Below are 57,671 nucleotides of genomic sequence, written 5' to 3' on the forward strand. Positions count from 1 at the left end.
CGGACGTCCTCGACGAGGTCGTCCGCGCTGCCATCAAGCAGTTCGGCCTCGAGGACGACCTGGAGAAGGTCTCCGGCGACAACGAGCGCCTCATGGAGGTCGCCGGCAAGTACCGCGAAGCGGCCCGGGACCTGCGCGGCGTCGTGGAGGACCTGCAGTTCGAGCGGAAGCAGCTGAACGGCTCCTGGTCCGGGGCGGCGGCGGAGGCCTTCCACAAGGACATGTCCGCGTTCGAGGAGGCCCTCGAGGGCGAGGCCTCGGACATGGACCAGATCGCCGAGCTGCTGGAGACCGCTGCCCAGGCGTGTGCCGAGGCCGAGCAGCTGATGATCGACCTGATCGTGGAGATCGTCCAGGCACTCGTGGCGGCGGCCGCGACGACCGCGATCCTGTCCATCCTCACGGCAGGCGCGGCCGCCGCGATCGGACCCCTGATCGCCGCCGCGGGAGTCGCCTCACGGGCCATGAGGGCGGTACGCATCACGGCGAGACTGGCCGACACGCTGTCCGACCTGGCACGGCGGATGCAGGCCATGCGCAAGCTGGCGAAGCTGCGGAACACGCTGAGGAAGTTCACGGACAAGAAAGACCCGACGAGCCACATCAATGCGCTGAAACGGTACCGGGGCAAGTTCGAGCAGTCTCACGGCATCGAAGGTGGCTCGAGGGCGGATCTGTCGGCCTACGGCGAGTACCTGGCGGCCAAGCGCATGGTGAAGAAGGGCATCGTGCACCCGTTGCTCGGCGTCGAGACCGGCGCAGTGATCAAGGAGGGGTACGAGACCTACGGCCCCGAGGGCGCACCCGGCGTCGCGCCGAAGAGCCCCCTGCCGCAGGACGCCTCCCGTAGTTTCGACGACCGGATGAACGACGGGCTCTCGGCCAGGCAAAAGGTCGAGAAGGACTTCGGCTGAGAGGCTGGGGCGAGGAACGTGGTGGACGGTTCGGCAGAGCAGGCGGCACGGGAAGTACGTGGCCACATCGAGGCGGCACTGGCGGGCGTGGATGTGCCGGTGGTGTTCGGCATCTCCTGGGGAACGGAGGGCGCGAAAACACCACCGCGACGCAGGTGGCCGCATCCTGCTGTGCTTGTGCACGTGAAGCGAAAGAAACCCCTTTGGGCTCGGCTGTTCGATCTCATCGTCATTCCTGCCGTGTGGGTGACCGACCCCATCGGGGAAGTATACGAATGGCTGGCGGACCATTCGCCTTTCCGTCGCAGGAAGCGTGCTCTGCACGGTGGCTGGAAGAGCATCGCCGGCTCGATGCTCGCGGCTCACCACACACCCGTGAAGTGTTATCTGGTGTCCGGCCGTACCGGTCTCCACCTCGTATGGATCGGCGAGTTGGGCTCGGAGACCGGTTGGTCCCTTCCGACGGAGCAGGTCACCGGTGTCGAGCATCTCGAATGGGCCGGCGGCATGCCGCACAAGGCCCGCCTCCGCTTCCATTTCGCGGACGGATCCTGGGGCGACCGGGTGATCGTCGGTGAGGCATGGCAGCAGATGCTGTCCCAGTTCCCGCCGCCCCCGAAGAAGTGAACGGAGGAGGGCGGCGCTTCCGGTCCATCTCGGGTGCGAGTGATGCATGAGGTGTGCGAGGTCGGATCTGTCACCGGGAGCCGGGTATCACCGGGGCGACCGGCTCCGGGGCGTGCCGGGCGATCGCCTTGCGCAGTGCCTTCGGGTTCCGCTCGGGCATGGGGGTACGGCTGGCGTCAATTCGGCAACGTGAGCGGTCATGCCCGATGGGCTCCTGCGACGCGTCATGATGGCGGCCATAGTCGGCTCCCTGGGTCGCGGGCGCCCGTTCGAACCCGGGCCCGTCGCCGGCCGGTGGCTGACGTGTCCTCGCCTGACTGCTCAACTGGCGTCCGGGGCGCAGAGCGTGGTCGTTCAAGGAGACAGTGGCCGCGGAGGCTCAGTCCTTGAGTTCGCCGTAGATGTCGGCTCTTCGGCATCAAGGTGCAGCAAGGCCAATGGGGGCAGCAAGGCCAATGGCTACACCTCGGGGGATGGCGGTAAACGAGCCCTTGCCCCGCCATCAGGTGTCGATGAGCCCTTGCACCCCAGGCACCGGCTCGTACCCATCGAGGTTCAATGCCTCAACGGCGTCGCCCTTGCTCTTTGATGCTTTTGCTCCAGTAAGTCCCATAGTGGGCCGGTGCCTTGTAAAGGACTGAACCGTTCCGGGTCCGGTGGAGGGGGCGGCTGTACCGGGTTCACGGCCGACGTGACGTCTCGGGCGACGGCTTGGTACGCCTCGACACCGTCTGTCCGGAGCGGCCCTGCTGCTGGCCGAACTGACGTCTCGGGCCTCGCGGCGGAGCTGTCGACGTCTGCGGAGGAACCGGAGGCGAGGCCGAGAGCCGCCGGCCAATCGACGGCTGCTTGATCAGGCCATCGATGGCCTCGGCTGGCTGCGGTTCGAGCGTGCTCCCGCTACCGGCCGAACCGGCCCCGTACGTCACCGTCCCCCGGCGGCCGACGTACGGGGCCTCCTCCTGCATGCGGCACCTACTCGGCTGTCGAGCCTGCCGCTTCGGCCGGGACCGGCGCCCCAGCGCCGCAGCCCGGACGAAACGGCAGGCCAGCACGCTCGGTGAGAATCACCGCTTGCTTCCCTTTGGCGGCCCTCAGCTCGGGAAGCTGAGATCACGCGCGACTGGCTCGGGCACTGACCTGGGCGGACGGCTGGGATTCGGCTTCGTCGGGCTCGGTCGCTCTTACCTAGTTTCCCGCTGTTCCCCCGAAGGTAACGCCGCCTCAGATGGTCGGGGTGTCGTCAACAATCGGCCTGTGGATCTCAACGACCGGCTTCCACCCCGCGGAGAACTCGATGAAGTCCGCACGGGTGGGGTAGGTGTCGATCGCGCGACGGTCACGCTTGGGGCTGTCGCTCGCCTTGCGCCCCCGGGGAATCTGCTCCTCGAAGATGTCGACCTTCACGTCGGGGACCTCCTTGAGACCCTGGCGCCAGATCTGCACGACGTCGGCGCCGAACGCCTGCCGGGCCGCGGCGTACAGGGCCGTGAGGGCCCCCTTGTCCCCACCAGGGACGAAAAGCGCCAGGTCCAGTACGACACCGGCGGACTGGAGGACCTCGATGGTCGCCGAGCCGTTCTCGTCGGCCAGGTAGATTCCGGCATCACTCTCGTCGTCGGGAAGGCAGGAAACCTCTTCCTGGAATATGGTCCTCGCCGTGATTGAGCCTCCCTCGAAATCCTCACCGGACTTGGTCAGAAAAGCAGGGACATAGCAGTCGGGAAGCTTGAGTTCTGCCGTGTCGGCGGAAACGAAGAGCCTGTCCTTCACGCCGAGCTTCGTCACCTCTTCCATCGAGAGGCGGCGAGCGGTGATCTTCTCCGTGTTCACGATTTCCCTTTCAGTTTGCACTGCCCCTTCGAACAAGGACGCTACCACGAAACCCTTAGGTCAACTGCCTAGTAACCATCGGGTAAATGGCGTCGGTGACCTGCACGGGAGGATGTCGAAGCGGGTGCCACTGGGCCGGGAACACGCATCCGCCAGGTAGTGTCCCTCGTCATGGTGTCGGGGATCAACTGGGGGTTGCATTTCGGTGCGTTGGATAACACGGAGGGACTAAAAGAGAGTTCACGGTAGATATCGCCCATATCGCCTTCGGGGGGTGGTGGCGAGGTAAGGCGATCTGTTCGTCGTGCATCTCGAAGAGCGCAGCGGAAATACGCCGGATGGTCCGACAACGCAACAACGGAGACCCCCACCGGCAACATTCAAATGGAGTGCGAACCAGAAGCCGCTTACTACCGCGCCCTCTTCGGTCTGAACTTCGGCGTAGTCGGCTGACGCCCCGTTGCTGACGTCTCGTCGTGTTGGGCGGGTTCCGATACAGAATAGGCGCGGACGTCCGTGATCATGGAGTTCTCTACGCTCTGTGACCTTGGACTGCCCGTTCCTGCCGCTGGATCCGCTGAGACGCCTCGCGCAGGTCCCGGACCCGTGTGATCCGTGAGGAGTCCGGCATCCGCTCGTGACGCTCCTCGCGCTGACGGCCTGCGCGGTTCTCGCCGGAGCGGAATCCCTGCTCGCGGTGGGTGAATGGGTGACCGACGCACCGCCGGCCCTACTCCAACGGCTCGGCACGGTCATTGACCCGCTGTTGCCGGAACGGTCCTGGTCCGCGGAATCCACGATCCGTCGGCTGCCGGCCGAAATCGACGCGGACGCCCCGGACCGGCGTTGCAGGACTGTACTCAGCCGGTCCGACAGATGCCGCCGAGGGCACACGTTCCCGCTCGGCTGACATCGACCAATCTCGCTGGCAGCCGGTTCGGCATCTGGCCGGTGGGGGTCCTCGTGGCCGATGTCGTGCCGGCGTGGTGCGAACGGCAACCAAAAGTGCAACCACGAAACGATGAGGGTCCCGACCGCTGGGCGGTCGGGACCCTCATCTGCCCTAGTGGGCGAGGCGGAGGACACGAGATTCGAACTGGTGAGAGGTTGCCCCCGACACGCTTTCCAACTGTGCTGGAGGTGCGGTGGGCCTTGTGCGGGGGCGTTCACCTGCGTTCATGGGAAGTCCCTCGCTGAGGCGCTGCTGTCGCACGGTCCTGGCCGAACGCCTGTGAACGGGCCCGAAGGAGACGGGAACTGAGACGGTCCTCCGTCGGCGGTGTGGTGGGGCAGGGCCTGTCAGAACGGAGGATCGGCGTCGCGACCGCTCCACAGCGCGTCGGTCCGGGGCGAAGCCTCGTGCGCCGAGTCGCAGAACGCGTACCGCTCTCGTCGGACCTCCAGCCCAGTGGTGTCCTCACCCCAGGCCGTCAGGGCCTCGATGGACCGCTCGCGGTACTACCAGAGTGCACTTTCGGCCGAAACGTCCCGCAAGAGAGGGACCAAGGCGACTCGGTGGTGGAGGAGGCGAAGGTCGTCCAGCAGCGGGGATGCAGGCGGAGACGGCTGCCTCGCGCACGTGGATGTCGGGATCGTCCATGAACACGGACGTGGCCCGAAAGAGCTGCGGTCGAATGCGGCAGACCTCGACGAACGGCGGATAGTCCTCCGGCGGGAAGCCGAAACGTCGACTGGTCGTTGCGGCTTCGTCGTCTGCCTCATTCGCGACGGAGCCAAGCCATCCCAGCAACTCGGCACGCATCGGCCCGGGGAAGCTGTGCGGGTTCTTCTCAAGGGACCAGAGGGCGCGCGCCTCGCCGAGGATCCCCGCCACGTACAGGGCAGCCGGGGGCGTGGCGGTGTAGAGAGTGTTCTGGTGGTGCACCACGTGATGCAGGCCGCCCAGTGCCCGGGACCGCACGCCCTCATCCGCGTCGAGAAGCCCAGTCAGCATCTTCGGGACATCGTCCGCCGGTCCGTAGGCATGATCCAAGGCACCCCAACGCGTCCCGGTCAGTGAGCATTTTCAGGTTTCTGGCCGCGATTCCGTGAATGACCTTTGGCTCCCTGCCGTAACGGCGGCTACACCTACCGTTGGTCGAAAGGCAGCCAATGCAGACTTGGAGGCAGCGATGAGGGTCGTGTTCGTTCATGGGGCGTGTGTGCGGGACGGGTCGTGGTGGTGGCACCGCACCGCCGAGCTGCTGCAGGAACGAGGGATGCTGAGCGTGGCCCCCGCGCTGCCGAGCTGCGGCGAGGCGGGCCTGCCTGGAGGCGTCGGCGGCCCGGGGCTTTCCGAAGACGTCGCGGCGGTACGGCAGGCGCTGCTGGACAGCGACGAGCCCACCGTTGTGGTCGCCCACAGCTACGGCGGCATTGTCACCGCAGAAGCCGCCGCGGGCGTCGGGTCGGTACGCCACCTGGTGCTGGTCTCCAGCTACCTGCCCGAGGTCGGGCAGAGCCTGTCGGAGTTCGGGGACGGCAGCCCCGCCCCGTTCCTCGACATCGACTCCGACGCCGGCACCTTCTCGGTCCGCCCCGAGCTGCTCGTGGACACATTCCTGCAGGACTGCGACCCCGAGATCCAGGCGCAGGCGGCGGGCCACCTCGCCCGGCAGAGCCTGCAGGTGACCGGGCAGCCGGTCCAGGCGGCCGCATGGCAGCAGGTGCCCTCGACATACCTCATCTGCGCCCAGGACCGGGGCACCCCGCCGCGCCTGCAGCGCGAGTTCGCCCGCCGAGCCGGGAACGTCGTCGAACTCGACGCCGGCCACCACCCGTTCCTGTCCCAACCCGCCGCAGTCCAGGACCTGCTGCTGAGCCTGTGACGGCAACGACAAGATCATTCACGGAATTGCGGCCAGAACCATTTTCAGCGTTGCCTCTCCAGGGTGAGGACGGCTTCGGCGATGACTGTCATGAGGTTGGGGCTGCAGCGGGCGCTGCGGAAGATCCGCCAGGACTTCAGGCGGGCGACTCCGCGTTCGACGGGTGCCCGGGCGGCGGACGGTGCCCGGTTGACGGTCCGCTCGGTGGGGGTGGGTTCGCCGTTGGGCGGGCGGCGCTTCGCGGTGGTGACCCGGTCTCCGGCTCCGATGTAGGCCATGTCGGCGAGGAGCGGGACGCCCTGGCGTTCGCAGATCCGGATGATTTTGTGGGTGCGGGCGGCCGTCAGGTCGTGGGCCCGGCCCGGCAGCGCCGGCGACAGCCACAGAATGTTCCCGGCGGTATCCGTGACGACCTGCACGTTCACTCCGTGCCGCTTGCACTTGGAGGAGTAGTCGGCCTGTCCGTCGCCGACCCGGTCGCACTCGGCGAGGATGCCGTCCAGGACCGCGTAGTCGGGGTCCGTCTCCCGCAGCACCTTCAGCAGCCCTGGCGCCTTGTCCGCCAGGTGCCGCACGACGGTGGTGACCTAGGCGTGGGCGGTGCCGGCGGATATGCCGAAGCCCGCGGCGATCTGCGCGAGCGTGTCGTGCCTCCGGAGGTAGACCAGGGCGACGAGAGCACGCCGGTGCGGCGGGAGTTTGCAGCGGCGGTCACCCTCACGGGTGACGATGAGCATGGTTACCCACTCGACCAGGGCGTGAGGCAGGTCGAGTGCGGCAGGATATGGAACCAACAAGGCTTCTGCGCTGACGAGTTGAAACGTCGAACACCTCATTCAACGGCACGGGAGCCTCGTGCGTTGCGGGACGCTGACCCGTCACCTGATCGGTGGCCAGTCTGAAAATGCTCAGTATCTCCGCGGGATCGATCGGCTCGGTGAACTCCTGGGCGACGGTCACGCGGCGAGTATGCCAGCGCTCGCGAGGCTCATGCTCAGGCCCGGGGTGAATCACTGCTTCGCCTCCGCCGGTGATCGCGGCTACTGGCGACAGCTATGCCGCCTGCCGTGCGCACCTTGTGATCCGTAGCTCTCGATGGATCGGTCAGCGAGGGGCATACAGGCTGCGGTGAGGGCTGTGAGCGTCGGCGTCGGGCACTGCCGGGTGTCGGGGTTGCTGTACTTCGTTGCTGTCATGCAGGATCGGCCGATGTCCCGATCAGTAGGCGCGCACACCGCCGACCCGTGTCCCCGGTGCCTGGTCGAGGAGGTCCGTACGGGCAGCCTTGTACCCGCCGCGGAGCGTGGTGCGGTCGGCTATGCCTGCGGGCGATGCGGGCATTCGTGGTCCCGTCCGGTCGAGGAGGACCTGGACGTGTACGACACCGTCAGAGCGGACCTCCCGGAAAAGACGCTCTACGGCACTGTCTGGCAGGTGGAGGACGACCGAGTCCAGGTGCGCGATACGAGCTGTGGGCGACTGCTGTGGGTCGAGCGCTGGAGGGCCATCCTCTACTGAGGCCCGTCTAGCCTGGGCACCACACCATCAGCTTGGGAAGCTGAGGTGGTCTTGCGGCACTTGCTGGGCTGACCTGGGAGGGAACGTTGCTGGCGCCTGATCGCTTGTCGGGCAGGTATCCGGTGTCCCCCGTGGGTTTTCCGCACGATCCGGCACGTAACTGGCACAGGTCACAGGAGCAGGAGATGAACGACCGGATTATCCAAGGGCTGGGGGAGGGGCCCGACGCACCAATCCGAGCACGGAACCTGATCGACAGAAGCCCCGGACCGTTGGAAGGTTCCGGGGCTTCCGCCTGCCCAGACACCGAGGGCTTGCCGTAGGCGGGCGCAGGTGAGCCGTCCTCGCGTGCCCCTGACGAGCGCGCTGCGTGGCAGCCGAAATCAACTCGTCAAGGACCGTGGAGCTCGGTTTCCCACGCTTGGAGTGGCGGCTCGATCTGGTAGCTCGGGTCGCAGTAGGCACGGATCCACTGAGCGGCGCGGTACTGCGCGTCGCCGTCGTTCAGTACCTGGCCGTTCGCGTCGACCTCCAGCACGTTGCTGTAGATGGCGAAGACCTGCTCCAGGGCCGAACCGAACTCGAAGAGAGCCGGCCGGTAGTCGATACCGTCGAGCAAGTCGATGTCGATGGTGCCGTTAGCCAGGTAGAAGGCGAAGAACCGGAGCGATGCGCGCACGTCGACGGAGAGATGTCCCACCGCCATATCTTGCATCCCACCTACGCTGGGCGCGGCTGGATTTTCCGACGGCCATACCTGCGCTCATGGGGCGCTGCACGGCGCCTGACCTGCTCGGAAGCCATTCAAGATCAACACGCTGTTACAACGTGATCACTGGCAAACGGCTGCTTCCGGCGGAGTTCGCCTGCACACAGCAAAAGACCTCACCCTCAGCATCTCTGCTGGTGGTGAGGTCTTGGCACACTTGCACAGTGTGCCCCCGGCAGGATTCGAACCTGCGCACACGGCTCCGGAGGCCGTTGCTCTATCCCCTGAGCTACGGGGGCGTTGTCGTCGCGGTGTGTGCGGCGACGGGTAGAACCCTACCAGCTTCGGAGGGCTGGTCATGAACAGGTATCCGGGGGCCCGTGCGGGAGGCCGGCATGGGTGGCCGGGGGGCGGGTTCACGGACGGGGGAGAAGTGGGGAAAACCCGGACGCGGCGGTGGCGGTCGACCTACTCTCGAGTTGTGCCAGGCGCGTCCGGCCGGGTCCTTGTCGTGGACGACAACAAGGTCATCCGGCAGCTGATCAGGGTCAATCTCGAGCTTGAGGGGCTTGAGGTCGTGACCGCGGCCGATGGTGTCGAGTGTCTGGATGTGGTGCACCAGTTTCGACCTGATGTGATCACCCTCGATGTCGTCATGCCCCGGCTCGACGGGCTGCGTACGGCGGCCCGGCTCCGCAGTGATCCGCAGACCAGGGATTTGCCCCTCGCCATCATCAGCGCGTGCAGCCAGTACGAGGTCGAGGTCGGGCTCGGTGTGGGCGTTGATGCCTTCCTCGCCAAGCCCTTCGAGCCTGCTGAACTGGTGCGGCTTGTGGGGGAGTTGGTGCAGCGGCGGCGGGACGGCGGTGCGGTCGGTGAGGCCGTCCGTGGGGCCGATACGGGAGTCGTCGGTGGGGGCGGTGGTCCTCTCGGTGGCGGTGACGAGGGTGGGAGTGACGGGGGGTCCCCGTCGGCCGAGGGTGGGAGTGGTTCTTCCGTCGTCGGTCTCCATGTCTGTGGGGCCGGTGCGGCGGATGCGGCCTTGTCGGATGCGTCTGCGTCGGATGCGTCCGTGCCGGGGATCGCCGCCAGTCACCCCTCCAGTACCTCTTCCTCCAGTGCTTCTTCCGTCAGTTCCTCGTCCGTCAGTTCCTCGTCCTCCGGGGCATCGTCCTCCGGGTCCTCGTCTTCCGTCCTCGGTACCTCCCTGGGGGGCAGCGGGGCCTCTGCCAGCGGTATCGACCCCACCCAGCGGAACGGCAGCTGAGGGCAGCAGGCAGGTTTCGGGGTGGGTTCGGGGCGGGGCGCGGTCGTGTTCGTCCACATCGCGGACCACGCCGTAAACCAGTTCGCCTACCCACCCCCCGCCTCCCCTACCCTTGGAACGTGACCCCCGTCGAGCTCTCCCACACCGTCATCAGCGCGGTGCGTCGTGCTGTGGACGAGGGGGAGCTGAGCGTGGTCGTGCCCGCACGGGCTGTCGTGACGCCGCCCGGGCCCGGGGGGTGCGGGGACTACGCCACCAACATCGCCTTGCAGCTCGCCAAGCCCGCCGGTCGGCCGCCGATGCAGGTCGCCCGAATTCTCCGGCCCCATCTCAGCCGTACCGAGGGCGTCGCCGACGTCGAGATCACCGGGCCGGGGTTCCTCAACATCCACCTCGATGAGGGGGTCGGGGGCATCGGTGGCGCCGTCGTACGGCAGGTTCTTGCCGAGCGGGAGCGGTACGGGTACGGGCGCGCGCTCGACGGGCAGGTCGTGCGGCTGGTCATTCCGTACGAGGTGCGGGCCGAAGTCGTCGCCGATGCGCTGGTGCGGATCGTCGCCGGTCAGGGTGGGCGTGTCGAGGTTCAGCACGGGGAGCCCGTCAATCTCCGGCCCGTTCCGGCGGCCGAGGATCCCGCTCCGCTCGGGGCCGACGCCGCCCGCTGGGCGCTGCTCCATCCCTCCGCCCATGACCGGCCCCGTATCACCGCCGATCATCTTGTGCAGCGTGTGAGCAATCCGTTGTTCCGGGTGCGGTACGCCCACTCCCGGGCTCGGGCGCTCGTCCGTAACGCCGCGGCCCTCGGGTTCGAGGCCGACATCGATAGCCATAGCCACAGTGGTCCCGGTGTCGGGGCGGCACCCGCACAGCAGAGTGCTGACGACCTGGTCGCCGCCCTCGCCGAGTACCCCCGTGTCCTCGGCCGCGCCGCCACGCACCGCGCCCCCGATCGTGTCGCGCGGCATCTCGTCGTCGTCGCCGACGCCCTGCTCGCCCTCCAGCACACGGCGCTGCCGCGCGGTGACGAGAAACCCTCGGCCGCCCACCGCGCCCGGCTGGCCCTCGTCGAAGCCGCCGGGACGGTGCTGGCCGGCGGCCTGTCCCTGCTCGGTATCGACGCACCCGACCATCTGTGAGAGCACCTCGGCTGTCCGCTGTCCGCTGTGCGCTGTACGAAGCGCGGCCGAGTGCCCATAGGCCAGAGAGTTCAGGAAGAGTCACACCACCATGAGCCGTTCCGCGCACCCCGCCGGGCCCCGTCACGCCGACGTCCTCCCCGAGGGGCACTACTCCGCGCCCCCCGCCGACCTCAACGCCCTCGACTCCAAGGTGTGGGCGCAGACCGTCAGCCGTAACGCCGACGGAGTCGTCACCGTCGGCGGTGTCGACGTCAAGCAGCTCGCCGAGGAGTTCGGCACCCCCGCTTATGTCATGGACGAGACCGACTTCCGCGAGCGGGCGCGGGCCTGGCGTACCGCCTTCGGAACGGACGCCGATGTGTTCTACGCGGGCAAGGCGTTCCTCTCGCGGGCCGTCGTGCGGTGGCTGAACGAGGAAGGGCTCAACCTCGACGTCTGCTCCGGTGGTGAGCTCGCCACCGCGCTGAGCGCCGGCATGCCCGCCGACCGCATCGCCTTCCACGGCAACAACAAGTCCACCACCGAGATCCGGCGGGCGGTCGAGGCCGGGATCGGGCGGATCGTGCTCGACTCGTTCCAGGAGATCGTGCGGGTCGCGCACATCGCGCAGGAGCTCGGCGTGCGGCAGCGCGTGCAGATCCGCGTCACCGTCGGCGTCGAGGCGCACACGCACGAGTTCATCGCCACCGCGCATGAGGACCAGAAGTTCGGGATTCCGCTGGCCGGCGGGCAGGCCGCCGAGGCCGTGCGGCGGGCGTTGCAGCTCGACGGGCTCGAGCTCATCGGGATCCACTCCCACATCGGGTCGCAGATCTTCGACATGTCGGGGTTCGAGGTGGCCGCCCACCGGGTCGTCGGGCTGCTCAAGGACATCCGTGACGAGCACGGTGTCGAGCTGCCCGAGATCGACCTCGGCGGTGGGCTCGGGATCGCGTACACGAGCGGGGACGACCCGCGTGAGCCGTACGAGATCGCCAAGGCGCTCACCGAGATCGTCACGCGCGAGTGCGAGACCGCCGAGCTCCGCACGCCCCGTATCTCCGTCGAGCCCGGGCGTGCCATCGTGGGACCCACCGCCTTCACCCTGTACGAGGTGGGGACCATCAAGCCGCTGGACGGACTGCGGACGTACGTCTCCGTGGACGGGGGCATGTCCGACAACATCCGGACCGCGCTGTACGAGGCCGAGTACAGCGTCGCCCTGGTGTCGCGCACGTCCGACGCCGAGCCGATGCTCGTCCGGGTCGTCGGCAAGCACTGCGAGAGCGGGGACATCGTGGTGAAGGACGCGTTCCTGCCCGCCGACCTGGCACCGGGTGACCTGATCGCCGTGCCGGCCACCGGTGCGTACTGCCGGTCCATGGCCAGCAACTACAACCACGTGCTGCGCCCGCCCGTCGTCGCGGTCGGCGACGGGGAGGCGCGGGTGATCGTCCGGCGTGAGACGGAGGAGGACCTGCTGCGGCTCGATGTCGGGTGAGGCTGTAGGAGGGAAGCGGGAAGCGGGAAGCGGGAGACGGACTGCGGAAGGCGGAAGGCGGAAGGCAGGAGATCTTTCGCCTTCCGCGGCCCAGGGAAATGAAATCAATGTCTCACGATCCGGACGACGGGCAGAAACTCCCGTTCGGTGAGTGAGACTGGTTCCACCGTATTCGGTGTATGTGAGAAACGAGGTCGGATGATGCGTACGCGTCCGCTGAAAGTGGCGCTGCTGGGCTGTGGGGTTGTCGGCTCAGAGGTGGCGCGCATCATGACGACGCACGCCGACGACCTCGCCGCCAGAATCGGCGCCCCCGTCGAGCTGGCGGGCGTCGCCGTGCGGCGGCCGTCCCGGGTGCGGGAGGGCATCCCCGCCGAACTGATCACCACCGACGCCACCGCGCTGGTCAAGCGCGGTGACATCGACGTCGTCGTCGAGGTCATCGGCGGCATCGAGCCCGCTCGTACGCTCATCACCACGGCGTTCGAGTACGGGGCCTCCGTCGTCTCCGCGAACAAGGCGCTCCTCGCCCAGGACGGCGCCGCGCTGCACGCCGTCGCCGAGGACCACGACGCGGACCTGTACTACGAGGCCGCCGTCGCCGGTGCCATCCCGCTGATCCGGCCGCTGCGCGAGTCCCTCGCCGGCGACAAGGTCAACCGGGTGCTCGGCATCGTGAACGGCACGACCAACTTCATCCTCGACGCGATGGACTCCACCGGCGCCGGTTACCAGGAAGCCCTCGACGAGGCCACCGCGCTCGGGTACGCCGAGGCCGACCCGACCGCCGACGTCGAGGGCTTCGACGCCGCCGCCAAGACCGCGATCCTCGCCGGTATCGCCTTCCACACGCGCGTACGGCTCGACGACGTGTACCGCGAGGGCATGACCGAGGTCACCGCCGCGGACTTCGCCTCCGCCAAGCAGATGGGCTGCACCATCAAGCTGCTCGCCATCTGCGAGCGGGCCGCGGACGGCGCCTCCGTCACCGCGCGCGTGCACCCCGCGATGATCCCGCTCAGCCACCCGCTCGCCTCCGTGCGCGGCGCGTACAACGCCGTGTTCGTCGAGTCGGACGCCGCCGGTCAGCTCATGTTCTACGGGCCGGGCGCGGGCGGTTCGCCGACCGCCTCCGCCGTCCTCGGCGACCTGGTGGCCGTCTGCCGCAACCGGCTCAACGGCGCCACCGGGCCGGGCGAGTCCGCGTACGCCGCCCTGCCCGTCTCGGGCATGGGCGATGTCGTCACGCGCTACCACATCAGCCTTGACGTCGCCGACAAACCGGGCGTCCTCGCCCAGGTGGCCACCGTGTTCGCCGAGCACGGGGTGTCCATCGACACGGTCCGACAGCAGGGCAAGGACGGGGAAGCCTCCCTCGTCGTCGTCACCCACCGCGCGTCCGACGCCTCCCTCAGCGGGACCGTCGAGGCGCTGCGCAGCCTCGACACCGTGCGGGGCGTCGCCAGCATCATGCGGGTTGAAGGAGAGTAACCAGCAATGACCCACCAGTGGCGCGGAATCATCGAGGAGTACCGGGACCGGCTGCCGGTATCCGACACCACGCCGGTCGTGACGCTCCGCGAGGGCGGTACGCCGCTCGTCCCCGCGCAGGTGCTCTCCGAGCGCACGGGCTGTGAGGTTTATCTCAAGGTCGAGGGTGCCAACCCGACCGGGTCCTTCAAGGACCGCGGCATGACCATGGCCATCACCCGGGCCAAGGAGGAGGGCGCGAAGGCCGTCATCTGCGCCTCCACCGGCAACACGTCCGCGAGCGCCGCCGCGTATGCCGTACGCGCCGGGATGGTGTCCGCGGTGCTCGTGCCGCAGGGCAAGATCGCGCTCGGCAAGATGGGCCAGGCGCTCGTGCACGGCGCGAAGATCCTCCAGGTCGACGGCAACTTCGACGACTGCCTGACGCTCGCGCGCGCGCTCTCCGACAACTACCCGGTCGCGCTGGTCAATTCCGTGAACCCGGTGCGCATCGAGGGACAGAAGACGGCCGCGTTCGAGATCGTGGACATGCTGGGCGACGCGCCCGACATCCACGTCCTGCCGGTGGGCAACGCGGGCAACATCACGGCCTACTGGAAGGGCTACCAGGAGTACGCGGCCGACAAGCTCGCCACGCGTACCCCGCGCATGTGGGGCTTCCAAGCCTCCGGTTCCGCGCCGATCGTGCGCGGCGAGGTCGTCAAGGACCCGTCGACGATCGCGACCGCGATCCGGATCGGCAACCCGGCGTCGTGGAAGTTCGCGCTGGCCGCCCGGGACGAGTCGGGTGGTGTCATCGACGAGGTGACGGACCGTGAGATCCTGCGCGCCTACCGGCTGTTGGCTGCCCAGGAGGGCGTCTTCGTCGAGCCCGCGTCCGCCGCGTCGGTCGCCGGTCTGCTGAAGGCGGCCGAGAACGGCAAGGTCGACCCGGGTCAGCGGATCGTCTGCACCGTCACCGGCAACGGGCTCAAGGACCCCGACTGGGCCGTCGCCGGCGCCCCTCAGCCGGTCACCGTCCCGGTGGACGCGGCGACGGCGGCGGAGCGGCTCGGGCTGGCCTGAGCGGCCTGACCGGCGGCTCGATCGCCTGGATCGGCTGGATAGGCCAGCTGGATGGGCTCGGATCGGCTCGGATCGGCTGGGATGGGCTCGGAATGGCTGGGATCGGCTGGGATCGTTTTGACTGGCCAGTCCGGCTGACTGGCCAGTCCGGCCGGATCGGCCCGACCCGCGGCTCCGGCCCGACCGGCCCGCCCAGCAGCCCGACCGGCGGCCCGACCGGCAGGATGGGCCCGGCCGGCCAGTTCGGCTGACCGGCCAGTCCAGCCCGGCGGCCAGTCCAGCCGGCCCGGCGGCCAGTCCAGCCCGACCGGCGGCCCGACCACCCTGATCGGCCCGACCGACCCAGTCGGGCCGTACCGGCCCGCCAGCCTGACGGGCATCGCACCGCCGGGCATCAGCCTGCCGGCCCTCGTCCATCAGCCCGCGGCGCGCCGTCCCCCTTACGCACAGCACGCCCCTGGGCGTGTCCCCCGTGGGCGCGCGCCGAGGAACAAGCCCAAAGGCGCACCAAGGCACCCTCCAAGGACGCGTGCGCCGGGCACATGCCAGGGGCACTCCGGGGAGTCCCCCGCGCGGCATCGGCATGGCAGCGACGTGGCTTCGGCGGAGGAAGCACAGGGGGCACACGACACGCATCGTGCGCCTCCTGTGCGCCCTATGTCGCCACAGAACCTTCCTTCGATAGGCTGTACCGAACCCGCCCGCCGCATATGCCGCGGTGCCGCGCCGTCGATCGTGATTTCCGGGTCCCGTCGACAGCGGCCCCCGGGTTCTCCCGTCCGTACGTATCGAACGTCTTCGACAATCCCGCACAGCATTACCGCCGTACAGCACAGCAATACAGCCGCATACCGCCAGACAGCATTACCGCCGCACAGCCAGCAATACCCAGCACAGCAACACGCAGATTTCGCAGCTCAAGGAGAGTCATCGAGCGATGGCCGGTCCAGCGTTCCGCGCCGCCGCCGTCCGGGTGCGCGTCCCCGCCACCAGCGCCAACCTCGGCCCGGGCTTCGACGCCCTCGGCCTCGCGCTGGGTCTCTACGACGACGTGGTCGTCCGGGTGGCCGACTCCGGCCTGCACATCGACATCGCGGGCGAGGGCAGCGAGACGCTCCCGCGGGACGAGCGTCATCTGCTCGTCCGCTCCCTGCGCACCGCGTTCGACCTGCTCGGCGGGCAGCCCCGCGGCCTCGAGATCGTCTGCGCCAACCGCATCCCGCACGGCCGGGGCCTCGGCTCCTCCTCCGCCGCGATCAGCGCCGGCATCGTCGCCGCGCGCGCGGTGACCATAGGCGGCGAGGCCCGGCTCGACGACACGGCGCTGCTGGAGCTCGCCACCGAGATCGAGGGCCACCCCGACAACGTCGCCGCCTGTCTGCTGGGCGGCTTCACCCTCTCCTGGATGGAGGGCGGCGCCGCGCGGGCCATCAGGATGGATCCCGCCCGTTCCATCGTTCCGGTGGTTTTCGTTCCCGGGAAACCGGTACTCACCGAAGAGGCACGCAGACTTCTGCCACGCACCGTTCCGCACGTCGACGCCGCCGCCAACGCGGGCCGTGCCGCCCTGCTCGTCGAGGCCCTCACCCGGCGCCCCGAGCTGCTGCTGCCCGCCACCGAGGACCGTCTCCACCAGGAATACCGCGCCCCGGCCATGCCGGACAGTGCCGCTCTGGTGGAGCGACTGCGGGCCGACGGAATTCCCGCGGTGATTTCCGGCGCCGGGCCCACGGTCCTGGCGCTGGCCGACGGCGACAGCGCCGACAAGGTGGCCGATCTTGCGGGCGAGGGCTGGGCCGCGAACCGGCTGGAACTCGACGCAAGGGGAGCGAGCGTGCTGCCGCTTGCCACCTGACACGCGGTTGCCGGATTTGGAGAGGGGGAATGTTTGTTGGATCCGGTAGTGTTAACCTCAAGTCTGCACCCGACCTCACCATGGCGAGGTGCTTCGTGTCCCCGTCCGGGACAACCATTCTTCCGGGAGCCTCCCAAACCGCACTGTGTTTCGTACGTCACGTGGTACGCCGTACGCAGGCGCTGAGCGGTTCGCCGAGCAACGCTCCGGAACAGGCGTGACCCAGCCGCGTGACACCGACACTCAGTGCCACGGCCCGGGGAAGCGCCGTATCACCAAAAACCTCCTCCGCCGCTTCGGCGGAACACCGCCCCGGCACGGTCCGCACAGCAAGGGCCGAAGCCGGACAGCACAACCGGTCGCCGAGCCAGACAGGCCGACGTCCGCTCCAGGGAAGGACCCTTCGTGAGCGACACCACCGATCTGATGGGCGCACGTGTCGACGAGACCGCTGCCGCGCCCGCCACGGACGCCTCCGCGCCTGCCTCCGGTGCCGGCTCCCGGCGGCGCCGCGGTACCGGCCTCGAGGGCATGGTGCTGGCCGAGCTGCAGCAGGTCGCATCCGGCCTCGGTATCAGGGGCACCGCGCGCATGCGCAAGAGCCAGCTGATCGAGGTCATCAAGGAGGCGCAGGCCGGAGGGGGCGCGTCCGCCAAGCCGGCCGCCGCCGGGGAGGCCGCCGAGACCAAGCCGAAGCGCCGGTCCACCTCCCGCACCCGTACGGGTGACGACGCCGCGGCCGCCGAGAAGGCCGAGAAGAAGCCCGCCCGGTCCGCCAAGGCGCAGGCCGAGGCCGAGGCGCCCGCGGACACCGACAAGGGCGCGGCCCAGCAGCAGATCGAGATCCCCGGTCAGCCTTCCCCCAGCACGGACGACGCGCCCACCGAGCGCCGCCGCCGTCGGGCCACCGCCGAGGCCGGCAGTCCCGAGACCGTCGCCGACGAGGCGAGGAACGAGACGCAGGGCCAGGGGCAGGGCCAGCAGTCGCAGGGCGACGGCAGGACCGACGGTGACCAGGGCGGCGAGGGCCGTCAGGGCCGCCGGGACCGCCGTGAGCGAGGCCGGGACCGTGACCGCGGTGACCGTGGCGAGCGCGGTGACCGCGGCGACCGCCGCAACAAGGGCGACGACCAGCAGGGCGGCCGGCAGAGCGGTCAGCAGCAGGGCCAGCAGCAGGGCGGCGGCCGTCAGGACCGCCAGGACGACGGTTACGACGACGACGGGGGCGGCGGCCGCCGTGGCCGTCGCGGGCGCTACCGCGACCGCCGTGGGCGCCGTGGCCGCGACGACATCGCCGAGCCGCAGGTCGCCGAGGACGACGTCCTGATCCCGGTCGCGGGCATCCTCGACATCCTCGACAACTACGCCTTCATCCGTACGTCGGGCTACCTCCCCGGTCCGAACGACGTGTACGTCTCCCTCGCCCAGGTCCGCAAGAACGGCCTGCGCAAGGGCGACCACGTCACCGGTGCGGTCCGGCAGCCGAAGGAGGGCGAGCGGCGCGAGAAGTTCAACGCGCTGGTCCGTCTGGACTCCGTCAACGGCATGGCGCCCGAACACGGCCGAGGCCGCCCGGAGTTCAACAAGCTGACGCCGCTGTACCCGCAGGACCGGCTCCGTCTGGAGACCGACCCGGGCGTGCTGACCACGCGGATCATCGATCTCGTGTCGCCGATCGGCAAGGGCCAGCGCGGTCTGATCGTGGCCCCGCCGAAGACCGGCAAGACCATGATCATGCAGGCGATCGCCAACGCGATCACGCACAACAACCCCGAGTGCCACCTGATGGTCGTCCTCGTCGACGAGCGTCCGGAAGAGGTCACCGACATGCAGCGGTCGGTGAAGGGCGAGGTCATCTCCTCGACCTTCGACCGTCCGGCCGAGGACCACACCACGGTCGCCGAGCTGGCCATCGAGCGCGCCAAGCGCCTGGTGGAGCTGGGTCACGACGTGGTCGTGCTGCTCGACTCGATCACCCGTCTGGGCCGTGCGTACAACCTCGCCGCCCCGGCCTCCGGCCGCATCCTGTCCGGTGGTGTCGACTCCACGGCGCTGTACCCGCCGAAGCGCTTCTTCGGTGCCGCGCGCAACATCGAGGACGGCGGTTCGCTGACCATCCTCGCCACCGCGCTGGTCGACACCGGGTCCCGCATGGACGAGGTGATCTTCGAGGAGTTCAAGGGCACCGGCAACATGGAGCTCAAGCTCGACCGGAAGCTCGCCGACAAGCGCATCTTCCCGGCGGTGGACGTCGACGCGTCCGGTACCCGTAAGGAAGAGATCCTGCTCGGGGCCGAGGAGCTCGCCGTCGTCTGGAAGCTGCGCCGGGTGCTGCACGCCCTGGACCAGCAGCAGGCGATCGAACTGCTTCTCGACAAGATGAAGCAGACGAAGTCGAACGTCGAGTTCCTGATGCAGATCCAGAAGACGACGCCGACGCCCGGCAACGGGGACTGAGCGCTCCCCCGGACCGACCGACACGGCTGTGGGCCGCCTCCGAACGGAGGCGGCCCACAGCCGTGTCGGCTCCCGAAGGGTTCCTTCCCACGGTGGACGGAGGAACATGAAGAGGGACCGTGCCCGACCCCGACCTCGTTCCCGAGTACGAGCGCGAGCACCGAGGAGCACATGTCCGCCGACAGCACGCCGGAACCCGGCACTCCGGGAGAGTCCGGCACCACGAGCCCGCCCGAGGGCGCGGAGCGCCGCCCACGGCCCCGGAGCAGACGGCGCAAGGCGCTGCTGGCGGCGGTCTGGACGGTCGTCGGCATCGTCGTGCTCGGCGGCTCCGGCGTCTGCTACCTGTACTTCAGGCTCAACGGCAACCTCAGGAGCGTCGACATCAACTCCCTCCTCGGCCACGACCGGCCGGAGGACGTCGACAACGGCTCGGAGGACATCCTCGTCCTCGGCTCCGACAGCCGCTCCGGCGGCAACGCGAAGCTGGGCGGCGGCGAGGACGACGGAACGGCCCGTGCCGACACGGCGATGATCGTGCACCTGTACGAGGGGCGCAGCAGGGCCGGTGTGGTCTCCATCCCCCGCGACACCCTCGTCGACCGGCCCGGGTGCACGGGCACCGACGGGAGGGCCCACCCGGGCGCGACCGACGTGATGTTCAACTCCGCGTACACCGTCGGCGGGGCCGCCTGCGCGGTGAAGACCGTCGAGTCGATGACGGGCATCCGCATGGACCACTACGTCGAGATCGACTTCGCCGGCTTCGCCGAGCTCGTCGACCGGCTGGGCGGGGTGCGGATCACGACGACCGAGGACATAGACGACCCCGACAGCCACCTGGATTTGAAGGCCGGCGAGCACACCCTCGACGGCGCCCAGGCCCTCGGCCTCGTCCGCACCCGGCACGGCGTCGGCGACGGCTCCGACCTCGGCCGCATCCAGCTCCAGCAGGCGTTTCTGAAGGCCCTGGTCGACCAGGTCGGGGACGTCGGCGTACTGACCAGCCCGCGGAAGCTGTACGACCTCGCCGACACCGCCACCGGCGCCGTCACCACGGACTCGGAGCTGGGCTCGGTACGGGATCTGGCGTCCTTCGCCGACGGGCTGAAGGGCCTCGGCTCCGCCCGGATGACCATGCTGACGATGCCGGTCCGCCTCGACCCCGCGGACGCCAACCGCCTCCTGGTCGACGAGCCCCGGGCGCAGCAGGTCTGGAAGGCCCTCAGGGCCGACCGCCCGGTCCCGCCCTCGGCGACGGACGGCACCCCGCAGGGCACCGCGGACGGGGTGGTCGGGTCGGGCGGACGCTGAGGGCGCCCCGGGCCGCAGGGGAGGCAGCCGGGTGGAATAGATCGTCCCGGCCCTCGGTTTTGGGGGATACGGCCAGAACTGGCAGACTGGTACGTCGGCTCCGGTTCACGCTTCCGCATCCCGCGGTCGCGACCCGGCGCCCTCCCGCAAACTAGGAGACACCTTGAAGCGCGACATCCACCCCGAGTACGTCGAGACGCAGGTCAGCTGCACCTGTGGCGCGTCGTTCACCACCCGTAGCACGATCTCCAGCGGCACCATCCGTGCCGAGGTCTGCTCCGAGTGCCACCCGTTCTACACGGGCAAGCAGAAGATCCTCGACACCGGTGGCCGCGTGGCCCGCTTCGAGGCCCGCTTCGGCAAGGCTGCCGCTGCCAAGAAGTAGCGAGCACACAGCGCCGGTCCTCGGCGCCCTGCACCTCCCGCGCGCGGCGCGGAAGGGCGGGCGCCGGGACCGGCGTTTTGCGGTGCGGCCCATGTCATGCGGTACAGCCCCATTCAATCGACGTACGTAGTTTCGTCCCCGGCAGCCTGACGGACCCGGGGACAGCCCAGGGAGCCGGAGATGTTCGAGGCGGTCGAGGAACTGGTCGGAGAACACGCCGACCTGGAGAAGAAGCTCGCCGATCCGTCGGTCCACGCGGACCAGGCCAACGCGCGCAGGCTGAACAAGCGCTACGCCGAGCTGACGCCGATCGTCGCCACGTACCGCTCCTGGAGGCAGACCGGCGACGACATCGAGACCGCCCGCGAGTTCGCCGACGCCGACCCGGACTTCGCTGCCGAGGTCAAGGAGCTGGAACAGCAGCGCGAGGAGCTCACCGAGAAGCTCCGCCTGCTGCTGGTCCCGCGCGACCCCAGCGACGACAAGGACGTCATCCTCGAGATCAAGGCGGGCGCGGGCGGCGACGAGTCCGCCCTCTTCGCCGGCGACCTGCTGCGCATGTACCTGCGGTACGCCGAGCGCGCCGGCTGGAAGACCGAGATCATCGACGCCACCGAGTCCGAGCTGGGCGGCTACAAGGACGTCCAGGTCGCCGTGAAGACCAAGGGCGGCCAGGGCGCGACCGAGCCCGGCCAGGGCGTGTGGGCCCGGCTGAAGTACGAGGGCGGGGTGCACCGCGTGCAGCGCGTGCCCGCCACCGAGTCGCAGGGCCGCATCCACACCTCCGCCGCCGGCGTGCTGGTCACCCCGGAGGCCGAGGAGGTCGACGTGGAGATCAATCCGAACGATCTGCGGATCGACGTCTACCGGTCCTCCGGCCCCGGCGGGCAGTCCGTCAACACCACCGACTCCGCCGTCCGCATCACCCACCTGCCGACCGGCGTCGTCGCCTCCTGCCAGAACGAGAAGAGCCAGCTCCAGAACAAGGAGCAGGCACTGCGTATCCTGCGCTCCAGGCTGCTCGCCATCGCGCAGGAGGAGGCGGAGAGCAAGGCGGCGGACGCCCGGCGCAGCCAGGTCCGCACCGTCGACCGCTCCGAGAAGATCCGTACGTACAACTTCCCCGAGAACCGCATCTCGGACCACCGTGTCGGCTTCAAGGCGTACAACCTGGACCAGGTGCTCGACGGTGACCTCGACGCGGTCATCCAGGCGTGCGTCGACGCGGACTCGGCCGCCAAGCTCGCCGCCGCGTAAGCGCCCCGGCGCCCCCGACGGGGACGCCGGCAGCCGTACGACGAGACACCAGCTGAAGCCCCGGAGGACCACCGTGCAGCCATCATTCGGTGAGCGCCCGCAGAACCCCCGCAGCGTGCTGCTCACGGAAGTGGCGCAGGCCACCCAGCGGCTGGCCGACGCCGGCGTGCCCTCGCCGCGCACCGACGCGGAGGAGCTCGCCGCGTTCGTGCACGGCGTGAAGCGGGGCCAGCTGCACACGGTCAGGGACGCCGACTTCGACGCCCGGTACTGGGAGGCCGTCGCCCGCCGCGAGGCCCGCGAGCCGCTCCAGCACATCACCGGACGGGCGTACTTCCGGTACCTGGAGCTCCAGGTGGGGCCCGGCGTGTTCGTGCCCCGGCCGGAGACCGAGTCGGTCGTCGGCTGGGCCATAGACGCCGTACGCGCCATGGACGTCGTCGAACCCCTCATCGTCGACCTGTGCACCGGCTCCGGCGCCATCGCGCTGGCCCTGGCCCAGGAGGTGCCGCGCTCGCGGGTGCACGCCGTGGAGCTGTCCGAGGACGCCCTCAAGTGGACCCGCAAGAACATGGCGGGCTCCCGGGTGGACCTGCGCCAGGGGGACGCCCTGGACGCCTTCCGGGACCTCGACGGCCAGGTCGACCTGGTCATCTCCAACCCGCCGTACATCCCGCTCACCGAGTGGGAGTACGTGGCCCCCGAGGCCCGCGACCACGACCCGGAGATGGCGTTGTTCTCCGGGGAGGACGGCCTCGATCTGATCCGCGGCCTGGAGCGCACCGCGCACCGGCTGCTGCGGCCCGGCGGCGTCGTCGTCGTGGAACACGCCGACACCCAGGGCGGGCAGGTGCCGTGGATCTTCACCGAGGAGCGGGGCTGGGCCGACGCGGCCGACCACCCCGACCTCAACAACCGGCCGCGGTTCGCGACGGCGCGCAAGGCACTGCCGTGAGACCGCGTATGTTCCAGACTTTCCGAGCGAGTGACGGGTACGGGACGTACCCGAGGTACGAGGAGGCGCGCTAGATGGCACGGCGATACGACACCAACGACGCGACCGACCGCGCGACCGGTCTGCGCGAGGCAGCGTCCGCCGTCCGCCGGGGCGAGCTGGTGGTGCTGCCCACCGACACCGTGTATGGCATCGGCGCGGACGCGTTCAGCGCCGAGGCCGTGGGCGACCTGCTGGCGGCCAAGGGCCGCGGCCGCAACATGCCCTCGCCCGTGCTCATCGGCTCACCCAACACCCTGCACGGCCTCGTCACGGACTTCTCCGAGATGGCCTGGGAGCTCGTGGACGCCTTCTGGCCGGGCGCGCTGACCCTGGTCGCCAAGCACCAGCCGTCGCTCCAGTGGGACCTCGGCGACACCCGGGGCACGGTCGCGGTGCGGATGCCGCTGCACCCGGTCGCGATCGAGCTGCTCACCGAGGTCGGCCCCATGGCGGTGACGTCCGCGAACCTCACGGGCCACCCGGCGCCCGAGGACTGCGACGCGGCCCAGGGCATGCTCGGCGACTCCGTCTCCGTCTACCTGGACGGCGGGCCGACCCCCGGCATCGTGCCGTCGTCCATCGTCGACGTCACGGGGAAGGTGCCGGTGCTGCTGCGCGCGGGCGCGCTCGACGCGGAGGAGCTCCGGAAGGTGGTACCCGACCTCGAGGTGGCGAATTGACAGCCCCTGACGCGGGGCGGGGCAGTGGCATAGGCGGCATCGGGGAAGAGACGACCACCTTCGGTTTCCCTCGCGACACCTTCCGCATCCTCAACGTCAGCACCGGCAACGTGTGCCGCTCGCCCATAACGGAACGGCTCACGCGCCACTTCGTGTCCGAGCGGCTCGGCATCCTGGGCGGCGGGCTGATCGTGGAGAGCGCCGGTACCTGGGGCCACGAGGGCGCACCGATGGAGGAGAACGCCGAGACGGTGCTCGCGGAGTTCGGCGCGGACTCCTCCGGGTTCACCGGCCGCGAGCTGCTGGACGAGCACGTCATCAAGGCCGACCTGGTGCTGACGGCCACCCGGGACCACCGCGCCCAGGTCATCTCGATGGGGCACTCGGCGGGCCTGCGCACCTTCACCCTGAAGGAGTTCACCCGCCTGGTGAACGCCATCGACCCGGCGACCCTGCCGCCGCTGGAGGACGGTCTCGTCATGCGCGCGCGGGCGCTGGTGCGCGCCGCGGCGGCGCTGCGCGGCTGGCTGCTGGCGCCGACGGCCGACGCGGACGAGGTGTACGACCCGTACGGGGCGCCGCTGCCGTTCTTCCGGTCGATCGGCGACGAGATACACCAGGCCCTCGATCCGGTCGTGACGGCGCTGACGGGCGTGCCGGCGCGGACCTGACCACCGGGCGGACCTGACCACCGGGCGGGTCACGGGCCGCGGTCCTACATTGGTCTCAAGCCCAGCCGACGTCCGGAGCCCACCATGTCGGTCACCTCCACGCCTCCGACGGATCTCCTGTACCGCCAGGACCCCGAGCTCGCCGAGATCCTGCTCGGGGAGGCGACCCGGCAGTCGACGACGCTCCAGCTCAGCGCCGCCGAGAACTTCACCTCCCGGGCGGTGCTCGCCGCCCTCGGGTCCCCGCTCGCCAACAAGTACGCAGAGGGCTACCCGGGTGCCCGGTTCCACGGCGGGTGCGAGATCGTCGACGTCGCCGAGCGCGTCGCCGTCCGGCGCGCCGAGCGGCTCTTCGGCGCCGAGCACGCGAATGTGCAGTCGCACTCGGGTTCGTCGGCGGTGCTCGCGGCGTACGCGGCCCTGCTGCGCCCGGGGGACACGGTCCTCGCCATGGGCCTGCCGTTCGGCGGGCACCTCACCCACGGCTCGCCCGCCAACTTCTCCGGGCGCTGGTTCGACTTCGCCGGCTACGGGGTCGAGGCCGAGTCGGGGCTCATCGACTACGACCAGGTGCTCGCCCTGGCCCGCACCCGGCGCCCCAAGGCCATCGTGTGCGGCTCCATCTCGTACCCGCGCCACATCGACTACCCGCTCTTCCGGGCGGTCGCCGACGAGGTGGGGGCGTACCTCGTCGCCGACGCCGCGCACCCCATGGGGCTGGTCGCCGGGGGAGCGGCGCCCTCGCCGGTGCCGTACGCGGACGTCGTCTGCGCCACCACGCACAAGGTGCTGCGCGGACCGCGCGGCGGCATGATCCTTTGCGGGCGCGATCTCGCGGAGCGCATCGACCGCGCGGTCTTCCCGTTCACACAGTCGGGTGCGCAGATGCACACCGTCGCCGCCAAGGCCGTCGCGTTCGGCGAGGCGGCGACAGCGGCGTACCAGGCGTACGCCCGTCAGGTGGTCGTCAACGCGAAGACGCTCGCCGCCGCCCTGGCCGCCGAGGGCCTGACCGTCGTCACCGGCGGCACCGACACCCATCTGCTCGTCGTGGACCCGGCGCCCTTCGGTGTGGACGGACGGGTGGCGCGGGGCCGGCTGGCCGCGGCCGGGATGGTCCTCGACACCTGTGCGCTGCCCCACGACGACGCCCGCGGGCTGCGCCTGGGCACGGCGGCGCTGACCACCCAGGGCATGCGGGAGACGGAGATGCCGCGGATCGCGGCCCTGCTCGCGGCGGTGCTGCGGGAGGAGAGGATCATGGTGAGAGCGCGTGAAGAAGTGCGGGAGCTGGCCGGTGGATTCCCGCCGTATCCCGTCTGATGCCGGGTAGACGCACCACCGGACACAACTGCACGTGCAACCATCGTCACTACCCGGAAGTCCCCAACCGTATGCGCGGATCGCTAGGGTGTGGGGCTGTGATGGCCAGCGAGACCTGTGGGGAAGCCTGTGCGTGAATACCTGCTGACGCTCTGCATCACGGCCGCGGTGACGTATCTGCTGACAGGGCCGGTACGGAAGTTCGCGATCGTGGCCGGAGCGATGCCGGAGATCCGCGCGCGCGATGTGCACCGGGAACCCACGCCGCGGCTGGGCGGCATCGCGATGTTCTTCGGGCTGTGCGCGGGTCTGCTGGTCGCGGACCACCTGACCAACCTCAGCGAGGTGTTCGAGACCTCGAACGAGCCGCGCGCCCTGCTCTCCGGCGCCGCGCTGATCTGGCTGATCGGCGTCCTGGACGACAAGTTCGAGATCGACGCGCTGATCAAGCTGGGCGGCCAGATGATCGCCGCGGGCGTCATGGTCGTGCAGGGCCTGACGATCCTGTACCTGCCCATCCCGGGCGTGGGCAACGTCGCGCTGACCCAGTGGCAGGGCACCCTGCTGACGGTCGCGCTCGTCGTCATCACCATCAACGCGGTCAACTTCGTGGACGGCCTCGACGGCCTCGCCGCCGGCATGGTGTGCATCGCGGCCACCGCGTTCTTCATGTACGCGTACCGGCTGTGGTACGGCTACGGACTGGAGCCCGCCGCCCCGGCGACGATCTTCTCGGCCGTCCTCATCGGCATGTGCGTGGGCTTCCTGCCGCACAACATGCACCCCGCGCGGATCTTCATGGGCGACTCCGGCTCGATGCTCATCGGCCTGGTGCTGGCCGCGGGAGCCATCTCCATCACCGGCCAGATCGACCCCGACTCGCTCAACCTGTACGCGGGATCGGAGAAGGAAGCCGTGCACCAGATGGTGCCCGTCTACATCCCGCTGCTGATGCCGCTGACGATCATCGCCATCCCGGCGGCCGACCTGGTGCTCGCGATCGTCCGGCGCACCTGGCGCGGACAGTCGCCGTTCGCGGCGGACCGCGGGCACCTGCACCACCGGCTCCTGGAGATCGGCCACTCGCACAGCCGGGCCGTGCTGATCATGTACTTCTGGTCGGCGCTGATCGGCTTCGGCGCGCTGGCGTACTCGGTCAACGCGGCGTCCATGTGGATCGTGCTCGGCGTCGTCGCGCTCAGCGCGGTCGGTCTCGTCCTGCTCCTGCTGCCCCGCTTCACGCCGCGGGCCCCGCGCTGGGCCGAGCGGTTCGTGCCGCCGCGCTACCGCCGCCGGCGCCGTCCCCCGCAGGAGGACGCCGACCTGTCGATGCCGGCCGCGCACGGGACGGACGGGGAACCCCGCGAACCGGAGACGCGCACTCCGGTCGCCGCCGGTGTCTCCCGCGTGAACGGTGCGACGGCTCTGGGGGCCCGCCCGCACGGACCGGACCGGCGCAGGGCGGGTACGTCGCGGTGACCCTCCGGCACCGTCCGTACCCGGCCGTCCGGACCCGCTTCCGCTTCCTGAAGTACCGAACGCTTATGTGATATGCGCCACAGAGGCCGTATCGGACGCGTCAAAGCGCTTGCAGGCGTCGACTACGGGCGGGTGTGTCGAATACGCCCTCTTTATGCGGCCGAAACAGCGCCACAATGCTTGTGATACCGTGCACAAGCGTCGAACGACAACTTCGAATGAGCGCTGCCTGCGGTGGCGCACCGAGTCGTACGGCGACCGAATCCGCGCCCGAGGGCGCCCCCACACCTCATCGCAGTCACGAAAGTCCTGGGAGACGTCATGCCTCCAGCCACGCAGCGCGGCGTGCCCGGCCGACCGGTGACCGTGAGCGAGGCCATGCTCAAGGTGCTCCGGCTCGGGCTGACCGGTGCCGTCGCCGCCGCCGTGGTGGCCGTCGGCATCGGCTACCTCGTGGACGGTGGCGCCGGTGCCGTGGGCGGTCTGCTCGGTATCGCGGTCCCGGTCGGGTTCCTCGCCGTCACGGCGGTGGTCGGTCTGGTGACCGCCCGGCTCGCCCCGCACCAGCTCGCGGCGGCGGTCATGGGCTCCTGGCTGATCAAGATCATCCTGCTGATGGTCGTGCTGTGGCTGCTGCAGGGCCGCGACTTCTTCTCCACCTGGATGTTCTTCGGTGCCTTCCTGGTGGGCACGTTCGGTTTCCTCGCGCTCGAGGCCGTGATCCTTTACCGCGCCCGCCTGGCTTATGTCAACGTCGACTCCGGTCACGGAGAAGACGGCGAGGGAGGGGGGCGGTGACGGAAAAAGTAAAGGGTTGGTATGTTTGGAGAGCGGAAAGTAGTTGGTGGGCAGGCCCCGAGGGCAGCTCGCAGGGACTGACCGCTTTCGATCGGCCCGGCTCGGGCGTCTCCGGTGTGGATCCCACGGGATCAGGTGTGCTGAAGTGCATGCGGTCCCTCCCCATCGGACCGCCCGACGGATACGCCATCGCGCAACCGACCCTGTATGTCTTGTCCGGCTGCAGCTGAAGCTACCTTCGGCCCTTCAAACATGGAGCACCCGCTGAACGCGCATGCGCTGACCCCAACGCCGCTCGCGGCGGGCGACGGCTTCCACACGCCGTCGATCGCCGAGTTCTTCCCCGACGCGGTCCTGTTCGAGGGAACGATCTTCGAGCTCACCCGTATCCGTATGGCCTTGATCCTGATCACCCTGGTGATCGCGGCGCTCTTCGTCATCGGCATGCGCAAGCCGAAGCTCGTGCCCCGCGGCGGACAGAACGTCGCGGAAGTGGCCATCGACTTCGTCCGCAACCAGATCGCCTTCGAGACCCTCGGCAAGAAGGAGGGCAACCGGTACCTGCCGTACCTGGTTACCCTCTTCTTCTTCGTCTTCGGCGCCAACATCCTCGCGATCACCCCCGGGGTGAACATCGCGGCGACCTCCACGATCGGGCTGCCGTTCCTGCTCGCCATCATCACCTGGGCGATCTACCACGTGCAGGGCGTCCGCGAGCACGGCTTCGTCGGCTACGTCAAGGTGCAGACGGTCGTCCCCGGTGTGCCCAAGGCACTGGCACCCGTCGTGATCCTCCTGGAGGCCCTCCAGGCGCTGGTCATCCGGCCGTTCTCGCTGATGCTGCGGCTGATGGCCAACATGATGGCCGGCCACATCCTTCTCGTCCTGTTCTTCAGCGGGGCCTCGTACCTGCTGCTGGAGGGCGGCGGTCTGCTGCCCGTCGCCGGTGTCGGCTCGGCCGTGATGGGCCTCGCCTTCACGGGATTCGAGCTCTTCGTCGCAGCGCTGCAGGCCTACATCTTCACGCTGCTCACCGCGATGTACATCAACATGGCGATCAGCCACGAACACTGACACTCGCGGACTGACCCGACGTCCGGACGATCCCCGGCCGGACGCCACACCATGGAAGGAAAACCAGTGAGCAACATCCTTGCCGCGACCGACGCCGTCTCCGGCAACCTGAACGCCATCGGCTACGGCCTGGCTGCCATCGGCCCCGGCATCGGCCTCGGCATCATGGTCGGCAAGACCATCGAGGGCATGGCCCGCCAGCCCGAGGCGGCCCCGCTGCTCCGCAGCACCATGTTCCTCGGCCTTGCCTTCATCGAGGTTCTCGCCCTCATCGGTCTCGTCGCCGGCTTCCTCTTCCAGTGATCGCGATGGCGACGACGACCGAACTGGCCGCGGAGGCACCCGAGGGCATCGGGATCCTCCTGCCGGCCGGAGCAGACCTGTTCTGGGGCGCCGTCTGCTTCGTCATCCTCTTCGGAGTCCTGTGGAAGGCCGTCCTTCCCAAGGCCCGCAAGGCGCTGGCGGAGCGCACGGACGCCATCGAGGGCGGCATCGAGCGTGCGGAGGCCGCCCAGACCGAGGCTCAGGAAGTCCTCGAGCAGTACAAGGCGCAGCTCGCCGAGGCCCGTCACGAGGCCGCGCGCCTGCGCCAGGAGGCGCAGGAGCAGGGCGCCGCGCTCATCGCCGAGATGCGTGCGGAGGGGCAGCGGCAGCGCGAGGAGATCGTCGCCGCCGGTCACGCCCAGGTCGAGGCCGACCGCAAGGTCGCCTCTGCCGCACTGCGCCAGGACATCGGCAAGCTCGCCACCGACCTGGCCGGCAAGCTCGTCGGTGAGTCCCTCGAGGACCACGCCCGTCAGAGCCGTGTGATCGACCGCTTCCTCGACGATCTCGAGGAGAAGGCCGAGGCGACGCGATGAACGGAGCGAGCCGCGAGGCACTGGCTGCCGCACGAGGGCGACTCGACGCGCTGACCGACAGCACCTCGGTCGACGCGGCCGCGCTCGCCGACGAGCTGGCCGCCGTCACCGCGCTGCTCGACCGCGAGGTCAGTCTGCGTCGGGTCCTCACCGACCCGGCGCAGTCCGGCGAGGCCAAGGCCGAGCTGGCCCAGCGCCTCTTCGCCGGTCAGGTCGGCGGCCCCGCCCTCGACCTGCTGACCGGCAGTGTGCGCTCCCGCTGGTCGCAGCCCCGCGACCTGGTGGACGCCATGGAGGAGCTGGCCGCCACGGCCGACCTCACGGCGGCACAGCGGACGGGCAGGCTGGAGAGCGTGGAGGACGAGCTGTTCCGGTTCGGCCGGATCGTCTCCTCCAACACGGAGCTGCGCTCCGCGCTGACCGACCGGTCCGCGAGCACCGCCGCCAAGGTCGAGCTGCTGCACCGCCTCCTCGGCGGCCGTGCCGCCGTCACGACCGAGCGTCTGGTGACGCGCCTGGTCACCGCGCCCCGGGGACGTAGCCTGGAAGCGGGACTCGAGTCCCTCTCCAAGCTCGCCGCCGAGCGCCGCGACCGCGTGGTCGCCGTCGTCACGTCGGCGGTCCCGCTGAGCGACGTACAGCGCCGGCGTCTCGGCGCCGCCCTGGCCAAGCTCTACGGGCGCGAGATGCACCTCAACCTCGACGTGGACCCCGAGGTCGTCGGCGGTGTCTGGGTGCAGGTCGGCGACGAGGTCATCAACGGCTCCCTCGCGGACCGCCTCGAGGACGCCGCCCGCCGCCTGGCGAGCTAGCAGCAAACTTCATACGTACGTACTGCGGCCCTGGTTGGGCCGTGCAGAGGATTCACCCCATCAGGGGGGAGTCCCCTTCCCCCCTAAGTGAAACTTCGGGCCCAACAAGGAGAGCAGGGAACCCAGATGGCGGAGCTCACGATCCGGCCGGAGGAGATCCGGGACGCACTGGAGAACTTCGTCCAGTCGTACAAGCCGGACGCGGCCTCGCGCGAGGAGGTCGGTACGGTCACCACGGCCGGCGACGGCGTCGCGAGGGTCGAGGGTCTCCCCTCGGCCATGGCCAACGAACTGCTGAAGTTCGAGGACGGCACCCTCGGCCTGGCGCTGAACCTGGAGGAGCGCGAGATCGGCGCCATCGTCCTCGGTGAGTTCAGCGGCATCGAGGAGGGCCAGCCGGTCACCCGCACCGGCGAGGTCCTGTCGGTCGCCGTCGGCGACGGCTACCTCGGCCGTGTCGTCGACCCGCTCGGCAACCCGATCGACGGCCTCGGCGAGATCGACACCGTCGGCCGCCGCGCCCTCGAGCTGCAGGCCCCCACGGTCATGCAGCGCAAGTCGGTGCACGAGCCGATGGAGACCGGTTACAAGGCCGTCGACGCGATGACCCCGATCGGCCGCGGCCAGCGCCAGCTGATCATCGGTGACCGCCAGACCGGCAAGACCGCCCTGGCCGTCGACACGATCATCAACCAGCGCGACAACTGGCGCTCGGGCGACGTGAACAAGCAGGTCCGCTGCATCTACGTCGCCATCGGCCAGAAGGGCTCCACCATCGCGTCGGTCCGCCGCGCGCTGGAGGAGAACGGCGCGCTGGAGTACACGACCATCGTCGCCGCCCCGGCGTCGGACCCGGCCGGCTTCAAGTACCTCGCGCCGTACACCGGTTCCGCCATCGGCCAGCACTGGATGTACGAGGGCAAGCACGTCCTCATCATCTTCGACGACCTCTCGAAGCAGGCCGACGCCTACCGCGCCGTGTCCCTGCTGCTGCGCCGCCCGCCGGGCCGCGAGGCCTACCCGGGTGACGTCTTCTACCTGCACTCCCGTCTGCTGGAGCGCTGCGCGAAGCTCTCCGACGAGATGGGCAAGGGCTCGATGACCGGTCTGCCGATCGTCGAGACGAAGGCCAACGACGTCTCGGCGTTCATCCCGACCAACGTCATCTCCATCACCGACGGCCAGTGCTTCCTGGAGTCGGACCTGTTCAACGCCGGTCAGCGCCCCGCGCTGAACGTCGGTATCTCCGTCTCCCGAGTCGGTGGTTCCGCGCAGCACAAGGCGATGAAGCAGGTCTCCGGCCGCCTCCGCGTGGACCTCGCCCAGTACCGCGAGCTGGAGGCGTTCGCCGCCTTCGGTTCCGACCTGGACGCCGCGTCGAAGTCGCAGCTGGAGCGCGGTCAGCGCATGGTCGAGCTGCTGAAGCAGAACCAGTACGAGCCGATGGCCACCGAGGACCAGGTCGTCTCCGTCTGGGCCGGCACCACCGGCAAGATGGACGACGTGCCGGTCGCCGACATCCGCCGCTTCGAGAAGGAGCTGCTGGAGTACCTGCACCGCAAGGAGCAGGGCCTCCTCACCTCCATCCGGGAGGGCGGCAAGATGTCGGACGACACCCTGCAGGCCGTCGCCGACGCGATCGCGGAGTTCAAGAAGCAGTTCGAGACCTCCGACGGCAAGCTGCTCGGCGAGGACGCCCCGGCCGCCGCCGCCAAGTGACGTAAGGAAGGGACCTGACTCATGGGAGCCCAGCTCCGGGTCTACAAGCGTCGCATCCGATCCGTCACCGCGACCAAGAAGATCACCAAGGCGATGGAGATGATCGCCGCCTCGCGCGTCGTCAAGGCGCAGCGCAAGGTGGCGGCCTCCACGCCGTACGCGCAGGAACTGACCCGCGCGGTCACGGCGGTCGCCACGGGGTCGGACACCAAGCACCCGCTGACCACGCAGGTCGAGACGGTCACGCGGTCCGCGGTGCTGCTGCTGACGAGTGACCGTGGTCTCGCCGGTGCGTTCAACTCCAACGCCATCAAGGCCGCGGAGCAGCTCACCGAGCGGCTGGAGCGCGAGGGCAAGCAGGTCGACACGTACATCGTCGGCCGGCGTGGTGTGGCCCACTACAACTTCCGCGAGCGCACCATCGCGGATTCGTTCACGGGCTTCACCGACGAACCCTCGTACGCGGACGCGAAGAAGGTCGCGGCGCCCCTGATCGAGGCCATCGAGAAGGACACGGCGGAGGGCGGCGTGGACGAGCTCCACATCGTCTACACCGAGTTCGTCTCGATGATGACGCAGACCGCGGTCGAGGCCCGGATGCTGCCGCTCAGCCTCGACGAGGTGGCCGAGGAGTCCTCGGCCAAGGGCGAGGTCCAGCCGCTGTTCGACTTCGAGCCGTCGGCGGAGGACGTCCTCGACGCCCTGCTGCCGCGCTACGTCGAGAGCCGCATCTACAACGCGCTGCTGCAGTCGGCCGCCTCCAAGCACGCCGCCACGCGCCGCGCGATGAAGTCGGCCACCGACAACGCGGGCGAGCTGATCAACACGCTCTCCCGTCTTGCCAACGCGGCCCGCCAGGCCGAAATCACCCAGGAAATCAGCGAGATCGTCGGTGGCTCCGCAGCCCTTGCCGACGCGACCGCGGGGAGTGACAAGTAATGACGACGACAGTTGAGACGGCCGTTGCCACGGGCCGCGTCGCCCGGGTCATCGGCCCGGTCGTCGACGTGGAGTTCCCCGTCGACGCGATGCCCGACATCTACAACGCCCTGCACGTCGAGGTCGCCGACCCGGCGCTCGAGGGCGCGAAGAAGACGCTGACCCTCGAGGTCGCGCAGCACCTGGGCGACGGCCTGGTCCGCGCCATCTCCATGCAGCCCACCGACGGTCTGGTCCGCCAGGCCCCGGTGACCGACACGGGCGCCGCCATCTCGGTGCCGGTCGGCGACTTCACCAAGGGCAAGGTGTTCAACACCCTCGGCGAGGTGCTGAACGTCGACGAGACCTACACCGGTGAGCGCTGGCCGATCCACCGCAAGGCCCCGAACTTCGACGAGCTCGAGTCGAAGACCGAGATGTTCGAGACCGGTGTCAAGGTCATCGACCTGCTGACCCCGTACGTCAAGGGCGGCAAGATCGGTCTGTTCGGCGGCGCCGGCGTCGGCAAGACGGTGCTCATCCAGGAGATGATCTACCGCGTCGCCAACAACCACGACGGTGTGTCGGTGTTCGCCGGTGTCGGTGAGCGCACCCGTGAGGGCAACGACCTCATCGACGAGATGAGCGAGTCGGGCGTCATCGACAAGACCGCGCTGGTGTTCGGCCAGATGGACGAGCCCCCGGGCACCCGTCTGCGCGTGGCGCTGGCCGGTCTGACCATGGCGGAGTACTTCCGCGATGTGCAGAAGCAGGACGTGCTGTTCTTCATCGACAACATCTTCCGCTTCACCCAGGCCGGTTCCGAGGTGTCGACCCTGCTCGGCCGTATGCCCTCCGCGGTGGGCTACCAGCCGAACCTGGCCGACGAGATGGGTCTCCTCCAGGAGCGCATCACCTCGACCCGCGGTCACTCGATCACCTCGATGCAGGCGATCTACGTCCCCGCGGACGACCTGACCGACCCGGCCCCGGCCACCACCTTCGCCCACCTCGACGCGACGACGGTGCTCTCCCGTCCGATCTCGGAGAAGGGCATCTACCCGGCCGTGGACCCGCTGGACTCGACGTCCCGCATCCTCGACCCGCGGTACATCGCGGCGGACCACTACAACGCCGCGATGCGCGTGAAGAACATCCTGCAGAAGTACAAGGACCTGCAGGACATCATCGCGATCCTCGGTATCGACGAGCTCGGCGAGGAGGACAAGCTCGTCGTCCACCGTGCCCGTCGCGTGGAGCGCTTCCTGTCCCAGAACACCCACGTCGCCAAGCAGTTCACCGGCGTCGACGGGTCGGACGTCCCGCTGGACGAGTCGATCGCGGCCTTCAACGCGATCATCGACGGTGAGTACGACCACTTCCCGGAGCAGGCGTTCTTCATGTGCGGTGGCATCGAGGACCTGAAGGCGAACGCGAAGGAGCTCGGCGTCTCCTGACGCCGGCGCCGCCGAGCGGCACCGCCTGATGTGTGTGAGGGGGACGGACCGTACCTCATGGGGTGCGTCCCGTCCCCTTCGGCACATCCGCCGGTGCATTTTCCGGGGGCATTCCCCGATTTCCCCGGTCGGACGAGACCGGGGCGGGCCCGGGCACGTGTGTGCGCGGGGCCCTATTAGACTTGTGACCCAACACCCGGCGGAACCGCCGGGTGGTGACCCGAGGAGCCACCTTGGCCGCTGAGCTGCACGTCGCGCTGGTCGCGGCCGACCGAGAGGTCTGGTCCGGCAAGGCCACCCTGGTCGTCGCGCGTACCACGACCGGCGACATCGGCGTCATGCCCGGGCACCAGCCGCTGCTCGTCGTGCTGGAGTCGGGCCCGGTGACCATCCGTACGAGCGAGGGAGGGACGGTCGTCGCCGCGGTGCACGGCGGTTTCATCTCCTTCGCGGACAACAAGCTGTCGCTGCTGGCCGAGATCGCCGAGCTGTCGGACGAGATCGACGTCCAGCGCGCGGAGCGGGAACTGGAGCGCGCGAAGGCGGAGGGCGATGCCACCGCCGCGCGGCGCGCGGACGTCCGGCTGCGTGCGGTGGCGGCGCGCTGACGTGGGGGCGCCTCCCGGAACCCCGTGGTTCCCGGGAGAGCGCCGTGTGATGCTGTGACTCAGCCGCGGCGGGGACCGGAGCGATCCGGACCCCGCCGCGGCTGAGGCAGATGTGGGTGTTTTTGTCGTTCCGTTACCTAGGAGACGAGGAGGTCGAAGTCGATGGTCCTCGCTCTGGCTGTGTGCGTGCTGCTCATCGTGCTCGTGGTGGTGGGACTCTTCGTCTTCGGTCTGCGACGCCGGCTGATCCAGCGCTCCGGCGGCACCTTCGACTGCAGTCTGCGCTGGGGCGCCCCGGAGAAGCCCGAAAAGGGCGAGGAGAACGGCAAGGGCTGGAGCTACGGCATCGCCCGTTACAACGGCGACCGCATCGAGTGGTTCCGGGTCTTCAGCTACGCCCCCCGCCCGCGCCGCGTCCTGGAACGCTCGGCGATCGAGGTGGCCGGGCGCCGCACGCCCGAGGGCGAGGAAGAGCTGGCGCTGCTCTCCGACGCCGTGATCCTCGCCTGTGTCCACCGGGGCACCCGGCTGGAGCTGGCGATGAGCGAGGACGCGCTGACCGGGTTCCTCGCCTGGTTGGAGGCGGCGCCTCCCGGTCAGCGTGTCAACGTGGCGTAGCGACGCCGGTTACTTCGTTCGGCTGATCGTGCCGGTCACTTCAGTCCGTTGCTCATCGCGGTGACCAGCTCGCCGTTCGCGGTGTCTCCGCTGAACTCCCAGGAGAACGCGCCGCCGAGACCCTGTTCGTTGGCCCAGTCCATCTTGGCTCCGATGGTGGCGGGGGTGTCGTACGACCACCACTGGTTGCCGCAGTGCGCGTACGCCGTGCCCGCGATCGTGCCGGTGGCCGGGCAGGAGTTCTTCAGCACCTTGTAGTCCTCGATGCCCGGCTCGTACGTACCGGGGGCCGCGCCGGTCGCCGTGCCGCCGGGGGCGGACTGGGTGACGCCGGTCCAGCCGCGGCCGTAGAAGCCGATGCCCAGCAGCAGCTTGGCGGCGGGCACGCCCTTGGCCTTCAGCTTGGCGATCGCGTCGGCGGAGGTGAAGCCCGCGGTCGGAATGCCGGGGTACGAGGTCAGCGGGGAGTGCGGGGCGGTCGGGCCGGCCGCGTTGAAGGCGCCGAAGTAGTCGTACGTCATCACGTTGTACCAGTCCAGGTACCGGGCGGCGCCGCCGTAGTCGGCCGCGTCGAGCTTGCCGCCGGCGGAGCCGTCGGCGGTGATGGCCGCGGTGACCAGGTAGTCGTCACCGAACTCGGCGCGCAGCGCCTGCATCAGGACGCGGAAGGCGTCCGGGCCCGAGCTGTCACAGGACAGACCGCAGGCGTTCGGGTACTCCCAGTCCATGTCGATGCCGTCGAAGACGTCGGCCCAGCGCGGGTCCTCCACCAGGGCCTTGCAGGACTTGGCGAACGCGGCGGCGTTCTTCGCGGCCTCGCCGAAGCCGCCGGAGTACGTCCAGCCGCCGAACGAGTACAGCACCTTGATGTGCGGGTACTTCGCCTTGAGCTGGCGCAGCTGGTTGAAGTTGCCGCGCACCGGCTGGTCCCAGGTGTCGGCGACGCCGCTGACGGACTGGTCGGCGGTGTAGGCCTTCTCGACGGCCGCGAAGGAGTCGTCCATCACGCACTGGCCGTTCTTCACGTTGCCGAACCCGTAGTTGATGTGCGTGATCTTCGATGCGGTGCCCGAGGTGACCAGGTTCTTGACGTGGTAGTTGCGGCCGTAGACGCCCCACTCGGTGAAGTAGCCGAGGTTGATCTTCTCGCCCGGCTCGGGGTCCGGGTCCGTGCCGCCGCCACCGGTGGTGCGCACCTTGGCCGCGCCGCTCACCGGACCGGTCTGGTCGGCGGTGTCACGGGCCTGCACGGTGTACGAGTAGTCGGTGCCGGCCTTCAGGCCGGTGTCCGTGTACGAGGTGGTCGTGACGGTGGCGACCTTGGTTCCGCCGCGCAGGACGTCGTAGTTCTTGACGCCCTTGTCGTCGGTGGCGGCGGACCAGGACAGCTTCACCGAGGTGTCGGTGACGTTCGAGGCGGTCGGGGTGCCGGGGGCGGAGGGCGGGGTGTCCCCGGGCACGGAGGGGCCGCCGTCGCAGCTCCCGCCGTTCAGGGTGCAGTTGGCGGGGGAGCCCGAACCGGAGCCGTTGAAGCCGAAGGAGATCGAGGCGCCGGGGGCGAGGGTGCCGTTCCAGGACTTGTTCTTCGCGGTCCAGCGGTTCCCGGAGCCGGTGACGTCCGCGTCCCAGGCCGAGGTGACCGACGTACCGGAGGGGAAGTCCCACTGGACGGTCCAGGAACTGATGCTCGTGGTCCCGGTGTTCTTCACCGTCCACTTGCCCTCGAAGCCGGAGCCCCAGTCCTGGGTCTTCGTGTAGGTGGCCGTCGCCTCGGTGGCCGCGTGGGCGGGGGCGGCGAGACCGACCAGTCCGGCCAGCGGGAGCGCCAGGGACGCGATGCCCGCCGCGACTCTGTGTCTGAAGCGCATGCTGCGCCTCCTCATGGGGAGTGTCGGGGCATGACTGAGCCTCATGCCCACACAGTGCCGCGAGAATAGAAAGGTCTGTACCACAGGTCAATAGGTCTGGACCACTGCTCTTCGGGGCACTACCCTGGGGCCGCTCGGCCCTCTTCCCGGCCGCGGGCGCTCCGTGCCGGGCGCTCCGTGCCGGGCGATCCGTGTCAGATCCCCAACTCCTGCGCCAGGACGGCCGCCTGGACGCGGCTGCGCAGCTCCAGCTTGCCGAGCAGCCGGCTCACATGCGTCTTCACCGTGGCCTCAGCCATCTCCAGCCGCACCGCGATCTCCGCGTTCGACATCCCCTCACCGAGACAGGACAACACCTCGCGCTCGCGCCGGGTGAGGGAGTCCAGCACGCCCGGATCGGCGGCCGGCTCCCGTACGGGCTTCGCGGCGAACTCGGCGATCAGCCGCCGGGTGACCGCGGGCGCGATCGTGCCCTCCCCCCGCGCGACCGTCCGTACGGCCGCTATGAGGTCCTTCGCGTCCGTGTTCTTGAGCAGGAAGCCGGAGGCGCCCGCCCGCAGCGCCCCGAAGACGTACTCGTCGAGGTCGAAGGTGGTCAGCACGAGTACGTCGGCCAGGTGCTCCGCGACGATCCGCCGGGTGGCGGTGACCCCGTCGAGGCGCGGCATCTGAACGTCCATCAGCACCAGGTCCGGGCGCAGCTCGCGGGCCATGGCCACGGCCTGCTCGCCGTCGGCCGCCTCGCCGGCCACCTCGATGTCGGGTGCGCTGCGCAGGATCAGCACGAGCCCGGCGCGTACGGCGGACTGGTCCTCGGCGACGAGCACGCGGATCATGCGGGTTCTCCTAGCGGGTGCCGGGTGGTGGGCAGGGACGCGCGGACGGCCCAGACCCTGGCGTCCGGGTCGTCCGGCAGGCTCTCGGGGCCGGCCTCGAAGCTGCCGTCCAGCAGGGCGGCCCGCTCCCGCATGCCGACCAGACCGGCACCGGAACCGGGGGCGCGCGGCCCGTCCCGGTCTCCGTACGGACTGGTCACGGTGAGGTCGAGCCGGTCGTCGCAGCGGGTCAGGACCACCGTGACCCGCCCGGGGCACGCGTGCTTGAGGACGTTGGTGAGGGACTCCTGCACGATGCGGTACGCGGCCAGCTCCACCGGGGCGGGCAGCGGGCCGCCCGGGGAGGCGTCGAGCACGACGTCCAGGCCGTGGCCGCGGAAACCCTCGACGAGCGCGTCCAGCCCGTCCAGCGTGGGGGAGGCGGCAGGCTCGGTGCCGCCGCCGTGGTCGCGCAGGATGCCGATGAGACGGCGCATCTCCGCGAGCCCCTCGACGCTGTTCTCCCGGATGACGCCGAGGGCCTGCCGGGTGGTCTCCGGGTCGTCGAGGGACTGGGCCGCCGTCGCGTGGATGGCGATCGCGGACAGGTGGTTGGCGACCACGTCGTGCAGCTCGCGGGCCATCCGGGAGCGCTCGGCGGTGACCGCCTGGACGCGGTCCATCTCGGCGAGCAGGGCGGTCTGCTCGGCACGCAGCCGGGCGGCCTCTGCGGCGTCGCGGTGGTTGCGCACGATCAGCCCGGTGGCGGCGGAGGCGAAGGTCACGGCGCCCGCCGCCACGCCGACCAGCAGCGCCTCCGGCCCCTGCAGCACCGCGACCGCCACCACCGTCACGGCGACGGTGAAGAGTGCGCTGATCCACGGCATGCGGCGGGCGAACGCCGACGGCCCGTACAGGACGGCCGCGTACAGGACGTCGGTGTACATCACGACCGTGGCCAGGCTGCCCCGCGTGCACAGATCGACGGCGATCGCGGCGGTGCCGGCCAGCAGCGCCGTGCGCGGGGCCGTCCGGCGCAGCAGTTCGCAGCCCGCCATCACGACGAGCGGCGCCAGCGGGAGCCAGGGGCCTTCCCACAGCACCTGCGGCTGGTCGTCGGGCCGCATGTCCAGTCCGATGCCCCACAGCAGCAGTCCGCCGAACAGCCCCGCGAGCGCGATGCCCACGTCGAGGCGGTGCGGGCGGGGGAGCGTGACGGCCATGCCACCATCCAACACGCCCCGGCCGTCCTCCGCCTGATCCTGGGGGAGGGTCCGGACTGCATCCTTCGATGTACGGCGGTCTCGTCACCGCCGACGACGATCTGGCCGTCCCGGGACGGGAGCCTGGAAGGGTGACCGAGAGGAGCGAGCCGTGATCGTCACGCTGATCATCGTCTGTGAGGTCGGCTTCTGGGTGCTGCTGGCCGCGGGTCTGGCCGCGCGCTATCTGCTGGGCAAGCCGCGCCTGGGCCTGGCCCTGCTGCTGTGCGAGCCGCTGCTGGAGGTCCTGCTGCTGGTCGTCACGGCGATCGACCTCAGGAACGGCGCCGATCCGGACTGGACGCACGGCCTGGCCGCGCTCTACATCGGCTACACCGTCGGCCACGGTCACCGCACGGTGCAGTGGCTCGACGGGCACGCCGCCCACCGCCTCGGCGGCGCCCCGAAGCCCGCCGGACCGCCGCGTCACGGCATGGCATGGGCCCGCCACGAGGGCAGGGTGTGGCTGGGCACGCTCCTCGGCGCGGCCGTCGCGACCGCCCTGCTGCTGGTCGCGATGTGGTACGTGGGCGATCCGGACCGTACGACGTCCCTGCAGAGCTGGATGCACGTGGCCTGGCGGGCGGCCACGTTCCACGGACTCTTCGCCCTCGCCCACTTCGTCTTCCCCAAGAAGCCGCCGGAAGGGGACGGTGCGAAGGAGGAGCGGCCGGCACGGGAGTCGGCCGCGGGCCGGTAGCGGGTCTCAGCGCTCCCCGCCCGGCACCCACAGCACGTCGCCGGTCTCCTTGTTGGCCGTGCGCGCGAGGATGAACAGGAGGTCCGACAGCCGGTTGAGGTAGGTGGCGGTCAGGGGATTCATCGTCTCCCCGTGGACCTCCAGCGCCGCCCACGTCGACCGCTCGGCCCGGCGGACGACCGTGCACGCCTGGTGCAGCAGGGCCGCGCCGGGGGTGCCGCCGGGGAGGATGAAGGAGCGCAGCTTCTCCAGGTCCTCCAGGAAGCGGTCGCAGTCCGCCTCCAGCTTGTCGATGTACGGCTGTTCGACCCGCAGCGGCGGGTACTCCGGATCGGCGACGACGGGCGTCGACAGATCGGCCCCGACGTCGAACAGGTCGTTCTGCACCCGGGTGAGGACCTTCACGACCTCCTCGTCGAGACGGCCCAGCGCCACCGCCGTGCCGATGACCGCGTTGGCCTCGTTGGCGTCGGCGTACGCGGAGATCCGCAGGTCGGTCTTGGGCACCCGGCTCATGTCCCCCAGGGCCGTGGTGCCCTTGTCGCCGGTCCTCGTGTAAATGCGCGTCAGGTTGACCATCCACCCAGCGTAGTTACGCCGGAAGCACCGTTGAGCGCGAAGGTGCTCAACTACGCCGTCCGGGGCGACGGGCGGCCCTCCACGGTGTGATGTCCGTCATGTGAGACGTGACGCGCGTTACTTACCGGTCACAAGGCCTCTCACGAGCGCTAGTGTCCGCCAGAGAGGCCCCTCGACCGCTCGGCGCCGCCGCACGGGGGGACACCCACCGAAGTTCCAGCGTGCAAGCGCTCGTGCGATCGTTCAAAGAGGAGTCGATAGTGGCACGGAAGCTCGCCGTCATCGGAGCCGGACTCATGGGGTCCGGTATCGCCCAGGTCTCCGCGCAGGCGGGCTGGGACGTCGTCCTGCGCGACGTCACCGACGAAGCCCTCACGCGCGGCACCGACGGCATCAAGGCCTCGTACGACAAGTTCGTGGGCAAGGGCCGGATGGAGGCGCGCGACGCCGAGGCCGCCCTGGCGCGCATCACGCCCACCACCGACCTGGACGCCGCCGCCGAAGCGGACGTCGTCGTCGAGGCGGTCTTCGAGAAGCTCGACGTGAAGCACGAGATCTTCCGCACGCTCGACAAGATCGTGCGCGCGGACGCCGTGCTCGCCTCCAACACCTCCGCCATCCCGATCACCAAGATCGCGGCGGTGACGGAGCACCCCGAGCGCGTCGTCGGCACGCACTTCTTCTCGCCCGTGCCGATGATGCAGCTCTGCGAACTCGTCCGCGGCTACAAGACCAGCGACGAAACCCTCGCCACCGCCCGGGAGTTCGCCGAGTCCGTCGGCAAGACCTGCATCGTCGTCAACCGTGACGTGGCCGGCTTCGTCACCACCCGGCTCATCGCCGCCCTCGTCGCCGAGGCCGCGAAACTCCACGAGTCGGGCGTGGCCAGCGCCGAGGACATCGACCTCGCCTGCCGGCTGGGCTTCGGGCACGCCATGGGCCCCCTGGCCACGGCCGACCTCACCGGCGTGGACATCCTGCTGCACGCCATGAACAACATCTACACCGAGTCGCAGGACGAGAAGTTCGCCCCGCCGGAGCTGATGCGCCGGATGGTGGATGCCGGTGACATCGGCCGCAAGAGCGGGCAGGGCTTCTACAAGCACTGAGCGGCCGTCGACCGCAGCTCGGTGAGAAAGTGAAAGAAGGTCAGCTTTCACACTTTGAGCTGAAATCGGTGTCGACTCGCTTACAAGGGGCAACCTCTGGGGTTCTTGACGACGTCAGAGGTTGCATCACCGACAACGACCGGTGCGGACACGCACTCGCGGGGAGCGCATATGTTCATCAGGGGCGACCACGCCGAGCTGGTCGTCGGGGGCCGCCTCGACGTACGCAGCGCGGCGGACGCCCGTACGGTCCTGCACTCGGCCGTCGACGACGGAGCCGGCGACCTGGTGCTCGACCTGTCACAGCTGGACTCCTGGGACGCCACCGGACTCGGCGTGATCATGGGCGTCCACCGGCGGGCCGGACGGTGCGGGCGGCGGCTGGTGCTGCGTGACGTACCGCCGCAGATGCAGCGGCTCCTGGTCGCCACCCGGCTGCACCGGATCCTCGCCATCGAGGGCGGTATTGGAGTGGAGTCGCTGCCCCGCGTGTGAACCCATGTGCGCGCGGGCACGTACGACACACGTGTGACGTGGCGGACACGGGACACCCGGACGACCCGGGAGCCAAGCACACCGCACACGCAATCCTCATGAGACTGTGACGTCTCGGACGGACCGGTACCCCGCCTGGTCAGGGATACTGACTCAAGGTTTAGGGTGCGGCTGCCCGCCGTCTTCAGACCCTCGAGTGGGCACCGGACCAGAAGCGACAGCGCGGTGTGCGGCACGGCCGGGAGGGGCTGAGAGGCACACGACGCTTTTGGGGGGCGAGAACCTATGGACCCGACCAGCCCGGGATCCGACGAGTACGGCCACGAGGACGGCCGGGCGCCTCGCCCGCGCCCGCCACGCGAGGCCCTGACACCCGACTTCGGCCAGCACGCGCCGGCGCTCGCCCGCACCGTCCAGGTCGTCACGGGCGACTTCCTGCTCACCGTCAACCCCGTCGACGGCAGCGAGGTCGAGAACTGCCCGCCCGCGGAGCGCCCCGGCAGGCCCGGGAAGCACCCGGCCGCCGAGCGCACCGAACTCGACCGCGCCGCCCGGCCGCCCGCCCCCTCCGGCCCCGCCCGGCCCCGGATGCCGCTCCTCCAGCGCCACGAGGAGCGCGAGCGGCTGGTACGGCTCCTCGCCCGCGGCCGCTCCGTCCACCTCACCGGCCCCGCCGGCTCCGGCCGCACCGCACTGCTCGACCTGGTCGCCGAGGACTGCGCCGGTCTCGCGCCCGACGGCGTCGTCCGGCTGACCGGTCATCGCCGCACCCCCGCCGACCTGCTGTACGACCTGTTCGCCGCCGTGCACGCGGCGCCGCTCCACCGGCCCGGGCCGGACGAGCTCCTCGCGTACGTCCGTGAGATCGGCGCGGTCGTCGTCCTGGACGACGTGGAGTTCGGCGGCGGCGCGCTCGACGAACTGCTCGACGCCACCCCCGAGTGCGCCTTCCTGATCGCCGCCACGCCCGACGTACCCGGGCCGTCCGCCGGCTCCTCCCTCGAAGAGGTGGTCCTCGGCGGGCTCGGCCGCGACGCGGGACTGCACCTCCTGGAGCGTGCCGTCGGCCGGGTGCTCACCGAGGACGAGACGACCTGGGCAGGCGACCTCTGGTTCGAGTCCGAGGGGCTGCCCCTGAGGTTCGTGCAGGCCGGGGCGCTGCTGCGGCAGCGGGACCGGCTGCGCGCCGACTCGGACGCCGTCGACGACCTCGGTGTCTTCGCGGAGGCACCGGACTCCCGGACGCCCGCGTCGTCCGAGCCGGGCGACGTGCCCCGGGACACGGGGGACGGTTACGCGCCCCTCCCGTCGCTCGCCGAGGCCGCCGCCCCCGCCGCGCTGCTCGCGTCCCGGCTGAGCGAGTCGGCGCGCGAGACGCTGCGGATCGCGGTCGCGCTCGGCGGCGAGGTGCCGCACCAGGCGCATCTGCCCGCGCTGGTGGGGGACACCCACGCGGACGCGGCCCTGGCGGAGCTGGTGAGCACCGCACTCGTCACCCCGGTCGGCGCCCGGTACCGGCTCGCGGCCGGGGTGCTGGCCCAGCTGGAGGCCGCCGGGTACGCCGACGACGCCGAGGAGCGAGCCGTCTCCGTCGCCCAGCACTACTCCTGGTGGGCCGGGCACCCCTCGGTCACCCCCGAGCGGGTCACGGCCGAGGCGGACGCCGTCCTCGCCGCGCTGACCGTCCTCGTCCCGCTTGCGACGCCGCCGGGCGAGGGCGAGGAGAGCGCCGCCGTGCGGCTGGCCCGGCAGGCCGCGCCCGCGTTCGCCGCGGGCCTGGACTGGGGCGCCTGGGAGCGGGCGCTGCGCTCGGGCGCCGAGGCCTCCCGGCTCGCCGGCGAGGTGGGCGAGCAGGCCTACTTCCACCACGAGCTGGGCGTCCTGGCGCTGCTCTCCGGGCAGCTCGACCGGGCCCGCGCCGAACTGGAGACCTCCATCGGCCTGCGCGGCGCCCTCGCCGACAAGCGCGGCACGGTCGCGGGCCGACGCGCCCTCGCCCTGGTCGCCGACCGCTCCGGGGCCACTCCGCCCGGCGGACGCACGGCCGCGGGGGAGGAGGTGCCGGACGCCCGGCACGAGGAGTCGGCCTCGCCGCCCGGCGGCGTCCCGGCCGCACCCGCCGCCGCGTCGTACCCCACGCCCCAGCCCCACGACCGGTCCCCGGCGGTGGTCGCACAGCGCACCGCTGCCTCCAAGGGAGGCATCGGCGGCCGTCTGGTCAGCGGCGCCCGGCGCAACCTGGTGGCCGCTGGCGCGGGCGCGCTGCTCGCCGCCGTGCTCGGCACCGTGGTGACCCTGGGCGCCACCTCCGACGGCGGTGGGAACGCCCCGTCCGAGCAGGTCGGCGTCGATCCGTCGGCCAGCCCCGGCTTCGAGGACGACAGCCTGGGCGCGGACCGTGCGAAGCAGGGCCCGAACGACGACCCGGGCACCGTGACCACGCCCACGGACCCGGGGCCCGACGGCACGCCGGGCACGGCGGACGACCCCTCGCCGACCGGCAGCGCCGAACCGTCGGACGACCCGAGCGGCAGCCGGAAGCCGGACGACGACGAGCCCAGCGGCAGCGGGTCACCGTCGGGGGCTACGCCCTCCAAGAGCCCGTCCACGCCCACGAAGCCCGGGACACCGCCGGGGGACACATCGGAGCCGGACCCGGACCCGGAGCCCACCGGCTCCACGAGCGACCCGGTGACCCCGCCGGAGTCGACGACGCCCCCGGAGGAGACGGAGCAGCCGGAGGACCCGCCCCCGCCGGAGACGAGTACCTCGGCGAGCGGCACCGCCCCCGGCGCCCCGACGACCGAAAGCGGTCCGGCCGGCACCCCGGGGAGTACCGGCACCGGCTCGGCGGGCGACCCGGTGAACACCTGACGGTGCGGTTGCGGGGACGGATCCGTACCGGAGCGACGGAAGCGAGGCGAGGGCCGGGTCCCGATATCACGGACCCGGCCCCCGGCCGTAAGCGCACCGCTCAGAACAAGCGAAGTTTGTCGTCCTCGATGCCCCGCAGCGCGTCGTAGTCCAGAACCTGGCAGCCGATGCCGCGGTCGGTGGCCAGGACGCGGGCCTGGGGCTTGATCTCCTGGGCCGCGAAGATGCCGCGGACCGGGGCGAGACGGGGGTCGCGGTTCAGCAGTTCCAGGTAACGGGTGAGCTGTTCGACACCGTCGATCTCCCCGCGCCGCTTGATCTCGACGGCGACGGTCCGGCCCTCGGCGTCGCGGCACAGGATGTCGACGGGACCGATGGCCGTCATGTACTCGCGGCGGATGAGCGTGTAGCCCTCACCGAGGGTCTCGATGCGGTCGGCCAGCAGTTCCTGCAGATGGGCCTCCACCCCGTCCTTGATCAGACCGGGGTCGACGCCGAGCTCGTGCGAGGAGTCGTGCAGGACCTCCTCCATCGTGATGATGAGCTTCTCGCCCGCCTTGTTCACGACCGTCCAGACGCCCTCCTCGTCGCCGGAACCCTCCTTCAGCGTGCAGGGCGGCGACATCCAGTTGAGGGGTTTGTAGGCCCGGTCGTCCGCGTGGATCGAGACGCTGCCGTCCGCCTTCACCAGGATGAGACGGGGAGCCGAGGGAAGGTGGGCGGTGAGCCGGCCGGCGTAGTCGACGGAGCACCGGGCAATGACGAGACGCATGGTCGGAAACGCTACTCGACACCCCTCGGCGGACGCGATTCGCCCACCTCATCACGGCTGTGAGCGCCCACCGGCCCGGTACGCGCCGTTCCGCGCCGCGCGCACGCTGCCAATTGTCACGTGCCGTAGGCAACTCTGATCATTAATGGCTGATTGTGACTATCGGAGCGCCTTCCTCCTGGTGCGGTCACCCCGCTGTGCCTACGGTGGAAACAGGAGGTCGCGATCCATGCACACAGAGTGGTCACTTCGCGGACTCCTTCCCTGTCCGTCAGCCCCCGTTCCCGCGGGGGTTCGAGAGGAGAACCCATGTCGCTCGACGTCTCACCGGCCCTACTCGAACAGGCCGAGCGAGGCGAGGTCGACGAAGCGGCCTTCGTCGACTGCGTCCGGACCTCCCTGCCCTTTGCATGGGAGATGATCAGCTCCCTGGTGGCCCAGCTGAAGGTGGACGGCGGAGACTTCGCCGACAACCAGACGCCGCCGCCGGACGAGCAGGCACGTGGCCAGCTGCTGCGTGCGCTCGCGAGTGACGCGATACGCGGCGCGCTGCAGCGGCACTTCGGTGTGCGGCTGGCCTTCCAGAACTGCCACCGGGTGGCGGTCTTCCCGCTGGACTCCGCGGTGGACGACACGCTGGCACGCTTCACCTCGGTCCGCAACCAGCTGCTGAACCAGTCCCCGGAGCTCCGGGACTGCTGAGCGCAGCCCTCGGCACCCTGACTTGTCGTCCCGTACGCGGGAGGTGCTCAGGTACTGGGGCGGCAAGTCCCCGTCGTGCCGCGGTCCCCGACCGCGGCACGGGTCCGCGGCCCGGCCGCACCGGTGCCACCGGTGCCGGGCCGGTCGGGGACCCGTCGTACAAGTCCGCGGCTCGGCCGCATCCGGGCGGCCGGGCCGTGGTCCGGCCGCTCAGCGCAGCTGGGGGAGGACCTCGGAGCCGATCCGCCGTACGTTCTCCTCGGTGCAGTACAGGTCGCCGGAGCCCTCGACGAGCAGCGCGAAGCGCGAGATGCCCGTCCGCTCGGCGGTCGCCGCCAGCCGGTCGGCGCACAGCCGGGGCGAACCCACCGGGTGCAGATCGCAGAGCAGTTCGGTGTACGTCCGCGGATCCCGCATCGCGCGGGCACGGCCGTCCACCGTCACATGCGCGGCCAGTCCCTGCCGCAGCCATCCCGGCATCGCCTTGGTGAGCACCTCGACGGCGTCCGTCCTCCGGTCCGCGACCTGGCAGACCCCGGCGGAGACGTGCGCGGCACCGGTGATCTCGTCCGCCGTACGGCCCGCCGCGCGTGCGTACCGCTGCCACAGCGCGACCATCTCCGCCTTCTCCTCGTCTCCGACGTGCATGCCGAGCAGCATGGGCAGCCCGCGCTCGGCCGCGAGCCGGACGGTCGCGGGAGAGGTGCACGCGACGACGACCTCGGGACCCGGGGCACCGTGCAGGGAGTCGGCCGGCATCGGGACGACCGGGACCTCGCGGAAGGAGAACCGTTCCCCCGAAGCCCCGACCGACGGTTCGCGCAGCCAGCGCACCAGCAGATCGAGTGATTCGGGGAACCCCGTCTCGAACGCCTCGACGCCCGTACCGAACACCTCGAGATCCACCCACGGCCCGCCGCGGCCCACGCCGAGCGAGAACCTGCCGCCCGACGTCACGTGCAGCAGCGCCGCCTGCTCGCCGAGGGCCACGGGGTGGACGGTGGGGAGCACGCTGACCGCGGTGCCGATCCGGATCCGGCGGGTGCGGCCGAGGAGTAACGCGGCCAGGGTGATCGCCGACGGGCAGGTCCCGTAGGGGACGAAGTGGTGCTCGGCCAGCCAGACCGAGTCCAGACCCGCTTCCTCCGCCGCCACGGCCGTCCGCACGGCGCGGTGCAGCGCCTCCCCCTGACCCTGGCCCGGGAACTGGGCCGCGATGACAAAACTTCCAACACGCATGGTATTTCCTGCTTTCTCGGCTCCGACGCGGAGCTCCCCCACTGGCATAACCGTCTGACACGTGCCTGAGACACGGCGGGCTACGGGTTTTGCGGATTGTCCGCCGAATGTGCTCGTCAGAGGGGGATGTGTGCCGGTTCGTCGGGGGGCACCCGCCCGCGCGCGGCCCGCGTAGGCTGGAGGAGATCCATGCTCCCCGTGCAGCCCCGTGAGGTGTTCTGTGTCCCCGCGTCGTAACCGACCCAAGGGTGCCGACTCGTCCGGCCGGAGCGCCGACGCGGACCGGGCCGACCGCTACGGCGGCTGGCAGTCCACCGAGGACTGGCGGGGCGAGGAGTGGAGCGTCCGGCACGTCGCGGGCGCGAGCGCCGTGGGCAAGACCTACCGCTGCCCGGGCTGCGACCAGATGATCCCCTCGGCGGTGCCGCACGTGGTCGCCTGGCCCGAGTACGCGGGCGTCGACGACCGCCGCCACTGGCACAAGGCCTGCTGGAACGCGCGGGACCGCCGCACCTCCCCGGTGCAGCGGTCCCGTAACGCCCCGCGTTACTAGCCGTGGCCGCGGACGGTCACACGTCCCTGCGGTCCAGCAGCGCGAACGCGCCGGCGATCGCCGCGGCGGTGATGACGGCGAGGACGGCGAGCTGACGGCCGCCCCCGTCGCCGCCCACGTCGAAGACGGCGGCGAGGGAGTTGATGGCGTTGTACTCCAGCACCTTCTCGGCGACCGGGCGCAGGCTCTCGGAGATCAGCAGGAACGCGGGCAGGATCGCGGGGACCAGCACCACGCCGAGCATCGTGGTGATCGCGCCCGCCGAGTGCCGCAGCATCGAGCCCACCGCGAGCGCGAGGACACCGAGCAGCGAGACGTACAGGGCGCCGATGACGACCGTGCCGCCCCACGGCGCGCCGCCCGCCCCGCTGTGCAGACCCGCCGAGAACAGGCCGACCACGCCGATCGCGAGGGCCGAGACGACGAACGCCACCGCGAAGAAGATGATGAGCTTGGCGGCGAGCACCCGGTGGCGCTGCGGCGAGGCCGTGAACGTCGTACGGATCATCCCCGTGCCGTACTCCGACGAGACCACCAGCACGCCCAGCGTGATCAGGCAGATCTGCCCGAGGATCAGGCCGAAGAGGGCGGGGATGGTGTACGGGGTGTCGCGGTAGTCGAGGTCGGTCGTCTGCAGGGCGACCAGGAACCCGATGCCGACCACCAGGAGCAGGAAGACGCCGAGCGTCCACATCGTGGAGCGGACCGAGCGGATCTTCGTCCACTCGGAGGCGATCGCGTGCCCGAGGTGGGTGCGCACGACGGGGATGGGCGAGGTGTACGAGGACGGGCCGGGCGCCGGCTGCCAGTGGGGCGCGGGCTGCTGCGGCGCGTGCTGCGGTGCGGGCGGCTGGGGCGCGTGCTGCGGTGCGGGCGGCTGGGGCGCGGAGGGCTGGGGCGTGCTCATCGGGCGTCCTCGGGCTTGGTCAGGTCGGCGGGCGCGGGCGCGGGCGCGGGCGCGGGCGTGGCGGGCTCCGCGGGCGCCGGGGCGGCGTACGGGTTCCCGGGCGACGGGGCGGCCGGTGCGCCGTACGGGCCGGTGGCCTGCGGCATCGGCTGCGGCATAGCGAAGGGCTGACCGCCCTGCTGGGGCGGCGGCGGGGCGTACCAGCCCGGCTGGCCCTGCCCGGGCACCGGCATCGGGGGCTGCACCCCGGGCGGCAGCGGCTGCATGAGCCCCTCCCGCTGGTCGGTCGTCGAGCGGTAGTCGACGGCGGCCTGCGTCATCCGCATGTACGCCTCCTCCAGCGAGGCCTGGTGCGGCGACAGCTCCCACAGCCGTACGTCGGCCTCGTGCGCTAGGTCGCTGATCCGGGGCAGCGGCAGCCCGGTGACGCGGAGCGCGCCGTCGGGCTCGGGCAGCACCTGTCCGCCCGCCTCCGTCAGCGCGGCCGTCAGCTTCTCCCGCTGCTCGGCATCGGGGGTGCGGGCCCGCGCGAAGTCCGCGGAGTTCGCCGCGATGAAGTCCCGCACGCTCATGTCGGCGAGGAGTTGGCCCCGCCCGATCACGATCAGGTGCTCCGCGGTCAGCGCCATCTCGCTCATCAGGTGCGAGGACACGAAGACGGTGCGTCCCTCGGCGGCGAGGGACTTCATCAGGTTGCGCACCCAGAGGATGCCCTCCGGGTCGAGGCCGTTGACCGGCTCGTCGAAGAGCAGCACCTGGGGGTCGCCGAGCAGCGCCGCGGCGATGCCGAGCCGCTGCCCCATGCCGAGCGAGAACCCCTTGGACCGCTTGCGGGCCACGTCCTGCAGGCCGACGACCCCGAGCACCTCGTCCACGCGCCGCTCCGGTATGCCGGAGAGCTGCGCGAGGCAGAGCAGGTGGCTGCGCGCGCTGCGGCCCCCGTGCACGGCTTTCGCGTCCAGCAGGGCACCGACCTGGCGGGGTGCGTTCGGCAGTTTCCGGTACGGGTGGCCGCCGATCGTCACATGGCCCGAGGTGGGGTTGTCCAGACCGAGGATCATGCGCATCGTGGTCGACTTGCCCGAACCGTTCGGGCCGAGGAAGCCGGTGACGGTGCCCGGCCGTACCTGGAAGGAAAGGTTGTGCACGGCCGTCTTTGCGCCGTAGCGCTTCGTCAGGCCGACTGCCTCGATCATTCTCCGCACCCATCGAAAGGATCGGGACGCCGGGTCGTACGCCCCCGTAAGGATTAGGAGCTTATCCGGCCGCTGACGGTTCCCACCAAGGCTCAGCCGCCCCCCTCGCCACTAGGCGTCGCGCCGCCGCAGCAGCACGTACCCGCCCACCAGCGCCGCGAGGACCCACAGCGCCATGATGCCCAGCCCGCCCCACGGGCCGTACGGGGTGTCGTCGCCGGCCGGCGGAACCACCTGCATGATTCTGCGGCCGGCCTGGTCGGGCAGGAAGCGGCCGACCTTCTCCGTCGCCGGGACGTTGCCCAGGACGCCGGAGATGAGGAAGAAGAACGGCATGAGGGTGCCGAGCGACAGCATCGGGAAGCGCAGCATCGCGGCGACGCCCATCGAGAACACCGCGATGAGCGTCATGTAGAGCCCGCCGCCGATCACCGCGCGCAGCACACCGGGCTCGCCGATCGACGTGCCGTGCTCGTCGAGCATCGCCTGGCCCAGGAAGAACGCGGCGAAGGCGGTGGCGAGCGAGACGAGCAGGGCGAGCGCCGTGGCCGGCGCGATCTTGCCGAGGAGGAAGGTGCCGCGCCGCGGCACGGCTGCCAGCGAGGTGCGGATCATGCCGGTGCTGTACTCGTTCGACACCACGAGCACGCCGAAGACGATCATCGCCAGCTGGCCGAGGCTCATACCGGCGAAGCTGATCAGCGTCGGGTCGAAGGAGAGGCGGTCCGCGGGTCCCAGCCGGCCGAACTCCCGGTCCGTCAGCGCGGAGATCAGCATGCCGAGGGCGACGGTGACGACCACGGCGAGCGAGAGCGTCCACACCGTGGACGCCACCGAGCGGATCTTCGTCCACTCGGAGCGGACGACCTGTACCACCGTCATGGTCAGGACCCCTTCCGCCAGCCGGCGCCCCACTGCCCGGACGGCGGGGACGACGCCGGGCCGGTGTGCGCGTGGTACTCCACGGACTCGGCCGTCAGCCGCATGAACGCCTCCTCCAGCGAGGCCTGCCGCGGGCTCAGCTCGTGCAGCACGATCCCGTGCCGCGCGGCCAGTTCGCCCAGGTGCTCCGGCCGTACGCCGTCCACCTCCAGCGCGCCGTCGTCCGCGCCGGCCGGGGTGATGCCCTCCGTGCGCAGTGCGTCGAGCAACTGCTCGCGCTGCGGTGTGCGCACCCGCACGTACGACCGGCTGTTGCGCCGGATGAAGTCCGCCATCGAGGTGTCCGCGAGCAGCCGTCCCTGCCCGATCACGACCAGGTGCTCCGCGGTCACCGCCATCTCGCTCATCAGGTGCGAGGAGACGAAGACCGTACGGCCCTCGGCGGCCAGGGTCTGCATCAGCGTGCGGATCCAGTGGATGCCCTCCGGGTCGAGCCCGTTGACCGGCTCGTCGAACATCAGGATCCGCGGGTCGCCGAGCAGCGCGCCCGCGATACCGAGCCGCTGGCCCATGCCGAGCGAGAAGTTCTTGGCCTTCCTGCGGGCCACCGCCTTCAGACCCACCGTGTCGAGGACCTCGCCCACCCGGCTCGCCGGGATGCCGTTGCTCTGGGCGAGGCACAGCAGATGGTGGTACGCGCTCCGCCCGCCGTGCACGGCCTTCGCGTCCAGCAGGGCGCCGATGTACGTCAGCGGGTCCTCGAGCCGGTCGTAGCGCGTGCCGTCGATGCGCACGTCGCCCGTGGTCGGCCGGTCCAGGCCGAGGATCATCCGCATGGTGGTCGACTTGCCGGCGCCGTTCGGCCCGAGGAATCCGGTCACGAGGCCCGGCCGGACGGTGAAGGTGAGGTTGTTGACCGCCACCTTCTCGCCGTACCGCTTGGTCAGCCCCTCGATCTCGATCATGCGTTTCACGCTAGGACGCGACGGAGCCCCCTGCCACTCCAGGTGGACAGGAGGCTCCGTGCCGCAGGGGGAGACCCCCGGGTGTTACCGGGACTGCTGCGCCGGGACCCCGCGCGAGATCGGCTCGTCGTCCGTGGCCGGCGCACCGGCCGCGGCGACCGCGGCGCCCGTGAGCGTCGCGAGCATCTCGCGGACGTTCGTGAGCTGGGCGTTGATCGAGTCGCGGCGGTTGGTGAGGGCGGCCAGCTCGCGCTCGGACTCCGAACGGATGCGGTCGGCCTTGGCGTTGGCGTCGGCCACGATGTCCTCGGCCTGGCGCTGCGCGGTCTCCACCGTCTGGCGGGCGCGGCGCTCGGCGTCGGTGCGCAGCTTCTCCGCCTCCAGGCGGAGCTGCTCGGCGCGGTGCTCGATCTCGGCCAGGCGCTTCTCGGCCTTGGCCTGACGGGAGGCCAGGTCGCGCTCGGACTGCTCGCGGCGCTTGGCCAGGTTGGTCTCGAAGTCCGCGGCGGCCTGCGCGGCCTTGGCGCGGGTCTCCTCGAAGAGGGCGTCCGCCTCCTCGCGCTTGGACTGCGCGTCCTTCTGCGCCTCGGCGCGCAGCTGCGACGCGTCGGTCTTGGCCTTCTCGACGATCCGGACGCCCTCGTCCTCGGCCGCGGCCTTGCGCTCGGCCGCGAACGACTCGGCGTCGTTGCGCACCTGCTGGGCGGCGGACTCCGCCAGCTCGCGGTGCTGCTCGGCGGCGCGTCGGGCCTCCTCACGCAGGTCCTTCGCCTCTTCCTCGGCGAGACGGAGGATCTTTTCGACGCGCGCGCCGAGACCCGCGTACGACGGCTCGGCGTCACTGACCGCGGCCTGGGCGTTCTGCGTCTCGAGGTGCAGCTCCTCGATGCGCTTCTCCAGAGCAGTGATACGGGCCAGAGCACTGTCACGGTCGGAGACGAGCTTCGAGATGCGTTCGTCCACCTGAGCGCGGTCGTACCCACGCCGCACAAGCTCGAAGCCGTAGGGGGAAGTGTCGCTCATGGGGTTCCTGTCGAAAGAGACCGGTGAGGTGATAGGTGGAATCCTAGGGGGCGTGGCGGCGTGTCATCGAGCGGATGCGCGTTTGATCTGGACAATGACACCCCTTTTGAGTGGTCGGCCGAGGGTGGGAAACACCGGGACCTGTGTGCCGAAATCCCGGCAAAAACGCGCCGTCGCGCCCTGTCGCCCGGGCGGTACCGGGGAGGACCAGCATCCTCCTGCACCACTCGTGCGTACTCCCGCCACTGTGGCCGATGGCCCAAGTTACCTTAGGTCACGGAACCTTGACACCGCGCATCCGGAAGTCGGGCGCGACGAGGCGGGACCGTAACCGCATCTTGCTCGCTTCGCTATCCGTCCGACGCTTTGCCACCCGAACGGGTGGCCCCCGCTGCGGCCCCGGCCTTCACACCGTCCTTGCCGTTCGACGGAGCCTCGAAGGACTCCAACGCCTCCAGCACGTCCTGGACACGGGAGATCTCCGCGTTGATGTCCTCGCGGCGGCGGACCAGGACCTCCAGCTCGCGCTTGCCCTCCTCCACGGTGGCCTTGGCCTCGCGGATCGCCTCGGCCTTGAGCTCCTCGGCCTCCCGGACGAGCGTGGCCTTCTTCTGCTCGGCCTCCTTCAGCAGCCCCTCCGCCTTCTTGACGGCGGCGATCCGCACCTTGCCCGCCTCGGAGTTGGCCTCCGAGACCAGCTCCTTCGCCTTGGCCTGAGCCTTCGCCAGCTGCTCCTCGGCGGCCTTGATGAGGGCGTCGCACCGGTCGCCGGCCGCCTTCATCGTCTCGGCCGACTCCCGGCGGGCCCGCTCGTGCAGCTCCTCGATCTCGCTCGTGATGCGGTCGCGCAGCTCCTCGGCGCGCTCCCGGATCGCGGTGGCGTCCCGCCGCGCCCCGACCAGCAGCTCGTCCGCGTCCGCACGGGCCCGCTCCACCAGGGAGTTGCCCTCCACGATCGCCTCCTCGACCAGCCGGTCGGCCTCCGCGCGGGCCGCGCCGACCATCGTGTCGGCCTGCGCCTCGGCGTCCGCGGTCGTCTTCAGCGCGGACGCCTGCGCCTCCGCCATCAGCTTGTCGGCCTCGCCGGCGGTCTCCGTGATCAGCTTGTCGACCTGCTCGGCGGCCTCGGACCGCCGCTTGTTGGCGTCCTTGCGGGCCTCGTCCAGCGTCCGCCCGGCCTCGTCGCGCGCGGCCGCGGTGACCCGCTCGGCCTCCGCCTCCGCCGCGGCCTTGATCCGTGCGGCCTCGTCGCGCGTCCGCTCGGCGTGCGCCTGAGCCGAGGCCACCGTCTCCGACGCCTCGGCCCGCAGCCGCTCGGCGTCGTCGGTCGCCTCCGCGACCAGCCGCTCGGCCGCCGCCACCGCCTCGGCGCGCACCCGCTCGGTCTCCGCCGCCGTCTCCGTGGTGAGCCGCTCCGCCTCGGCGGCCGCCTCCGTGATGAGGGTGTCGGCCTGCGTGGCCGCGTCCGAACGAATGCGGTTGGCGTCCTCGCGGGCCTCCGCCCGGGTGCGCGTGGCGTCCTGCTCGGCCTTCGCGATGGTGTCCGAGGCCTCGGTACGGACCCGCTGGGCGTGCTCGGACGCCTCCGACCGCACCCGCTGGGCGTGCTCGTCGGCCTCCGCGCGCATCCGCTCGGCCTCGGAGAGCGCGTCCGAGACGGTCCGCTCCGCCAGCGACTTGGCGGCCTCCGACTCCTCGGCCGCCGCACGCCGGACCCGGGTCGCCTCCTCGGCCGCCTCGCGCCGGACGCGGTCCGATTCCTCGGCCGCCTCGCGCCGGACGCGGTCGGACTCCTCGGTGGCCTCGCGGCGCAGCCGGGCCGCGTCCTCGCCGGCCCGCTCCCGCTCCGCGTACGCGTCGGAACGGACCCGGTCGGCCTCGTCCTGCGCCTCGGTGCGCGTGCGCTCCGCCGCGTGCTCGGCGGCGCTGCGCAGCCCCGCGATCTCCTCCTGAGCCTGCTCGTGCAGCCCGGCCACGGAGTCGCGCACCTGCTGGGCGTGGGACTCGGCGGCCGACACCATCTCGGTCGCCCGCCGGTCCGCCTCCTCGACCAGCCGCCGCGCCTCGGTCTCGGCCTCCTCGACGCGGGTGCGCGCCGACGCCAGCAGCTCCTCGCTCTGCTCGCGGGCCCGCATCCGCTCCTGGTCGGCCTCCTGCCGGGCGGAACCGAGGGTCTCCTCGGCCTCGCGGCGGCGCCGGGCGGCCTCCTCCTGCGCGGCGGCCAGCGTCTCGGCGCTCTCGGCGGCCAGCCGTTCGGCCGCGGCCTTCGCCTCGGCCCGCACCCGGTCGGCGGTCTCCTGGGCCTCCGTCCTCAGCCGCTCCGCCTCGGCGGCGGCCTCCGACCGCAGCCGTACGGCGACGGCCTCGCCCTCGGCACGGGAGGCGGACGCGTCGGCGGCGGCCTCGTCGCGCAGCCGCTCGGCCTCGGCCTCGGCCTGCGCCCGGAGCGTACGGATCCGCTCGGCGGCCTCGGAGCGCAGCCGGTCGCTCTCCTCGGCGGCCTCGCGGCGGATGCGCTCCGCCTCCGTACGGGCGTCGGCGAGCGCCTCCTCGGCCGAGGCGAGCCGCTGCTCGGCCTCGGTCTGCAGCCGGGCCAGCTCCTGAGCGGCCTCCGCCTGTCGGGCCGCGACGGCGCGCTCGGTCTCCTCACGCAGGTCACGGGCCGCCTGCTCGGCCTCGGCCGTGATGCTCTCGGACCGCTCGACGGCCTCCGCGAGATTCCGCTCGGCCTCCGCGCGGGTGCGCTCCAGGGTCTCCTCGGCCTGGCGGCGCAGCGTGGAGGCCCGCTCGATGGCCTCGGTGCGGACCTTCTCGCTGTCCGCCGTGGCGGTGCTGCGCAGCTCGTCCGCGTCCGCCTTGGCCTTGGCGAGCAGTTCCTCGGCGGTCTTCGCCGCCTCCTCGATCTGCTGGACGGCCTCGCGCCGCGCCTCGGAGCGGATGCGCTCGCCCTCGGCGACCGCCTCGGACCGCAGCTGCTCGGCCTCGCCGCGCAGCCGGCGCGCCTCCTCCTGCAGCTCGACCGTCTTGGCGCGGTACTCCTTGGTGTCGTCCTTCGCCGCGCCCTTGAGCTGTTCGGCGATGTCGTGCGCCTCGGCGCGCAGCCGGTCCGCCTCGGCCTCCGCCTCCGTACGGATGCGCTCGGCCTCGTCGGCGGCGGCCCTGGTCGTCTTCTTGGCGTCCTCGGACGCCTTGTTGAGGACCTCCTCGGCCGTTCTGGCCGCCTTCGACAGCTGGGAGGCGGTCTCCTCGGCGGTGATCGTGCGGGCCTTCTCGGCGGCCTCGGCGACGATCTTCTCCGCCTCGGCCCTGGCGTCCTCGACGACCTGCTCGGCGTCCGCCCTCGTCGCCTCGGCCTCCTTGGTGGCCTCGCCGACCAGCCGGGCGACCTGCTCCTTGGCGGTCCGGGTGCGCTGCTCGTTCGCCGCCTCGGCACTCGCCAGGGCCTTGGCCGCGGCCTCCTTCGCCTCGGCGACCACCTTGTCGGCCTCGGCGCGGGCCTCGCGCAGCGCCGCCTCGGCCTCGGACATGCGCTGCTCGGCGCTCCGGCTCAGCTCGGCGGCCTGGCGGCGGGCGGCGT

General features: G+C 70.6%; 50 protein-coding genes, 1 tRNA gene and 2 pseudogenes (2 of these 53 cut by a window edge). 36 read left to right on the plus strand and 17 right to left on the minus strand.

The annotated features are described in order from the left end of the window. Both IEZ04_RS04425 and IEZ04_RS04430 read left to right on the plus strand, forming a co-directional pair. Nucleotides 1-914: the 3' portion of a WXG100 family type VII secretion target gene (locus tag IEZ04_RS04425; RefSeq protein ID WP_189215239.1), read on the plus strand. The gene continues 46 nt to the left of window position 1, outside the view; only the last 914 of its 960 coding nucleotides appear in the window; the start codon falls outside the window, past its left edge; it ends in the stop codon at nt 912-914. Between the two features lie 21 nt (nt 915-935). Then, nucleotides 936-1,541: a hypothetical protein gene (locus IEZ04_RS04430; protein ID WP_189215240.1), complete on the plus strand. Its 606-nt coding sequence runs from the start codon at nt 936-938 to the stop codon at nt 1,539-1,541. Nucleotides 1,542-2,765: 1,224 nt separating this feature from the next. Here IEZ04_RS04430 and IEZ04_RS04435 read toward each other — a convergent pair. After that, entirely contained in the window at nt 2,766-3,374 is a 609-nt protein-coding gene (locus IEZ04_RS04435; RefSeq protein ID WP_189215241.1) for a hypothetical protein, read from the minus strand. A 637-nt stretch (nt 3,375-4,011) separates the two neighbouring features. Between IEZ04_RS04435 and IEZ04_RS34590 the strand changes: the two genes are divergently transcribed. Continuing rightward, entirely contained in the window at nt 4,012-4,284 is a 273-nt protein-coding gene (locus IEZ04_RS34590) for a transposase family protein (RefSeq protein WP_229820819.1), read from the plus strand. A 1,222-nt stretch (nt 4,285-5,506) separates the two neighbouring features. Further along, nucleotides 5,507-6,202 (plus strand): alpha/beta fold hydrolase, encoded by a 696-nt coding sequence (locus IEZ04_RS04445; RefSeq protein WP_189215242.1) that lies wholly within the window; start codon nt 5,507-5,509, stop codon nt 6,200-6,202. A gap of 44 nt (nt 6,203-6,246) precedes the next feature. On the opposite strand, the pseudogene IEZ04_RS04450 reads toward IEZ04_RS04445, so the two are convergent. Next, nucleotides 6,247-6,996, minus strand: a pseudogene (locus tag IEZ04_RS04450) (transposase). A 424-nt stretch (nt 6,997-7,420) separates the two neighbouring features. After that, nucleotides 7,421-7,543 (minus strand): hypothetical protein, encoded by a 123-nt coding sequence (locus IEZ04_RS35560; RefSeq protein WP_268245653.1) that lies wholly within the window; start codon nt 7,541-7,543, stop codon nt 7,421-7,423. Nucleotides 7,544-7,576: 33 nt separating this feature from the next. On the opposite strand from IEZ04_RS35560, the gene IEZ04_RS34595 reads away from it, so the two are divergent. Continuing rightward, nucleotides 7,577-7,720 carry a hypothetical protein gene (locus IEZ04_RS34595; protein ID WP_229820820.1) on the plus strand — a complete coding sequence of 48 codons (144 nt, stop codon included), beginning with the start codon at nt 7,577-7,579 and terminating at the stop codon, nt 7,718-7,720. A gap of 391 nt (nt 7,721-8,111) precedes the next feature. Here the strand turns inward: IEZ04_RS34595 and IEZ04_RS04460 are convergent, their stop codons facing one another. Beyond that, nucleotides 8,112-8,426, minus strand: a complete 315-nt coding sequence (locus IEZ04_RS04460) for a DUF7677 family protein (RefSeq protein WP_189215413.1) — start codon at nt 8,424-8,426, stop codon at nt 8,112-8,114. Between the two features lie 230 nt (nt 8,427-8,656). Then, nucleotides 8,657-8,728: transfer RNA gene (locus IEZ04_RS04465), tRNA-Arg, on the minus strand. A gap of 134 nt (nt 8,729-8,862) precedes the next feature. Here IEZ04_RS04465 and IEZ04_RS04470 point away from each other — a divergent pair. From IEZ04_RS04470 to IEZ04_RS04590, 25 genes and pseudogenes are all read left to right on the plus strand, one after another. Then, nucleotides 8,863-9,321: pseudogene (locus tag IEZ04_RS04470) on the plus strand (response regulator); the annotation flags it as partial. Between the two features lie 494 nt (nt 9,322-9,815). Then, nucleotides 9,816-10,832 (plus strand): ArgS-related anticodon-binding protein NrtL, encoded by a 1,017-nt coding sequence (gene nrtL, locus IEZ04_RS04475; protein ID WP_189215243.1) that lies wholly within the window; start codon nt 9,816-9,818, stop codon nt 10,830-10,832. 91 nt (nt 10,833-10,923) lie between these two features. Continuing rightward, the gene (gene lysA / locus IEZ04_RS04480) at nt 10,924-12,315 is read left to right on the plus strand and encodes a diaminopimelate decarboxylase (RefSeq protein WP_189215244.1); all 1,392 of its coding nucleotides are present in this window, start codon (nt 10,924-10,926) and stop codon (nt 12,313-12,315) included. Between the two features lie 198 nt (nt 12,316-12,513). After that, nucleotides 12,514-13,806: a homoserine dehydrogenase gene (locus IEZ04_RS04485; protein WP_189215245.1), complete on the plus strand. Its 1,293-nt coding sequence runs from the start codon at nt 12,514-12,516 to the stop codon at nt 13,804-13,806. Nucleotides 13,807-13,812: 6 nt separating this feature from the next. Further along, nucleotides 13,813-14,871 carry a threonine synthase gene (gene thrC / locus IEZ04_RS04490; RefSeq protein ID WP_189215246.1) on the plus strand — a complete coding sequence of 353 codons (1,059 nt, stop codon included), beginning with the start codon at nt 13,813-13,815 and terminating at the stop codon, nt 14,869-14,871. Between the two features lie 937 nt (nt 14,872-15,808). After that, on the plus strand, nt 15,809-16,726 hold the full coding sequence (gene thrB, locus IEZ04_RS04495; RefSeq protein WP_189215247.1) for a homoserine kinase: 918 nt from the start codon (nt 15,809-15,811) through the stop codon (nt 16,724-16,726). Nucleotides 16,727-17,131: 405 nt separating this feature from the next. Next, a complete protein-coding gene (gene rho, locus IEZ04_RS04500) occupies nt 17,132-19,183 on the plus strand; it encodes a transcription termination factor Rho (RefSeq protein ID WP_189215248.1) in 2,052 nt (683 codons plus the stop codon). 171 nt (nt 19,184-19,354) lie between these two features. After that, nucleotides 19,355-20,497: an LCP family protein gene (locus IEZ04_RS04505; RefSeq protein WP_189215249.1), complete on the plus strand. Its 1,143-nt coding sequence runs from the start codon at nt 19,355-19,357 to the stop codon at nt 20,495-20,497. A gap of 163 nt (nt 20,498-20,660) precedes the next feature. Next, nucleotides 20,661-20,882, plus strand: coding sequence for a 50S ribosomal protein L31 (gene rpmE, locus IEZ04_RS04510; protein ID WP_030574381.1), 222 nt, complete (start codon nt 20,661-20,663; stop codon nt 20,880-20,882). A 180-nt stretch (nt 20,883-21,062) separates the two neighbouring features. Further along, the gene (prfA, locus tag IEZ04_RS04515) at nt 21,063-22,139 is read left to right on the plus strand and encodes a peptide chain release factor 1 (protein ID WP_189215250.1); all 1,077 of its coding nucleotides are present in this window, start codon (nt 21,063-21,065) and stop codon (nt 22,137-22,139) included. Nucleotides 22,140-22,254: 115 nt separating this feature from the next. Continuing rightward, nucleotides 22,255-23,094 carry a peptide chain release factor N(5)-glutamine methyltransferase gene (gene prmC / locus IEZ04_RS04520; protein ID WP_189215414.1) on the plus strand — a complete coding sequence of 280 codons (840 nt, stop codon included), beginning with the start codon at nt 22,255-22,257 and terminating at the stop codon, nt 23,092-23,094. Between the two features lie 74 nt (nt 23,095-23,168). Further along, on the plus strand, nt 23,169-23,816 hold the full coding sequence (locus IEZ04_RS04525) for an L-threonylcarbamoyladenylate synthase (protein ID WP_189215251.1): 648 nt from the start codon (nt 23,169-23,171) through the stop codon (nt 23,814-23,816). Continuing rightward, nucleotides 23,813-24,487, plus strand: coding sequence for an arsenate reductase/protein-tyrosine-phosphatase family protein (locus IEZ04_RS04530; RefSeq protein ID WP_189215252.1), 675 nt, complete (start codon nt 23,813-23,815; stop codon nt 24,485-24,487). Before IEZ04_RS04525 ends, IEZ04_RS04530 begins: the two co-directional genes overlap by 4 nt. 84 nt (nt 24,488-24,571) lie before the next feature. Then, nucleotides 24,572-25,810 (plus strand): serine hydroxymethyltransferase, encoded by a 1,239-nt coding sequence (gene glyA, locus IEZ04_RS04535; protein ID WP_189215253.1) that lies wholly within the window; start codon nt 24,572-24,574, stop codon nt 25,808-25,810. 129 nt (nt 25,811-25,939) lie between these two features. Beyond that, entirely contained in the window at nt 25,940-27,289 is a 1,350-nt protein-coding gene (locus tag IEZ04_RS04540; protein ID WP_189215254.1) for an MraY family glycosyltransferase, read from the plus strand. Nucleotides 27,290-27,610: 321 nt separating this feature from the next. After that, nucleotides 27,611-28,087 carry a Cg1360 family ATP-synthase-associated protein gene (locus tag IEZ04_RS04545; protein ID WP_189215255.1) on the plus strand — a complete coding sequence of 159 codons (477 nt, stop codon included), beginning with the start codon at nt 27,611-27,613 and terminating at the stop codon, nt 28,085-28,087. A gap of 252 nt (nt 28,088-28,339) precedes the next feature. Then, a complete protein-coding gene (gene atpB, locus IEZ04_RS04550) occupies nt 28,340-29,161 on the plus strand; it encodes a F0F1 ATP synthase subunit A (protein WP_189215256.1) in 822 nt (273 codons plus the stop codon). A gap of 66 nt (nt 29,162-29,227) precedes the next feature. Then, nucleotides 29,228-29,464 (plus strand): ATP synthase F0 subunit C, encoded by a 237-nt coding sequence (locus IEZ04_RS04555; RefSeq protein ID WP_373296247.1) that lies wholly within the window; start codon nt 29,228-29,230, stop codon nt 29,462-29,464. Between the two features lie 5 nt (nt 29,465-29,469). Then, on the plus strand, nt 29,470-30,021 hold the full coding sequence (locus IEZ04_RS04560; protein WP_189215258.1) for a F0F1 ATP synthase subunit B: 552 nt from the start codon (nt 29,470-29,472) through the stop codon (nt 30,019-30,021). Beyond that, nucleotides 30,018-30,833, plus strand: a complete 816-nt coding sequence (locus tag IEZ04_RS04565; protein WP_189215259.1) for a F0F1 ATP synthase subunit delta — start codon at nt 30,018-30,020, stop codon at nt 30,831-30,833. Before IEZ04_RS04560 ends, IEZ04_RS04565 begins: the two co-directional genes overlap by 4 nt. Before the next feature lie 126 nt (nt 30,834-30,959). Next, nucleotides 30,960-32,552 (plus strand): F0F1 ATP synthase subunit alpha, encoded by a 1,593-nt coding sequence (gene atpA / locus IEZ04_RS04570; protein WP_189215260.1) that lies wholly within the window; start codon nt 30,960-30,962, stop codon nt 32,550-32,552. 21 nt (nt 32,553-32,573) lie between these two features. Then, a complete protein-coding gene (locus tag IEZ04_RS04575) occupies nt 32,574-33,491 on the plus strand; it encodes a F0F1 ATP synthase subunit gamma (RefSeq protein ID WP_189215261.1) in 918 nt (305 codons plus the stop codon). Continuing rightward, the gene (atpD, locus tag IEZ04_RS04580) at nt 33,491-34,927 is read left to right on the plus strand and encodes a F0F1 ATP synthase subunit beta (RefSeq protein ID WP_189215262.1); all 1,437 of its coding nucleotides are present in this window, start codon (nt 33,491-33,493) and stop codon (nt 34,925-34,927) included. Before IEZ04_RS04575 ends, atpD begins: the two co-directional genes overlap by 1 nt. A 233-nt stretch (nt 34,928-35,160) precedes the next feature. After that, nucleotides 35,161-35,535 (plus strand): F0F1 ATP synthase subunit epsilon, encoded by a 375-nt coding sequence (locus IEZ04_RS04585; RefSeq protein ID WP_189215263.1) that lies wholly within the window; start codon nt 35,161-35,163, stop codon nt 35,533-35,535. A 162-nt stretch (nt 35,536-35,697) separates the two neighbouring features. Next, nucleotides 35,698-36,153 carry a DUF2550 domain-containing protein gene (locus tag IEZ04_RS04590; RefSeq protein ID WP_189215264.1) on the plus strand — a complete coding sequence of 152 codons (456 nt, stop codon included), beginning with the start codon at nt 35,698-35,700 and terminating at the stop codon, nt 36,151-36,153. A gap of 35 nt (nt 36,154-36,188) precedes the next feature. Here the strand turns inward: IEZ04_RS04590 and IEZ04_RS04595 are convergent, their stop codons facing one another. From IEZ04_RS04595 to IEZ04_RS04605, 3 genes are all read right to left on the minus strand, one after another. After that, on the minus strand, nt 36,189-38,021 hold the full coding sequence (locus tag IEZ04_RS04595; RefSeq protein ID WP_189215265.1) for a glycoside hydrolase family 18 chitinase: 1,833 nt from the start codon (nt 38,019-38,021) through the stop codon (nt 36,189-36,191). 194 nt (nt 38,022-38,215) lie between these two features. Then, nucleotides 38,216-38,857: a response regulator gene (locus IEZ04_RS04600; protein ID WP_189215266.1), complete on the minus strand. Its 642-nt coding sequence runs from the start codon at nt 38,855-38,857 to the stop codon at nt 38,216-38,218. Then, nucleotides 38,854-40,059 carry a sensor histidine kinase gene (locus IEZ04_RS04605; protein WP_189215267.1) on the minus strand — a complete coding sequence of 402 codons (1,206 nt, stop codon included), beginning with the start codon at nt 40,057-40,059 and terminating at the stop codon, nt 38,854-38,856. Before IEZ04_RS04605 ends, IEZ04_RS04600 begins: the two co-directional genes overlap by 4 nt. 151 nt (nt 40,060-40,210) lie before the next feature. Here IEZ04_RS04605 and IEZ04_RS04610 point away from each other — a divergent pair, with 151 nt between their 5' ends. After that, nucleotides 40,211-40,798 carry a hypothetical protein gene (locus tag IEZ04_RS04610; protein WP_189215268.1) on the plus strand — a complete coding sequence of 196 codons (588 nt, stop codon included), beginning with the start codon at nt 40,211-40,213 and terminating at the stop codon, nt 40,796-40,798. A 6-nt stretch (nt 40,799-40,804) separates the two neighbouring features. On the opposite strand, the gene IEZ04_RS04615 is transcribed toward IEZ04_RS04610, so the two are convergent. Continuing rightward, nucleotides 40,805-41,377: a cob(I)yrinic acid a,c-diamide adenosyltransferase gene (locus tag IEZ04_RS04615; RefSeq protein WP_189215269.1), complete on the minus strand. Its 573-nt coding sequence runs from the start codon at nt 41,375-41,377 to the stop codon at nt 40,805-40,807. 260 nt (nt 41,378-41,637) lie between these two features. Here IEZ04_RS04615 and IEZ04_RS04620 point away from each other — a divergent pair, with 260 nt between their 5' ends. From IEZ04_RS04620 to IEZ04_RS04630, 3 genes are all read left to right on the plus strand, one after another. Next, the gene (locus tag IEZ04_RS04620; protein WP_189215270.1) at nt 41,638-42,486 is read left to right on the plus strand and encodes a 3-hydroxyacyl-CoA dehydrogenase family protein; all 849 of its coding nucleotides are present in this window, start codon (nt 41,638-41,640) and stop codon (nt 42,484-42,486) included. Between the two features lie 171 nt (nt 42,487-42,657). Further along, entirely contained in the window at nt 42,658-42,981 is a 324-nt protein-coding gene (locus tag IEZ04_RS04625) for an STAS domain-containing protein (protein ID WP_189215271.1), read from the plus strand. Nucleotides 42,982-43,266: 285 nt separating this feature from the next. Continuing rightward, entirely contained in the window at nt 43,267-45,855 is a 2,589-nt protein-coding gene (locus tag IEZ04_RS04630; protein WP_189215272.1) for an ATP-binding protein, read from the plus strand. Between the two features lie 100 nt (nt 45,856-45,955). Here the strand turns inward: IEZ04_RS04630 and nucS are convergent, their stop codons facing one another. Continuing rightward, nucleotides 45,956-46,627, minus strand: a complete 672-nt coding sequence (nucS, locus tag IEZ04_RS04635; protein ID WP_189215273.1) for an endonuclease NucS — start codon at nt 46,625-46,627, stop codon at nt 45,956-45,958. A gap of 309 nt (nt 46,628-46,936) precedes the next feature. Between nucS and IEZ04_RS04640 the strand changes: the two genes are divergently transcribed. Then, the gene (locus tag IEZ04_RS04640; protein WP_189215274.1) at nt 46,937-47,329 is read left to right on the plus strand and encodes an SCO5389 family protein; all 393 of its coding nucleotides are present in this window, start codon (nt 46,937-46,939) and stop codon (nt 47,327-47,329) included. A gap of 210 nt (nt 47,330-47,539) precedes the next feature. Here the strand turns inward: IEZ04_RS04640 and IEZ04_RS04645 are convergent, their stop codons facing one another. Further along, a complete protein-coding gene (locus tag IEZ04_RS04645; RefSeq protein ID WP_189215275.1) occupies nt 47,540-48,568 on the minus strand; it encodes an LLM class flavin-dependent oxidoreductase in 1,029 nt (342 codons plus the stop codon). A 220-nt stretch (nt 48,569-48,788) separates the two neighbouring features. Between IEZ04_RS04645 and IEZ04_RS04650 the strand changes: the two genes are divergently transcribed. Continuing rightward, complete coding sequence (locus IEZ04_RS04650; RefSeq protein WP_189215276.1) at nt 48,789-49,121, plus strand: Rv1322 family protein; 333 nt, start codon at nt 48,789-48,791, stop codon at nt 49,119-49,121. Between the two features lie 16 nt (nt 49,122-49,137). On the opposite strand, the gene IEZ04_RS04655 is transcribed toward IEZ04_RS04650, so the two are convergent. The 6 genes from IEZ04_RS04655 to scy form a co-directional block, all read right to left on the minus strand. Beyond that, nucleotides 49,138-50,028 (minus strand): ABC transporter permease, encoded by an 891-nt coding sequence (locus tag IEZ04_RS04655; protein WP_189215277.1) that lies wholly within the window; start codon nt 50,026-50,028, stop codon nt 49,138-49,140. After that, nucleotides 50,025-51,224: an ABC transporter ATP-binding protein gene (locus tag IEZ04_RS04660; protein WP_189215278.1), complete on the minus strand. Its 1,200-nt coding sequence runs from the start codon at nt 51,222-51,224 to the stop codon at nt 50,025-50,027. The genes IEZ04_RS04655 and IEZ04_RS04660 overlap by 4 nt, the downstream gene beginning before the upstream one ends. 111 nt (nt 51,225-51,335) lie before the next feature. Next, the gene (locus tag IEZ04_RS04665; protein ID WP_189215279.1) at nt 51,336-52,106 is read right to left on the minus strand and encodes an ABC transporter permease subunit; all 771 of its coding nucleotides are present in this window, start codon (nt 52,104-52,106) and stop codon (nt 51,336-51,338) included. 2 nt (nt 52,107-52,108) lie between these two features. Continuing rightward, entirely contained in the window at nt 52,109-53,071 is a 963-nt protein-coding gene (locus tag IEZ04_RS04670; RefSeq protein WP_189215280.1) for an ATP-binding cassette domain-containing protein, read from the minus strand. An 84-nt stretch (nt 53,072-53,155) separates the two neighbouring features. Beyond that, nucleotides 53,156-54,094 (minus strand): coiled-coil domain-containing protein, encoded by a 939-nt coding sequence (locus IEZ04_RS04675; RefSeq protein WP_189215281.1) that lies wholly within the window; start codon nt 54,092-54,094, stop codon nt 53,156-53,158. Between the two features lie 350 nt (nt 54,095-54,444). After that, nucleotides 54,445-57,671, minus strand: partial view of a polarized growth protein Scy gene (gene scy / locus IEZ04_RS04680; RefSeq protein ID WP_189215282.1) — the 3' portion only. Its footprint extends 751 nt past the window's final position; only the last 3,227 of its 3,978 coding nucleotides appear in the window; its start codon lies off the right edge, out of view; the stop codon is at nt 54,445-54,447.

Origin of the sequence: Streptomyces ruber, from assembly GCF_014648075.1 — a bacterium.
In the GTDB taxonomy this organism is placed as follows: domain Bacteria; phylum Actinomycetota; class Actinomycetes; order Streptomycetales; family Streptomycetaceae; genus Streptomyces; species Streptomyces ruber.

Bases quoted from the DNA above. Each gene is read 5' to 3' on its own strand.
- IEZ04_RS04665 (WP_189215279.1), bottom strand. From the start codon at position 52,106: ATGACGGTGGTACAGGTCGTCCGCTCCGAGTGGACGAAGATCCGCTCG.
- nucS (WP_189215273.1), bottom strand. From the start codon at position 46,627: ATGCGTCTCGTCATTGCCCGGTGCTCCGTCGACTACGCCGGCCGGCTC.
- IEZ04_RS04600 (WP_189215266.1), bottom strand. From the start codon at position 38,857: ATGATCCGCGTGCTCGTCGCCGAGGACCAGTCCGCCGTACGCGCCGGG.
- IEZ04_RS04575 (WP_189215261.1), top strand. From the start codon at position 32,574: ATGGGAGCCCAGCTCCGGGTCTACAAGCGTCGCATCCGATCCGTCACC.
- IEZ04_RS04485 (WP_189215245.1), top strand. From the start codon at position 12,514: ATGATGCGTACGCGTCCGCTGAAAGTGGCGCTGCTGGGCTGTGGGGTT.
- atpD (WP_189215262.1), top strand. From the start codon at position 33,491: ATGACGACGACAGTTGAGACGGCCGTTGCCACGGGCCGCGTCGCCCGG.
- IEZ04_RS04595 (WP_189215265.1), bottom strand. From the start codon at position 38,021: ATGCGCTTCAGACACAGAGTCGCGGCGGGCATCGCGTCCCTGGCGCTC.
- thrC (WP_189215246.1), top strand. From the start codon at position 13,813: ATGACCCACCAGTGGCGCGGAATCATCGAGGAGTACCGGGACCGGCTG.
- IEZ04_RS04590 (WP_189215264.1), top strand. From the start codon at position 35,698: ATGGTCCTCGCTCTGGCTGTGTGCGTGCTGCTCATCGTGCTCGTGGTG.
- IEZ04_RS04615 (WP_189215269.1), bottom strand. From the start codon at position 41,377: ATGGTCAACCTGACGCGCATTTACACGAGGACCGGCGACAAGGGCACC.
- IEZ04_RS04445 (WP_189215242.1), top strand. From the start codon at position 5,507: ATGAGGGTCGTGTTCGTTCATGGGGCGTGTGTGCGGGACGGGTCGTGG.
- IEZ04_RS04505 (WP_189215249.1), top strand. From the start codon at position 19,355: ATGTCCGCCGACAGCACGCCGGAACCCGGCACTCCGGGAGAGTCCGGC.
- thrB (WP_189215247.1), top strand. From the start codon at position 15,809: ATGGCCGGTCCAGCGTTCCGCGCCGCCGCCGTCCGGGTGCGCGTCCCC.
- IEZ04_RS04545 (WP_189215255.1), top strand. From the start codon at position 27,611: ATGCCTCCAGCCACGCAGCGCGGCGTGCCCGGCCGACCGGTGACCGTG.
- IEZ04_RS04565 (WP_189215259.1), top strand. From the start codon at position 30,018: ATGAACGGAGCGAGCCGCGAGGCACTGGCTGCCGCACGAGGGCGACTC.
- atpB (WP_189215256.1), top strand. From the start codon at position 28,340: ATGGAGCACCCGCTGAACGCGCATGCGCTGACCCCAACGCCGCTCGCG.
- IEZ04_RS04675 (WP_189215281.1), bottom strand. From the start codon at position 54,094: ATGAGCGACACTTCCCCCTACGGCTTCGAGCTTGTGCGGCGTGGGTAC.
- IEZ04_RS04670 (WP_189215280.1), bottom strand. From the start codon at position 53,071: ATGATCGAGATCGAGGGGCTGACCAAGCGGTACGGCGAGAAGGTGGCG.
- IEZ04_RS04655 (WP_189215277.1), bottom strand. From the start codon at position 50,028: ATGAGCACGCCCCAGCCCTCCGCGCCCCAGCCGCCCGCACCGCAGCAC.
- IEZ04_RS04625 (WP_189215271.1), top strand. From the start codon at position 42,658: ATGTTCATCAGGGGCGACCACGCCGAGCTGGTCGTCGGGGGCCGCCTC.
- IEZ04_RS04640 (WP_189215274.1), top strand. From the start codon at position 46,937: ATGTCGCTCGACGTCTCACCGGCCCTACTCGAACAGGCCGAGCGAGGC.
- IEZ04_RS35560 (WP_268245653.1), bottom strand. From the start codon at position 7,543: ATGCCCGCATCGCCCGCAGGCATAGCCGACCGCACCACGCTCCGCGGC.
- lysA (WP_189215244.1), top strand. From the start codon at position 10,924: ATGAGCCGTTCCGCGCACCCCGCCGGGCCCCGTCACGCCGACGTCCTC.
- IEZ04_RS04645 (WP_189215275.1), bottom strand. From the start codon at position 48,568: ATGCGTGTTGGAAGTTTTGTCATCGCGGCCCAGTTCCCGGGCCAGGGT.
- IEZ04_RS04525 (WP_189215251.1), top strand. From the start codon at position 23,169: ATGGCACGGCGATACGACACCAACGACGCGACCGACCGCGCGACCGGT.
- IEZ04_RS04630 (WP_189215272.1), top strand. From the start codon at position 43,267: ATGGACCCGACCAGCCCGGGATCCGACGAGTACGGCCACGAGGACGGC.
- IEZ04_RS04605 (WP_189215267.1), bottom strand. From the start codon at position 40,059: ATGGCCGTCACGCTCCCCCGCCCGCACCGCCTCGACGTGGGCATCGCG.
- glyA (WP_189215253.1), top strand. From the start codon at position 24,572: ATGTCGGTCACCTCCACGCCTCCGACGGATCTCCTGTACCGCCAGGAC.
- IEZ04_RS04660 (WP_189215278.1), bottom strand. From the start codon at position 51,224: ATGATCGAGGCAGTCGGCCTGACGAAGCGCTACGGCGCAAAGACGGCC.
- IEZ04_RS04560 (WP_189215258.1), top strand. From the start codon at position 29,470: ATGGCGACGACGACCGAACTGGCCGCGGAGGCACCCGAGGGCATCGGG.
- atpA (WP_189215260.1), top strand. From the start codon at position 30,960: ATGGCGGAGCTCACGATCCGGCCGGAGGAGATCCGGGACGCACTGGAG.
- prfA (WP_189215250.1), top strand. From the start codon at position 21,063: ATGTTCGAGGCGGTCGAGGAACTGGTCGGAGAACACGCCGACCTGGAG.
- IEZ04_RS04460 (WP_189215413.1), bottom strand. From the start codon at position 8,426: ATGGCGGTGGGACATCTCTCCGTCGACGTGCGCGCATCGCTCCGGTTC.